General features: G+C 71.4%; 46 protein-coding genes and 2 pseudogenes (1 of these 48 running past the window's edge). 26 read left to right on the top strand and 22 right to left on the bottom strand.

Translation table 11 applies throughout. The features are described from left to right. Together ASG88_RS20590 and ASG88_RS20585 are read right to left on the bottom strand one after the other, a co-directional pair. Positions 1–432: the 5' portion of a DUF2652 domain-containing protein gene (locus ASG88_RS20590; protein ID WP_056889337.1), read on the bottom strand. 288 nt of this gene lie to the left of the window's left edge; 432 of the gene's 720 nt are visible here — the first part of the coding sequence; it begins with the start codon at positions 430–432; its stop codon lies off the left edge, out of view. Positions 433–462: 30 nt separating this feature from the next. Beyond that, positions 463–2,157, bottom strand: a complete 1,695-nt coding sequence (locus tag ASG88_RS20585) for an MFS transporter (RefSeq protein WP_056889336.1) — start codon at positions 2,155–2,157, stop codon at positions 463–465. 319 nt (positions 2,158–2,476) lie between these two features. Here ASG88_RS20585 and ASG88_RS20580 point away from each other — a divergent pair, with 319 nt between their 5' ends. The 6 genes from ASG88_RS20580 to ASG88_RS20555 all read left to right on the top strand — a co-directional run bounded on the left by ASG88_RS20580 (position 2,477) and on the right by ASG88_RS20555 (position 8,185). Continuing rightward, the gene (locus ASG88_RS20580; protein WP_082600842.1) at positions 2,477–3,121 is read left to right on the top strand and encodes a response regulator transcription factor; all 645 of its coding nucleotides are present in this window, start codon (positions 2,477–2,479) and stop codon (positions 3,119–3,121) included. Positions 3,122–3,131: 10 nt separating this feature from the next. Then, positions 3,132–4,289 (top strand): MalY/PatB family protein, encoded by a 1,158-nt coding sequence (locus ASG88_RS20575; RefSeq protein WP_056889335.1) that lies wholly within the window; start codon positions 3,132–3,134, stop codon positions 4,287–4,289. A 52-nt stretch (positions 4,290–4,341) separates the two neighbouring features. Beyond that, entirely contained in the window at positions 4,342–5,520 is a 1,179-nt protein-coding gene (locus tag ASG88_RS20570; protein ID WP_268791806.1) for a nucleotide sugar dehydrogenase, read from the top strand. An 8-nt stretch (positions 5,521–5,528) separates the two neighbouring features. Continuing rightward, positions 5,529–6,221, top strand: a complete 693-nt coding sequence (locus tag ASG88_RS20565; RefSeq protein ID WP_056889334.1) for an alpha/beta hydrolase — start codon at positions 5,529–5,531, stop codon at positions 6,219–6,221. A gap of 239 nt (positions 6,222–6,460) precedes the next feature. Continuing rightward, the gene (locus ASG88_RS20560) at positions 6,461–6,913 is read left to right on the top strand and encodes a universal stress protein (RefSeq protein WP_056889333.1); all 453 of its coding nucleotides are present in this window, start codon (positions 6,461–6,463) and stop codon (positions 6,911–6,913) included. Between the two features lie 285 nt (positions 6,914–7,198). Then, on the top strand, positions 7,199–8,185 hold the full coding sequence (locus ASG88_RS20555; RefSeq protein WP_082600841.1) for a DUF2157 domain-containing protein: 987 nt from the start codon (positions 7,199–7,201) through the stop codon (positions 8,183–8,185). Positions 8,186–8,204: 19 nt separating this feature from the next. Here ASG88_RS20555 and ASG88_RS20550 read toward each other — a convergent pair whose 3' ends face one another. From ASG88_RS20550 to ASG88_RS20530, 5 genes are read right to left on the bottom strand one after another with little or no spacing between them, the layout of a single operon-like run. Beyond that, positions 8,205–9,749: a glycosyltransferase gene (locus ASG88_RS20550; RefSeq protein ID WP_056889331.1), complete on the bottom strand. Its 1,545-nt coding sequence runs from the start codon at positions 9,747–9,749 to the stop codon at positions 8,205–8,207. Further along, a complete protein-coding gene (locus ASG88_RS20545) occupies positions 9,746–11,509 on the bottom strand; it encodes a glycosyltransferase (RefSeq protein ID WP_056889330.1) in 1,764 nt (587 codons plus the stop codon). Before ASG88_RS20545 ends, ASG88_RS20550 begins: the two co-directional genes overlap by 4 nt. Further along, entirely contained in the window at positions 11,506–12,474 is a 969-nt protein-coding gene (locus ASG88_RS20540) for a glycosyltransferase family 2 protein (RefSeq protein WP_200956529.1), read from the bottom strand. The genes ASG88_RS20545 and ASG88_RS20540 overlap by 4 nt, the downstream gene beginning before the upstream one ends. An 8-nt stretch (positions 12,475–12,482) precedes the next feature. After that, the gene (locus tag ASG88_RS20535; RefSeq protein WP_056889329.1) at positions 12,483–13,523 is read right to left on the bottom strand and encodes a sulfotransferase family protein; all 1,041 of its coding nucleotides are present in this window, start codon (positions 13,521–13,523) and stop codon (positions 12,483–12,485) included. Positions 13,524–13,533: 10 nt separating this feature from the next. Next, positions 13,534–14,898 (bottom strand): GH1 family beta-glucosidase, encoded by a 1,365-nt coding sequence (locus tag ASG88_RS20530; RefSeq protein ID WP_056889328.1) that lies wholly within the window; start codon positions 14,896–14,898, stop codon positions 13,534–13,536. A 17-nt stretch (positions 14,899–14,915) separates the two neighbouring features. Here ASG88_RS20530 and ASG88_RS20525 point away from each other — a divergent pair, with 17 nt between their 5' ends. Then, complete coding sequence (locus ASG88_RS20525; RefSeq protein WP_056889327.1) at positions 14,916–15,632, top strand: pirin family protein; 717 nt, start codon at positions 14,916–14,918, stop codon at positions 15,630–15,632. A 14-nt stretch (positions 15,633–15,646) separates the two neighbouring features. On the opposite strand, the gene ASG88_RS20520 is transcribed toward ASG88_RS20525, so the two are convergent. Then, positions 15,647–16,552 (bottom strand): diacylglycerol/lipid kinase family protein, encoded by a 906-nt coding sequence (locus ASG88_RS20520; RefSeq protein WP_056889326.1) that lies wholly within the window; start codon positions 16,550–16,552, stop codon positions 15,647–15,649. Continuing rightward, positions 16,549–18,120 (bottom strand): FAD-binding oxidoreductase, encoded by a 1,572-nt coding sequence (locus ASG88_RS20515; protein WP_235534943.1) that lies wholly within the window; start codon positions 18,118–18,120, stop codon positions 16,549–16,551. The genes ASG88_RS20520 and ASG88_RS20515 overlap by 4 nt, the downstream gene beginning before the upstream one ends. A gap of 17 nt (positions 18,121–18,137) precedes the next feature. On the opposite strand from ASG88_RS20515, the gene ASG88_RS23240 reads away from it, so the two are divergent. Both ASG88_RS23240 and ASG88_RS20505 read left to right on the top strand, forming a co-directional pair. Continuing rightward, entirely contained in the window at positions 18,138–18,701 is a 564-nt protein-coding gene (locus ASG88_RS23240) for a TetR/AcrR family transcriptional regulator (RefSeq protein WP_056889324.1), read from the top strand. Continuing rightward, a complete protein-coding gene (locus ASG88_RS20505; protein WP_056889323.1) occupies positions 18,698–20,221 on the top strand; it encodes a glycerol-3-phosphate dehydrogenase/oxidase in 1,524 nt (507 codons plus the stop codon). The genes ASG88_RS23240 and ASG88_RS20505 overlap by 4 nt, the downstream gene beginning before the upstream one ends. Positions 20,222–20,296: 75 nt before the next feature. On the opposite strand, the gene ASG88_RS20500 is transcribed toward ASG88_RS20505, so the two are convergent. Beyond that, positions 20,297–21,736, bottom strand: coding sequence for an NAD-dependent succinate-semialdehyde dehydrogenase (locus tag ASG88_RS20500; protein WP_056889322.1), 1,440 nt, complete (start codon positions 21,734–21,736; stop codon positions 20,297–20,299). A 395-nt stretch (positions 21,737–22,131) separates the two neighbouring features. Between ASG88_RS20500 and ASG88_RS23235 the strand changes: the two genes are divergently transcribed. Together ASG88_RS23235 and ASG88_RS20495 are read left to right on the top strand one after the other, a co-directional pair. After that, entirely contained in the window at positions 22,132–22,275 is a 144-nt protein-coding gene (locus ASG88_RS23235; RefSeq protein ID WP_157559865.1) for a hypothetical protein, read from the top strand. 170 nt (positions 22,276–22,445) lie between these two features. Continuing rightward, positions 22,446–23,015 carry a YceI family protein gene (locus ASG88_RS20495; RefSeq protein WP_056889321.1) on the top strand — a complete coding sequence of 190 codons (570 nt, stop codon included), beginning with the start codon at positions 22,446–22,448 and terminating at the stop codon, positions 23,013–23,015. 112 nt (positions 23,016–23,127) lie between these two features. Here ASG88_RS20495 and ASG88_RS20490 read toward each other — a convergent pair whose 3' ends face one another. Further along, a complete protein-coding gene (locus ASG88_RS20490; RefSeq protein WP_056889320.1) occupies positions 23,128–24,894 on the bottom strand; it encodes a DEAD/DEAH box helicase in 1,767 nt (588 codons plus the stop codon). Between the two features lie 137 nt (positions 24,895–25,031). On the opposite strand from ASG88_RS20490, the gene ASG88_RS20485 reads away from it, so the two are divergent. From ASG88_RS20485 to ASG88_RS20475, 3 genes are all read left to right on the top strand, one after another. Next, positions 25,032–25,967 (top strand): GNAT family N-acetyltransferase, encoded by a 936-nt coding sequence (locus ASG88_RS20485; protein WP_056889487.1) that lies wholly within the window; start codon positions 25,032–25,034, stop codon positions 25,965–25,967. Positions 25,968–26,171: 204 nt separating this feature from the next. Beyond that, positions 26,172–27,269: a glycosyltransferase gene (locus ASG88_RS20480; RefSeq protein ID WP_056889319.1), complete on the top strand. Its 1,098-nt coding sequence runs from the start codon at positions 26,172–26,174 to the stop codon at positions 27,267–27,269. A 163-nt stretch (positions 27,270–27,432) separates the two neighbouring features. Next, the gene (locus tag ASG88_RS20475; RefSeq protein WP_056889318.1) at positions 27,433–28,125 is read left to right on the top strand and encodes a sortase; all 693 of its coding nucleotides are present in this window, start codon (positions 27,433–27,435) and stop codon (positions 28,123–28,125) included. On the opposite strand, the gene ASG88_RS20470 is transcribed toward ASG88_RS20475, so the two are convergent. Beyond that, the gene (locus tag ASG88_RS20470) at positions 28,097–29,170 is read right to left on the bottom strand and encodes a glycoside hydrolase family 26 protein (protein ID WP_056889317.1); all 1,074 of its coding nucleotides are present in this window, start codon (positions 29,168–29,170) and stop codon (positions 28,097–28,099) included. The genes ASG88_RS20475 and ASG88_RS20470 overlap by 29 nt on opposite strands. Before the next feature lie 203 nt (positions 29,171–29,373). Between ASG88_RS20470 and ASG88_RS20465 the strand changes: the two genes are divergently transcribed. Next, complete coding sequence (locus ASG88_RS20465) at positions 29,374–30,084, top strand: response regulator transcription factor (protein WP_056889316.1); 711 nt, start codon at positions 29,374–29,376, stop codon at positions 30,082–30,084. A 36-nt stretch (positions 30,085–30,120) separates the two neighbouring features. Here the strand turns inward: ASG88_RS20465 and ASG88_RS20460 are convergent, their stop codons facing one another. Genes ASG88_RS20460 through ASG88_RS20445 form a run of 4 tightly spaced genes read right to left on the bottom strand, consistent with a single transcriptional unit; the run spans position 30,121 to position 37,082 of the window. After that, positions 30,121–33,195 carry an FtsX-like permease family protein gene (locus tag ASG88_RS20460; RefSeq protein WP_056889315.1) on the bottom strand — a complete coding sequence of 1,025 codons (3,075 nt, stop codon included), beginning with the start codon at positions 33,193–33,195 and terminating at the stop codon, positions 30,121–30,123. After that, positions 33,192–35,531, bottom strand: a complete 2,340-nt coding sequence (locus ASG88_RS20455) for an ABC transporter permease (RefSeq protein WP_056889314.1) — start codon at positions 35,529–35,531, stop codon at positions 33,192–33,194. The genes ASG88_RS20460 and ASG88_RS20455 overlap by 4 nt, the downstream gene beginning before the upstream one ends. A 19-nt stretch (positions 35,532–35,550) precedes the next feature. Beyond that, positions 35,551–36,186, bottom strand: coding sequence for an ABC transporter ATP-binding protein (locus ASG88_RS20450; RefSeq protein ID WP_056889313.1), 636 nt, complete (start codon positions 36,184–36,186; stop codon positions 35,551–35,553). Beyond that, entirely contained in the window at positions 36,183–37,082 is a 900-nt protein-coding gene (locus ASG88_RS20445; protein WP_235534942.1) for an ABC transporter ATP-binding protein, read from the bottom strand. The genes ASG88_RS20450 and ASG88_RS20445 overlap by 4 nt, the downstream gene beginning before the upstream one ends. Positions 37,083–37,153: 71 nt before the next feature. Here ASG88_RS20445 and ASG88_RS20440 point away from each other — a divergent pair, with 71 nt between their 5' ends. After that, entirely contained in the window at positions 37,154–37,822 is a 669-nt protein-coding gene (locus tag ASG88_RS20440) for a response regulator transcription factor (protein WP_056889312.1), read from the top strand. A 66-nt stretch (positions 37,823–37,888) separates the two neighbouring features. Further along, positions 37,889–39,409, top strand: coding sequence for an SDR family NAD(P)-dependent oxidoreductase (locus tag ASG88_RS20435; RefSeq protein WP_056889311.1), 1,521 nt, complete (start codon positions 37,889–37,891; stop codon positions 39,407–39,409). 30 nt (positions 39,410–39,439) lie between these two features. Here the strand turns inward: ASG88_RS20435 and ASG88_RS20430 are convergent, their stop codons facing one another. Beyond that, positions 39,440–40,705 carry an HNH endonuclease signature motif containing protein gene (locus ASG88_RS20430; RefSeq protein ID WP_056889310.1) on the bottom strand — a complete coding sequence of 422 codons (1,266 nt, stop codon included), beginning with the start codon at positions 40,703–40,705 and terminating at the stop codon, positions 39,440–39,442. Positions 40,706–41,125: 420 nt separating this feature from the next. Between ASG88_RS20430 and ASG88_RS20425 the strand changes: the two genes are divergently transcribed. After that, positions 41,126–41,887 (top strand): hypothetical protein, encoded by a 762-nt coding sequence (locus ASG88_RS20425; protein WP_157559864.1) that lies wholly within the window; start codon positions 41,126–41,128, stop codon positions 41,885–41,887. Positions 41,888–42,087: 200 nt separating this feature from the next. Here ASG88_RS20425 and ASG88_RS20420 read toward each other — a convergent pair whose 3' ends face one another. Further along, positions 42,088–43,446, bottom strand: coding sequence for an endonuclease NucS domain-containing protein (locus ASG88_RS20420; RefSeq protein ID WP_157559863.1), 1,359 nt, complete (start codon positions 43,444–43,446; stop codon positions 42,088–42,090). Between the two features lie 279 nt (positions 43,447–43,725). On the opposite strand from ASG88_RS20420, the gene ASG88_RS20415 reads away from it, so the two are divergent. Continuing rightward, positions 43,726–44,406: a hypothetical protein gene (locus ASG88_RS20415; protein WP_056889307.1), complete on the top strand. Its 681-nt coding sequence runs from the start codon at positions 43,726–43,728 to the stop codon at positions 44,404–44,406. A 711-nt stretch (positions 44,407–45,117) separates the two neighbouring features. Next, positions 45,118–46,047, top strand: a complete 930-nt coding sequence (locus ASG88_RS23230; protein ID WP_157559862.1) for a hypothetical protein — start codon at positions 45,118–45,120, stop codon at positions 46,045–46,047. 102 nt (positions 46,048–46,149) lie between these two features. Here the strand turns inward: ASG88_RS23230 and ASG88_RS20410 are convergent, their stop codons facing one another. From ASG88_RS20410 to ASG88_RS20400, 3 genes are all read right to left on the bottom strand, one after another. Further along, positions 46,150–47,637 (bottom strand): glutamine synthetase beta-grasp domain-containing protein, encoded by a 1,488-nt coding sequence (locus ASG88_RS20410; protein ID WP_056889306.1) that lies wholly within the window; start codon positions 47,635–47,637, stop codon positions 46,150–46,152. Between the two features lie 268 nt (positions 47,638–47,905). After that, entirely contained in the window at positions 47,906–48,088 is a 183-nt protein-coding gene (locus ASG88_RS20405) for a YbdD/YjiX family protein (protein WP_056889305.1), read from the bottom strand. Next, a complete protein-coding gene (locus ASG88_RS20400; RefSeq protein ID WP_056889304.1) occupies positions 48,085–50,229 on the bottom strand; it encodes a carbon starvation CstA family protein in 2,145 nt (714 codons plus the stop codon). Before ASG88_RS20400 ends, ASG88_RS20405 begins: the two co-directional genes overlap by 4 nt. Before the next feature lie 247 nt (positions 50,230–50,476). On the opposite strand from ASG88_RS20400, the gene ASG88_RS20395 reads away from it, so the two are divergent. From ASG88_RS20395 to ASG88_RS20375, 6 genes and pseudogenes are all read left to right on the top strand, one after another. Next, positions 50,477–51,736: a hypothetical protein gene (locus tag ASG88_RS20395; RefSeq protein ID WP_056889303.1), complete on the top strand. Its 1,260-nt coding sequence runs from the start codon at positions 50,477–50,479 to the stop codon at positions 51,734–51,736. A gap of 247 nt (positions 51,737–51,983) precedes the next feature. After that, positions 51,984–52,367: a hypothetical protein gene (locus tag ASG88_RS23225; RefSeq protein WP_157559861.1), complete on the top strand. Its 384-nt coding sequence runs from the start codon at positions 51,984–51,986 to the stop codon at positions 52,365–52,367. 254 nt (positions 52,368–52,621) lie between these two features. Then, positions 52,622–52,924, top strand: a pseudogene (locus tag ASG88_RS24265) (DUF6929 family protein); the annotation flags it as partial. 85 nt (positions 52,925–53,009) lie between these two features. Further along, positions 53,010–53,335: pseudogene (locus tag ASG88_RS24260) on the top strand (DUF6910 family protein); the annotation flags it as partial. A gap of 53 nt (positions 53,336–53,388) precedes the next feature. Further along, the gene (locus ASG88_RS24255) at positions 53,389–54,105 is read left to right on the top strand and encodes a DUF6910 family protein (protein WP_157559859.1); all 717 of its coding nucleotides are present in this window, start codon (positions 53,389–53,391) and stop codon (positions 54,103–54,105) included. A gap of 221 nt (positions 54,106–54,326) precedes the next feature. Continuing rightward, complete coding sequence (locus ASG88_RS20375; RefSeq protein ID WP_056889299.1) at positions 54,327–54,746, top strand: GNAT family N-acetyltransferase; 420 nt, start codon at positions 54,327–54,329, stop codon at positions 54,744–54,746. Between the two features lie 82 nt (positions 54,747–54,828). Here the strand turns inward: ASG88_RS20375 and hrpB are convergent, their stop codons facing one another. Continuing rightward, on the bottom strand, positions 54,829–57,417 hold the full coding sequence (hrpB, locus tag ASG88_RS20370) for an ATP-dependent helicase HrpB (RefSeq protein ID WP_056889298.1): 2,589 nt from the start codon (positions 57,415–57,417) through the stop codon (positions 54,829–54,831). Between the last annotated feature and the right edge of the window lie 254 nt (positions 57,418–57,671).

The following is a 57,671-nucleotide window of genomic DNA, read 5'->3' as shown; positions in this document are numbered from 1 at the left end:
GAGCAACCGGTGCACCAGGATCACGTCGATCCCGACGAGCTTGAGGCGGTCGCGGATCGTCTGGGTGGCCACCTCGCCCACGTGCGCCACGAACTTGAGGGTCAGGTTGGCCGCCTCCTTGCACCCCGAGCACGGGCAGAGGTTGCGCGCGACGTACTCCCGCTCGACGTGGAAGGCCCGGTGCATCGCCGCGGCCAGCTGGGTGACCTCGCGGACGAGGTCGTCGGGCGCCGTCGAGCCGGCCTCGCGGTAGAGGAACGCCGCGTCACCCTCCACCTCGACCAGCTCGAGGCCGGGAGCGGCGTCGATCACCCGCTCGAGCAGCCGGCCGGTGTTGACCTGGGCGTGCGCGAGGCTCATGCGGTGGGTGCTCATGTACTCGGTGTAGCCGCCGATGTCGGCGATGAGCATGAGCCCCCGGACGGAGGCCATGGCTCACGATGGCAGAAGCCCCGGCCCGCCTCAAGGGTGTGACGGCGGCGGATCGGTGGCCGGCCGCTCCGGGTCGAAGCGGTCCAGCATCGCGTCGACACCCAGCGCGGCCTCCCGCGCGCTGGGCGTGTAGCCCAGCACGACCGCCAGGAAACGGTCCGAGAGCAGGGCCTGCAGGCGTACGTCGCCGCGCGCGACGACCGTCGCCGTCCGGCGGGTCCGCCGGAGCAGCGCGATCTCGCCGAAGCCCTCGCCCGGACCGAGGGTGGTCAGGAGGCGACCGTCCCCCACCACGTCGACCTCGCCGGACTCGACGACGTAGTAGCGGTCGCCGACGTCGCCCTGGCTGAAGACCGTCTCCCCGGCGGGGACCTCGACGGGCTCGAGGCCCCGGGCGAGCTGCTCGACCGAGGGCAGCGGGAGGGTGCGCAGCATCGGGACCCGCTGGAGCAGGCCGACCACCTCGTCGTGCACCCCCACCGTGCGGTCGAGCTCGCGCAGCCGCCACCAGGACGCCACGGCCAGCACCGGGCAGACGAGCCCGACGGCCACCAGCGCGGTGCGCGGCCCCCACGCCCCCACCGCCCACGAGGCGGCGACCGCGCCGATCCCGATGGACACGGCGACCAGGCTCTCCAGCACGCCGAAGACCCGGGCCAGCACCTCGTCGGGGGCCATCCGACCCAGCAGGGTGAAGCCCGCCACGTCGATGAGCGCGTTGCCGACGCCGACGAAGGCCAGCAGCACCAGCGCCGCGAAGTCCACCGGCACGAAGCCGACCAGCGCGATCGGCAACCCCCACAGGGCGACCCCGAGCGCGAACCACGCACCGAGGCGTCGGGTGCCGACGAGGAGGGAGGCACCCAGCGACCCGAGGACCGCGCCGACGCCGACGGCGGTCATCAGGGTCCCGGCGCCGGGCTCGCCGCGGCCGAGCAGCTCGATGGACACCACCACCGAGAAGACGGTCAGTGCCCCGCGGGTGAAGGACTGCGCGGCCGCGAGGCCGAGCACCAGCGCAAGGTCGCGGTGGTGGGCGACCACCCGGATTCCCTCGGCGGCCTCCCGCACCAGGTGAGGGCGGGCCGGCGCGGCGGGGCGCGGCGGGGCGTCGTACTGCAGTCGGAGGAGGAGGGCGGCCGACCACAACGAGGCCGCCGCGGCCACCGCGAAGACCACCTCGACGTCCGCGACCCCGAGCAGCACGGCAGCGATGAGCGGCCCCACCAGCGTGGCCGCCGAGTCGAGCATCCCGCGCACCACGTTGGCGCTGGCCAGCTCGTGGCCGGTGTGGCACAGCGAGGGCAGCAGGGCGGAGTGGGCCGGCCGGAAGAGCGTGGCCGCGATCGTGGACAGCACCGCCAGGGCGTAGATCGCCGCCGGCGCCCCTCCCACCGCGGCGACCGCGGCGGCGGCCCCGGTCGCGACCCCGCGCACGGTGGACACGACCACCAGCACCCGCTCGCGGCGGCCGCGGTCGGCGAGGGGCGAGAGCAGGGGCGCCACGATCGCGGACGGGACCATCCGCAGGAGGCCCACCAGGCCGAGCGCGGCGGCACCGCCGTCGCGGTAGGCCACGATGCCGAGCGCCACGGTGAACGCCCACTCGGCCGTCCAGGCGCCGAGGAAGCTGAGCTGGGCCCGCCGCAGGTCGCGGTTGCGGGCGTTGCTGGTGAACGCCGCCCCGGCGTCCGCCAGCCGGTGCGTCGTCCCCCGCTCGCGCATCGACCGACTGTAGGACCGCGCGGTCGCGCGGCAGTGTGATCGCACCCACGACTCATCCGTTTTGGTGGCGAGCCCCGCACGAGGTCGTCTACCATCCGTGTCACCTTCGGAGAGGCTCTACCCCTTTCCTGGGTGAGGCGCCGGCGTCGGCGAGTGTGGGTGGCTCCGGTCCGACCCGCACCCCGGCCGGGTGCGTGGCCCTCGCTGCACCGGTGGAGTCGACCTCGGTCCGCTCCACCGGTGCGGCCCACCGACGCACCCGTTGACGACACCTCGGTTTACAATGTAAACATCCGTGGCCGAGGAGAGGACCCGAACGATGGTGTTGCGAGTTGCGCTCGTCGATGCCGACGAGCTCGTCGTCCGTGGTGTGGCGGCGATGGTGGAGGGGCACGGCGAGTCCGTCCGGCTCGTCGACCTGTCGTCCTCGAGCGCCGACGTCGTCCTGTACGACACCGTCACGACCGAGCAGGGCCAGCGGCGGGTCGCCCGACTGCTCGCCGACGGCCGGGTCGGCAAGGTCGTCGTCTACACGTGGAACTTCCAGCCCTGGCTGGCGGGCGACCTCATCCGGCAGGGCGCGTCCGGCTACCTCTCCAAGGCGCTGGCGGGCCACGAGCTCGTCGCGGCGCTGCGGGCGGTGCACCAGGGACGCGTCGTCGTCGCTCCGGACCGGCGGGCCACCCACGACGGGTCGGCCTGGGTGGGCCAGGACGAGGGCCTCACCGCACGGGAGGCCGAGGTGCTGTCCCTCATCGCCGGCGGCCTCTCCAACAACGACGTGGCCGCCCGGATGGGGTTGTCGATCAACTCGGTCAAGTCCTACGTCCGGTCGTCCTACCGCAAGATCGACGTCGACAGCCGCTCGCAGGCGGTCCTGTGGGCCCTGACGCACGGTCTCGGCCCCGGCCACGAGCGGCGCCCCGACATCGAGGTCGAGCGGCGGGGCACGATGCCCGCCTAGGGTCGGGAGGGTGATCCGCGACCTCACCGACGCCGAAGCCCGCCGCGCCCTCGTCCTCAAGTGGGGCACCGTCGATCCCGACGTGATCCCCGCCTGGGTGGCCGAGATGGACTACGCCACCGCCGACGTCGTCCTCGACGCGCTGCGCGCGGCGATCGACGCGGGCCGGACCGGCTACCCGCAGTTCGAGCACGGCGGCGAGCTCGGCCGGGCGTACGCCGCGTGGGCGGCGCGGCAGTTCGACCACCGGGTCGATCCCGACCACGTCATCCCGGTCGTGGACGTGACCGCCGGGGTCCGCCTGGCCCTCGACGTGCTCTCCGACCCCGGCCCGATGGTGATGCCCGTCCCCGCCTACAGCCCGCAGCTCGAGATCGCCGCGATCACCGACCGAGAGCGCTGGGACCTCGTCGTCGACCCCGACGCCGACCACTGCGCCATCGACCTCGACCGGCTCGACCGGCTGTTCGCCGACGGCGCCCGCACCCTGCTGCTCACCCAGCCCCACAACCCCTGGGGCCGGGTCTTCACCCGCGCCGAGCTCGAGGGCATCCGCGACGTGGTGACCGCCCACGGCGCCCGGGTGATCAGCGACGAGATCCACGCGCCGCTGGTGCTGCCCGGCCGCGAGCACGTCCCCTACCTCTCGCTCCCCGGCACCGCCGACCACGCGGTTGGCGTGGTCGCCTCGTCCAAGGCGTTCAACACCGCCGGCCTCAAGTGCGCCCAGGTGGTGGCCGGCGACGACGCGACCCGCGACCGGTTGTTCTCCGTCCCGGTGGCCCGCAACGACTCGTGGTCGACGCTCGGCGTCGTGGCCGCCGTCGCGGCGTACACGCACGGGGACCCCTGGCTCGCGGCGCTGCGCGAGCGACTCGGCGAGCAGCGGACCCTGCTCGCCGAGCTGCTGGCCGAGCACCTCCCGCAGGCCAGGATGCGACCGCTCGAGGCGACGTACCTCGCCTGGCTCGACCTGCGTGCCTACGGCCCGGCCGGTGCCGACGACTGGGACCCGGCCGCGGTGCTGCTCGCGAAGGGGCGGGTCAAGGTGGCCCCCGGCCACGACTACGCCCCGGGCAACGGCGGGCACGTGCGCCTCAACATCGCGACCTCGCGCGAGCGGCTGACCGAGATCGTCCGCCGCACCGCAGCCGCGCTGGGCGCCTGACTCGGGCACAATTCGCCGGGTGACCACCGAACCCACCACCGCCACCACCAGGATCGCCGTCGCCGGACTCGGGTACGTCGGGTTGTCGATGGCGGTGCTCCTCGCCCGCCACCACCGGGTCGTCGCCTTCGACCTCGACGAGGCCCGCGTGGAGACCCTGCGTGGAGGGCACAGCCCGATCCACGACGACGACATCGCACGCTTCCTCGCCGAGGAGGACCTCGACGTCACGTTCACGACCGACCCGGCCGAGGCCTACGCCGGCGCGGACTACGTGATCATCTCGACGCCGACCAACTACGACGAGGTCACCAACTACTTCAACACCGCCTCGGTGGAGATGGTGATCGCCGACGTCCAGAAGGTGGCGCCGGACGCGACGATGGTCATCAAGTCGACGATCCCGGTGGGCTACGTCGAGGACGTGCGCGCGCGGCTGGGCACCGACAACGTGATCTTCAGCCCGGAGTTCCTCCGCGAGGGGCGGGCCCTGCACGACAACCTGCACCCGGCGCGCATCGTGGTGGGCGAGGACAGCGACCGTGCTCGCCGCTTCGCCGAGCTGCTCGTCGAGGGCTCCGACGAGGACGACGTGCCCACCCTCTTCACCGAGCCGACCGAGGCCGAGGCGATCAAGCTCTTCGCCAACACCTACCTCGCCATGCGGGTCGCGTTCTTCAACGAGCTCGACTCGTTCGCCATGTCGCGCGGCCTCGCCACCCGGCAGATCATCGACGGCGTCGGGCTCGACCCGCGGATCGGCACGCACTACAACAACCCGTCCTTCGGGTACGGCGGCTACTGCCTGCCCAAGGACACCCGGCAGCTGCTGGCCAACTACTCCGAGGTCCCGCAGACCCTCATCACCGCGATCGTCGACGCCAACACCACGCGCAAGGACTTCATCGCCTTCGACATCATCGACCGCAAGCCCAGCACCGTCGGGGTGCACCGGCTGCTGATGAAGGCCGGGTCGGACAACTTCCGCGAGTCCTCGGTGCAGGGGATCATGAAGCGGATCAAGGCCAAGGGCATCCCGGTCGTCGTCTACGAGCCCGAGATCGGCGCGGAGCACCTCGACGCCGACGGCCGCTTCTACGGCTCGGAAGTCGTCTCGGACCTGGACGCCTTCAAGGCCGCGGCCGACGTGATCGTCGCCAACCGGATGGTCCCCGAGCTCGAGGACGTCGCGGACCGGGTCTACACGCGCGACCTCTTCGGCTCGGACTGAGCTCGCTGGTGGCGCCCGCCGTCGTGCCCGTCGTCGTGCCCTTCGTCTTCGTCCACGGCGCCGGGGGCGCTGGCGTGCACGCGTGGCCGCTCCAGGCCGCCGCGCCCGAGGCCGGGTGGCACTTCCTCCCGCGTCATGCCGAGGGTGACGACGCCGCCCGCGACTCGCGCCGCGTGGTGGACCTGCTGGGGTCGTCCGGCGGCGGCCATGTGGTCGCACACTCGTACGGCGCCAACGCCGCCCTCCTCGCGGCCCAGGCGCGACCCGACCTCGTCCGCTCGCTGGCGCTGCTCGAGCCGGCATGCTTCGACCTCGCCCGCGGGATGCCGGCGGTGGAGCAGCACATCGCCGACATGGGCGCAGTGTTCGCCTCCGCGTCCGACCCGGGGCTCGCCGACCCGGACTGGTTCGCCCGCTTCGCCGCGGGCATGGGCTTCCCTCCGCCGACCTCGTGGGACGACGCACTGTCGGCCAACGCCGCTCGCCTCAGGCGGCTGGCTCCGCCGTGGGGTGTCGGCCTGAGGCCGGCCCTGCCCGCGCGCACCCTGGTCCTGACCGCACCGTCCAGCCCCCTGTACGCCGAGACCGCGGAGTCGCTCGTCGGCCTCGGGGCCGCGCACCTCACGGTGGCCGGTGCCGGGCACCGCGTGCAGGACGACCCCCGGGCCATGGATCTGCTGCGGGACTTCTGGCGGTCCTGACCCGACGGGCACCCGGGGAGCCTGAACTTCCACGCAGATGCGTGGAAAGGCAGCCTGGACCGGTGACGAGCGCCTGAAGTTCCACGCAGGTGCGCGCGACTCCATGCTGGCAGAACGTCCCGCCAGCAGGTGACCTACGGACCTGACCACCCGACACCGCGAGCGGCATCGTGGCACAGGGAGGACTGGGCCGCGAGGTCGGCTGCGACGGTCCCGATGCCGATGGGAGTGAGACGCAAATGGGATACGACACGGTGGTCGTCGGGTACGACGGCTCCCCCGACGCCGATCGGGCGCTCGAGGCGGCAGCCGACCAGGTCGGACCGAGCGGCACGGTCCATGTGGTCACCGCCTCGCACCCCGAGTCGGCCGCCCGGATCGCCGACCACCTCCGGCAGCTGCCCCCGGAGTTCCGCGAGGCGTACGAACCGAACGCCCCCGAGAACGCTCGCCAGCAGGTCGCGCTCCTGCGACTGCAGGGACGAGGCGTGGACTGCGAGGGGCACGTGGTGGTGGACGACCCCGCCACCGCGATCATCGACGTCGCGGAGCGCGAGGGTGCCGATCTGGTCATCGTCGGCAGCCGCGGCCTCGGTGACGTGCGGCGGTTCCTGCGGGGCAGCGTCTCAGCGCGGGTTGCGGTGCACGCCCCGACGAGCGTGCTGATCGTGCACGGCACCCCACCGGGCTGAGAGCGCGCACGACGAAGGCAGTTCGCGTCGCCGCACTGCATCGGCCCGCTCAGCGCGGGCGGCTGGGCCGCGAACTGCCTTCGTCGTGCTCGGCCGCGCTCTCCCCGGCTCGCCCTGGATCGTCGGGTCACTCCTGCGGTCGCGAGGTGGCAGTCCCTCTCGCGACGGTCGGGGACAACGTCCCGGGGCGACGGCCCTTTCGGTCCTGGCACGCGCCGGCAGGGGCGACGAGCATGAGAGGTGAGGGACGAGGCTCCGTCCCCGCACGGTCCTTGGGAGACAGCCATGAGGAGCATGCATCAGTCGTCGACATCGCCGCCGCCGGTCGACGTACTCCAGGACTGGGTGGAGGCGGGTCTCATCACGACCGAGCAGTCGCAGGCGATCCGCCAGCACGAGGCAGAGCACCATGGCGCAAGCACCGCCGTTGCGGTGGCGCCACCGCCACCCGAGACGGGTCCGTCCCTGGTCGTCGAGGCACTCGGCTACCTCGGCGGAGTCGTCATGCTGGTCGGCACCGGGATCCTGGCCGGGACCTACTGGGCGGACCTCTCGGTGCCACTCCGGCTCGTCCTGATCGGTGCCACGGCGCTTGCCCTCGTGGGCGCGGGCTTCGCCGTGCCGGACCGCCTCGGTGATGCCGCGGGTCGGTTGCGCTCGGTGCTCTGGGCCATCGGCGTCGCGGCCACCGCTGGGTTCCTCGGCGTGTTCAGCACCGAGGTGCTGGATCGCTACGACGAACACGCGCTGGTGGTCATCGGCCCCTGCACCGCGGTGGTCGCGGGCATCCTGTGGTGGCTCCGGCCCACCTGGCTGCAGCAGCTGGCCCTGTTCGTGCCGTTGCTGCTCTCGGCCGTGGCGGTCGCGATGGAGGTCACCTCGACCGACTCGTCGTGGGGCGGCGCCGCCGTGTGGGCCGTCGCGGTCGGCTGGGCCGTCCTCTCCTGGGCCGGGCGGCTGGAGCCCCGCGTGACCGGCGTGGCCATGGGCATGCTGGGCGCCGTCTTCGGTGCACTGACGATGACGGCCGAGGTGGGCATCGCGCTCGGGGTGGGAACGGCGGTCGCCGCGGCGGTCGTGGCGTTGTGGGAGCGCAGCCTGCCCTGGCTCGGCGTGGCCGCGATCGCCATGCTGTGGTCGATGCCGCGCGCAGCCGACGCGTGGTTCCCCGGCCGCCTCTCGGCCGCCCTCACACTCATCATCACCGGCGGCGCCCTGGTGGGCGCAGCGGTGTGGGTGGCCCGGCACCAGGGCCGCCAGCCGTCCCCCTGACGACGGGCCCCTGCGCGTCTCAGCGTAGCCGGCCCCAGATGCCACGCCGCTCGTGGTGCTCAGGCGGCCGCTGCTCCTCGGGCGGGGTCGCGCGGCCCAGCTCGGACGGGACCGGCTTCTTGAGCTTGCCGTCGTACCGCGGGACCTCACGCTCGCCAGTGGGCACGAAGCCAGCGACGGCCGACGAGAGGCGGCGTACGCCGTAGACGTGGTCCAGCGCCTCGTCGGACGTGCCGAGTCCGAGCCAGGTCGCGCGGCTGACCGCGGCGACGCGCTCGAGGCGGCCCACGCCCTCGATGACGATGGCACCGTCGTGGGTGCGCTCGAGGTCCTCGACCAGGGCGAGCAGCGCGCCCGGAGCGGGTGCCAGGGCGGGCGAGTCGAGGGTCAGGCGCAGGCTGGAGCGGGTGCGCCCCTCGGGCAGGGAGGCGACGAGGGCGACGCGCTGGTCGTCGCGGTAGCTGCGGTGCACGATGCGGGTCTCGAGCAGCGGGTCGGCGAGCGGGTGGATGCGCTCCTCGTGCAGCGCCGCCCAGTCGCCGACCAGCAGCACCCGCAGGTCGTCGAGGGTGGAGTCGAGGACGGCGTCGACGCAGCCCATCACCTCGTCGGCGGCACCCTCACCGGAGGTCATGGAGAGCACGACCTCGAGGTACGGCGTCTCGTAGCGGCGGCCGTGCGCGTTGCGCTTGGGCCTCATCCCGGGGACCAGGTTGGCGAGGTAGGCGTCGTTGTAGCGGTTGACCTGCTCGCGACGCTCCATCACGTGCGAGCGGCCGAGGTGCCAGGACTTGGCGGCGTGCTCGGGGACGAGCAGTCCGCCTGCCTCGCCGAGGCGGTGGCCGAGCTCCATGTCCTCGCCGAGGCGCAGCGTGGTGTCCCAGCCGCCGGCCGCGTCGAGCAGGTCACGGGACAGCGCGAAGGTCGCCCCGACGAAGGAGCGGAAGGCCCGCGGGCCGGCGTGGGTGAGGTCGTCGGTACGCCGCCACATCCCGTCGACCCACTTGTGCGGCTCGGCGGTGTCCCAGTCCCAGAGGGTCGCGACCTCGCCGGAGGCCACCTGGTAGCGGGTGGTCGCCGGGTCCTGGGCCAGCAGCCGCTCGGGGTCGACGAAGCACTTGGTGCCGGCCACCACGGCGTAGTCGACCTCGTGCAGCCAGCGCAGCTGGGCCTCGAGGTGGTCGGGCCACAGCAGCATGTCGGCGTCGACGAAGTAGAGGAGCTCGCCCTCGCTCGCCCGGCCCGCGACCTCGCAGGCGCCGGCGCAGCCCCAGCCCTCCTCGACGCGCACGACTCGCGTGTTGTCGGGCACGACGTCGGGCAGCACGACCGGCGGGGTGCTGCCGTCGTCGGAGACCACGACCTCCATGAGGTGCGCGGGGTAGGTCTGAGCGGCCAGGCCGGCGAGCACGTGCGGCAGGGTGCGGTGCGAGTTGTAGGCCGGGACGACCACCGTGACGGTCCGCGTCGGGGTCCACGCCCCGATCACCGGAGGGGTGAGGACGTCCCACTCGTTGCGGCGTACGACGGGCTGGTCACGGCGGGCGGACACGGGCTGGCTCATGGCAGGTCCCGCTCGTCGACCTCGAGCTCGCGGCTGGCGTGGAAGCCGGTCCACTCCCGGTCCACGATGCCCTCCTTGCGGAACGAGTCGGCCTCGACCTGCCACGTGTGCTGGCCGGAGGCGAGGCGTCGCAGGACGTAGCCCAGGCCGTGGGTGCGGTAGATCCGGCCGCCGGCCGCCTCGATGCCGCTGAGGAGCTGGGCGTCGACGAAGCGGCGTACGGGCCGGAAGCCGCCAACGCTGCGGACCACGTCGCGGTCGGCCATGATCGTGCCGCCGGCCACGAAGCGGTTGAAGATCTCGGTCGGGTGGTTGCGCCGGGTGGTGATGCCGAGCTCGGCGAGGTGGACGAACTCGCTGGGCATGCCCACCACGTCGGCGCCGCTGTAGCGACGGGCGAGGAGCAGGTCGACGACCGCGTGCGGGCCGTACCAGTCGTCGTCGTCGACCTTGAGCAGCACGTCGCCGGAGGCCGCCTCGTACGCCGCGTTGAGCACGTCGCCGAAGAAGGTGTCCTGGCTGCGCGGGACGAGCACGACGTCACGGCCGGGCAGGGCCGCGCGGACCTGCGCCTCGTCGGCCTCCCAGCCGTGGGTGGCGAGCACGAGCTCGAAGTCGGCGTCGCGCTGGCGGGCGAGCTGGCGCAGCGCGAAGTCGAGCTGGTGGGGACGCATCGTGGTGAGCAGGACGCTGACCTGCGGCCTCGCGACGTGCCGCACGCCGGCCCGGGAGGCCAGGCGGGCGCGCCACGCGACCGTGGAGTGCTCGAGGAGCGCGGCGCGCCTGGTCGTGACGCTGTGCTCCTCTCGGGACAGGGCGTCGTCGAGGTCGGGCTGCGCCTCCAGCGCCTGCGTCAGCGTCGGTCCGAGCGCAGGGTGGGCCCCGGTGGCGAGCAGGGGTACGCCGGCCGCGGCGAGGTGCGCGACCACCTGCGGGTCGGCGGTGGTGAGGTCGACGCGGAGGCCCTGGACGTCACGCAGCGCCACGATGGCCGCCTCGGTGGTGGCCTGGCCGGGGGCGAGGTCGCGGACCGGCTCGGTCCACTCCTTGCGCCAGCCGCGGGGATTGACCACCATCTCGTCGACCGGCTCGAGGCCGGGGTCGGTGACGACGGTCGGGGCGCGGTCGATCACGGGGTGGACCGGGACGCCCGTCGTCTCGGTGGTTGAGGTGCGAGCGGAGCGAGCCTCGAAACCCGCCACCACCACGTCGGCCGGCACCACGACCTCCGGGTCACCGGCCGCCGCAGCAGAGGCGTAGCGCGGCGCCCGCACGTCGAGGCCGGCGGCGGGCTCGCGACCGGCGTACGCCACGACGACTCCGCCGTGGCCGGTGTCGACGCCGGGCACGGCCTGGCGGGCGAGCTCGGTCAGCACCACGTGGGCGCCGATCGGCTGGGCGAAGCGGAGGACAGTGAGCACCCCGCGGCCCGCCTCGCGGGCCATGAAGGAGGTGAGCGGCGGCCACTCGGGTCGCGGGACGAGGACGAGCGGCTCGGTGGCGTCGGTGAGCCAGAGGGCGACGACGCGGGTCTGGCCGACCCGGCTGACGGTGGACGCGAGGCGGCGCAGCGAGGCGCGGTCGGCGGTCATCCACAGGACCGACTTCCAGCCGCGGCCGATGTCGGTGGTGCCTGCCATCGTCGTGTACGTGGCACCGACCGGTGCCAGGTCGGCGGCGGACGCGTCGTCACCGATGACCAGGAGGGGCTCGGGGGAGGTGAAGCCATCGAGGGGATGACCGGAGAAGGACACGCTCATCGCTGGGCCTCCTGCTCGCGAGGGGTTCTCTCGCGCAGCGAGGCGGGGAGGCTGTGGGTGACCAGCGGGCGCGGCTGCTGGCGCAGCCAGGTGCGGGTGACGTGGTCGATGATGTGGACGCCCTCGGGTGCGTCGACGCGGACGAGGCCGCCCAGGGCCTCGGCGCGGCCCGAGCGGATCGCCTCGTCCACCTCGAACTCGCGCAGCTTGCGGTAGAGCCGGGTGTGGGTGAAGTCGACGCCCTCGGTGCGCCAGTGGGCGTACTCGTCGGCGTCGAGCCACTTGACCTCCACGCACAGCCCCTGCTGGAGGACGAGCCGCTCGACGCCCGCGGGATACTCGCGCAGCTCCCAGTCGAAGGCCTTCACGAAGGTGTAGTCCGGACCCATGGGATAGACCCACGGCTCGAGGAAGCGCAGGGACAGGTCGAGCCACCCGGTTCGCTCGTCGACCACGGTGAGCGGGTGGCGCGGCATGGCCACGATCGTCTGCGTCGACTCCAGCTGCCAGGCCAGGTCGCGCAGGATGCCCGCGCCCTCGGGGGTGAGCACCATGTCGCCGTCCCACTTCATGGAGTACGACGTCCGCACGTGGCTGAAGCACCAGTTGTAGAAGTGCGTGAGCGAGTGCACCGAGGTGGCCGGCGTGGCCAGGTGCTCTCCCCCCGCGCGGGCGACGGAGTGCGGGTAGGTGAGCCCGGTGAAGCGGTCGCTGGCGCCGCACTCGGCGGCGATCGAGGCGGCGACGTCGAGTGTGCCGTCGGTCGAGCCGTTGTCGACGAGGAGCACGTGCTGCACGGCGGCGAGGATGGGCGGCAGCACCCACGGCAGGTTGCGGGCCTCGTTGCGCACACGGAAGACGCAGGTGAGACCGGGGGTGAGGCGCTCGCCGCGCGTCCAGGGCCACGTGACGTCGTAGTCGGCGAGCCCCTCCAGCGAGGGGATGTCCGGGATGGTGGGCGGCACGGGTGTCCTCAGCGCTCCCGGTGCAGGGCCTTGCGGAGGCTGCGGCGGGCGCCCTCCGGGACCATCGCGCGCACCGAGTGCGGCACCAGCTCGGCCGCGCGCCGGGCACCCGAGGCGTGCTCCTCCTCGGCCTTCCGGCGCGCGTCGGCGGCGGCGGTCCGGCGCTGGGCCAGCGTCGTGGAGTGCGCGAAGGCCTCGGCGTCGGCGTACATCTCGCCGTAGGTGACGCGCAGCAGGTCGCAGGCGGCGTGCGCCTTGACGGTGTCGCCACCCTCCTCGGCCATCCGGTCGAGCACCTCCCACGTCTCCTGGGCGAGGTCGCGCAGGAGAGGAGGCACCGGCACGTCGTCCCAGGTCATGGTCACCCGGCGCAGCGAGGGGTCGATGAACTTGTGGACCTGCGCGATGTCGTTGGCCATCGCCGTCTTGACCGCGGACAGGTCGAAGGCCTCGCCGATCGCGAAGACCGGCTGGGTCCAGTCGGCCAGCAGGTCGGCGTACCGGACGAAGCGGCGCTGCTCGCCCCGGGTGGCGCGCTCGGTGTGCAGCATCATGTTGACCCACGCGGCGGTGCGGGTGACGTCGCCCTGGCGCTGGTCGTAGTAGGTCTTCTTGCTGCCGACGACCTCGGTCACCGGCCGCAGCATGGTGACGTACGACGACGTCGCGTCGCAGCGGTCGGCGCACGCGCGCCACAGCCCGAGGAACCACGACGCCCGCGGGTCCTTGATGACCAGCTCGTCGCTCTCGGCGAACTGGGCCTCCAGCCACGCCGTGACCCGCTCCCGGGTGGCGTGGTCGCCACCGAGCCGGCCGGCGTCGAGCCACGCGCGGGGGCGGGCGTCGGAGACCTGGACGTTGCTGCGGGCGAGGAGCTCGGTGTGCAGGTCGACGACCCACTGCGGCTCCCCGAAGCCCTTGGGGTTGGTGGCGTCCGCGGCGACCTCGGGCTGGGGCACGTGCAGCCCCAGCGTCTGGAGCGTGCCGCTCATGGTGCTGGTCCCGCTGCGGCCCGATCCGACCACGAAGACGACCCGACGACTCGACATGCGTCGCACCCTATCCGGCAGTGGACCCGCTCCCGGGCTGGGCGGCGATCAGGTCGGCGTACCAACGGAAGGAGCGCTTGGGAGTGCGCTCGAGCGTGTCGTAGTCGACGTGCACGAGCCCGAAGCGCTGCGAGAAGCCCTCGGCCCACTCGAAGTTGTCCAGCAGCGACCAGCAGTAGTAGCCGCGGACGTCCACGCCCCGCTCGATCGCCTCGCTGACCGCGGTCAGGTGGGCGTGCAGGTAGTCGATGCGCGGCTGGTCGTCGACCACGCCGTCCTCGTCGGGGCCCATGTTGTAGGCGCACCCCGACTCGGTGATCACGATCGGCGGCAGCGCCGCGCGGTAGCGGGCGCGGAAGATGATCAGCCACTCGCGCAGCGCGTCGGGCACGACCGGCCAGCCGAAGTCGGTCGTCGGGTAGCCGACGACGTCGCGCAGCTCAAACGGCATGTCCGCGTCCTCAGGGGCCGCGGCGACCTTCATCGGGTTGTAGTAGTTGACGCCGTAGAAGTCGAGCGGCTGGCGGATGGTCGCCATGTCCCCCGGCTCGGCCAGGCCGTCGAGCAGCGGCGCCAGGTCGACCGGGTAGCGGCCGAGCAGCATCGGCTCGAGGAACATGCCGTTCCACAGGCCGTCGTAGATCTTGCTGGCGCCCACGTCGGCGTCGTCGTCGGAGGCCGGCCAGACGGGGGCGTGGTTGTTGGCGCAGCCGATGCTCTGCGCGCCCTGCTTGCGCAGCTCGATGACCGCGCGGCCGTGCGCCAGCAGCATGTGGTGCGAGGCCCACAGCGAGTCGAACATCAGGGTCCGGCCCGGCGCGTGCAGGCCGAGGCCGTAGCCGAGGAGCGAGGCGACGTTGGGCTCGTTGATCGGGATCCAGTGCTCGACCCGGTCGACGAAGCGCTCGGCGACGACCGCGGCGTACGCGGCGAAGAGGTCCACGGTCTCCCGGTTGAGCCAGCCGCCCTCGTCCTCGAGGGCCTGCGGCAGGTCCCAGTGGTAGAGCGTCACCATCGGGGCGATGCCGTGGGCGACGAGGGTGTCGAGGAGGCGGTCGTAGAACGCGAGTCCGGCCTCGTTGACGGTGCGCCCGTCGGGCATGATCCGCGACCACGACAGGGACAGCCGGTAGCCACCGGCGCCGAGCTCCGCCATCAGCGCGACGTCCTCCTCGTACCGGTGGTAGTGGTCGCAGGCGACCGCACCTGACGAGCCGTCGGAGATGCGTCCGGGCTCGGCGCAGAAGGTGTCCCAGATGCTGGGTCCGCGGCCGTCCTCGGTGGCTGCACCCTCGATTTGGTACGCCGCCGTGCTGGTCCCGAACCGAAAGCCCGGGGGGAGCTGGGGGAAGGACCCGGGCGGATCAGACGTCACGCTGTGAAGATATCGGCATGGCCGCGACCGTGTACGCCGGATGGCAGAGGTTCTCCACCCACGAGGCGGACCGCGTGACGCGGCACTCCTTCTCCTTCGGCCGGCACTACGACCCCACCAACCTCGGCTTCGGTCCGCTGGTGTGCCACAACGACGACCTCCTCCAGCCCGGCGGCGGCTATCCCGACCACCCGCACCGGGACCTCGAGATCGTCACCTGGGTGTTGTCGGGGGTCCTGCTGCACACCGACTCCACCGGCCACACCTCGCCGATCGGCGCGGGCACGGTGCAGGCGATGAGCGCCGGCTCGGGCATCCGGCACGCCGAGGTCGCCGACCCCGCGTCGGGTCCGACCCGCTTCGTGCAGGCGTGGGTGCGCCCCGACTCGCCCGGCGGCAGCCCCGAGCACCACGAGCTGGCCGTCGACCTCGAGGGGGCCGGACTGGTGCCGGTCGCCGGGTCGGGAGGCCTCCCGATCCGTACGACGGGCGCGTCCCTGCGGGTCGCCCGGCTCGCTCCCGGCGAGACCGTCGCCCTCCCCGACGCGCCGCTGGTCCACGCCTTCGCGGCCACCGGCGCCCTCGACCTGGGTGACGTGACGGTCGGCGGGCCGGACGGCCGGCCGGGCAGCGGCCGGCTGTCGGAGGGCGACGCGCTGCGCCTCTCCGACGAGCCCGGGCGGGTGGTCACCGCGACCGAGCACACCGACCTGCTGGTCTGGACCTTCCGCTGACCGGGCGTGCCCCGTCAGGCGATGACCGTGAGCGCCCCCGGCAGCACCGAGGCCACGGCCGGCGGCGAGGCGAGCGACGGGAGGACCCCGAGCGGCTCGCCGTCACCCCCGACGAGCACCGGAACCCGGGCGTCGGCGGACAGCTCGATGCGCGCCCCGGTGAGGACGGTGACCTCGGGCAGCGCGACGTGCGAGCCGTCGTACACCTTCGGGAGTGACCGGATCAGCTCGCGCTTGGACGCGGCCTCGATCACGACCACGTCGAGCAGCCCGTCGTCGAGGCTGGCGGCGGGCGCGATCGCCATCCCCTTGCCGTAGTAGCGGGAGTTGGCGACGACGACGGTCGCGGCGTCGTACTCGCCGACGACCCCGTCGACGACGACGCGGTAGCGGGCGGGCCGGTAGGTCGCGAGGGCGCGGACGGCGGCGTAGGGGTACTGCACCGGCCCGGGCAGCCAGCGGACCCGGTCGACGATCGCGGCGGCCCGGGCGTCGACGCCGGCGTAGACCGACCCGGCCACCACGCGGGAGACGCCGCCGACCGCCCACGAGACGAGGTCGACCCGGCGGGTGGCAGCGGCGAGCAGCACGTCGGCCTGCGCCAGCGGGTCGTCGGGCAGCCCGAGCATCCGCGCGAAGTCGTTGCCCCGTCCCGCCGGCACGATCCCCAGCGTCCCGCCGAGGCGCGCCACCTCGCCGGCCAACGAGCAGAGCATCCCGTCGCCGCCGACCGAGACCACCACGTCGCCGCGGGCGACCGCGGCGGCCACCAGGTCGTGGGTGGCCTGCGGGCCGGGTGAGTAGGTCACCTCGACCGTCGCCCCGGCGTCGCGCAGGCGGCGGGCGACCGGGACAACGGCACCCGGCGCGGCCCCGCCACCCGACGCGGGGTTGACCAGGAACGCGAAGGAGGTCGTCACGGGATGAGGACCCCCGGGTTGAGCACGCCGGTCGGGTCGAGCGAGTCCTTGACCGCCCGCAGGACCTGCACGCCGACCGGCCCGATCTCCCGGGCGAACCACGGCTTGTGGTCGGTGCCGACCGCGTGGTGGTGGGTGATCGTCGCGCCGGCCGCGATGATCGCGTCGCTCGCCGCGGCCTTGGCGGCGGCCCACTGCGCGAGCGGGTCCTCGGCCTGCCGGGCGGCCACGGTGAAGTAGAGCGAGCAGCCGGTCTCGTAGACGTGCGACACGTGGCACAGCACCAGCGCGCCCTCACCGAGCGAGCCGACCAGCGCGGCCCGGACCGCGTCGTACAGCCCCTGCCGCTGGGACCAGAAGGTCGCCGTCTCGAGCGTCTCGACGAGCACGCCGACGTCGAGCAGCGAGTCGCGGAGGTACGGCGCGTGGAAGCGGCCGTGCTCCCACGCCCGGCCGGGCTCCTCCCCGAGGTCGGTCCCGCCGAGTCCGGTGAGCACCACCGCGACCGCGGCCCGACGAGCGGCCACGGCCGAGGGCTCCCCCTCATGACCCACGACCATCAGGCAGCCCGCGTCGCCACCGGCGCCGATCGAGTCGGGGTCCGCCAGGTTGATCGCCGTCTCGGTCTCGTCGGAGAGCCGGATGACGGTGGGCAGCAGGCCGGCCTGGGCGAGGGTCCGCATCGCGTCGGAGCCGGCGGCGAAGGACGGCCAGCGCCAGCCGTCGTACACCTTCACGGCGGGGAGCCGGCGCACCCGCACCGTGACGGACGTGATCACGCCGAGGGTGCCCTCGGAGCCGAGGACGAGCTGGCGCAGGTCGGGACCGGCGGCGTCGGCGGGCGCCGAGCCGAGGGTCAGCACACCGGACGGGGTCACCACGGTGAGCCCGACGACCAGGGCGTCGAAGCGGCCGTAGCCGGCGCTGGCCTGGCCGCTGGAGCGGGTGGCGGCGAAGCCGCCGATGGAGGCGTGCTCGAACGACTGCGGGTAGTGCCCGAGCGTCAGCCCGTGCTCGGCGAGCAGCGCCTCGGCGGCGGGACCGCGCAGGCCGGGCTCGAGGGTCGCGGTCATCGAGACGGGGTCCACGGCGACCAGGCGGTCGAGCCGCACCAGGTCGAGGCTGACCACCCCGGCGAACCCCTCCCGACGGGCGACCAGCCCGCCCGTGACCGACGTGCCGCCGCCGAACGGCACCAGCGCGAGGTGGTGCTCGACGGCAAAGGCCACCAGCGCCTCCACCTCGGCAGCGTCCGCAGGTCGTACGACGACGTCGGGCGCGTCCGTGAGGTCGCCGGCGCGGGCGCGCAGCAGGTCCGGCGTGGACTTCCCGCGGGTGCGCAGGGCGCGGGTCGCGGTGTCCGTCAGCACATGCTCGGCACCGACGACCGCCCGCAGCCCGTCGAGCAGCGCGTCGTCCAGCGAGGGCAGCTCGTCCGCCGGCGCGGCCACGGCGGAGGCGTCGCGGATCCCGCCGAACGCGAGCTCCACGAGCCCACGGGCGGTGTCCGGCAGCGCGACGGCGGCGGCCGGGTCGCCCCAGCGCTGGGGGTGCATCTCAGACGTCATGCGTTACACTGTGACACATGACGTCACTTCGTCACAACAGTCCCCAGGACGGCTACCTCGACGCGGCCCGCGCCCTCATCCTCGACGTCGGCTGGCGGCGTACGACGCTCACCGAGGTCGCCCGCCGTGCGGGCGTCTCCCGGATGACCATCTACCGCACCTGGCCCGACATGGGCCGACTGCTCGGCGACCTGATGACCCGCGAGTGGGCGGGCATCGTGACGGCCGGGGATCCCGACGCCGACATCGCCGACCGGGTCCTCGACACCGTGCGCGCGCTGCGCGACAACGAGCTGTTCGTCCGGATCGTCGAGCTCGACCCCGAGCTCCTCCTGCCCTACCTGCTGCACCGGCGCGGCCGCTCGCAGGACCTCATCCTCGACCTCATCGAGGGCGCCGTCCGCGCCGGCCAGGCCGACGGCACCATCCGCGCCGGGCACCCGCCGGTGATCGCCAGGTCGCTGGTGCTGGCGGCCCACGGCTTCGTGCTCAGCGGGCACACCATGGTCGACGACGACGTGACGGAGGACGACCTGTACACCGAGGCACGCGAGGTCATCGCGAGGGTGCTGGCCCCGTGACCCACCTCCGCGCCGGCCTCGACGACCTCCCCGACCACGTCGACCTGGTCGTCGTCGGGCTGGGCATCACCGGCGCCGGCGTGGCCCTCGACGCCGCCACCCGCGGACTGACCACGCTCGCCGTCGACGCCCACGACCTCGCCTTCGGCACGTCGCGCTGGTCGTCCAAGCTGGTCCACGGCGGCCTGCGCTACCTCGCCCACGGCCAGGTCGGCGTCGCCCACGAGAGCGCCGTCGAGCGGGGCATCCTGATGGAGGTCACCGCCCCGCACCTCACCCGGCCGCTGCCGATGCTGGTGCCGCTCATGTCCAGCGTCTCCCGCTTCCAGGCCGGTCTGACCCGCCTCGGCCTGCGGGCCGGCGACGCCCTGCGCATCTCGGCCCACACCGGCGCCGAGACCCTCCCCGCGCCCCGCCGCGTGTCGGCCACCGAGGCGCTCCGGATGGCGCCCGCGCTGCGCCGCGACGGCCTGCGGGGCGGCCTCCTCTCGTGGGACGGCCAGCTCGAGGACGACGCCCGGCTGGTCACCACGGTCGCCCGCACCGCGGCGTCGTACGGCGCCCACGTCCGCACCCGCGCCCGGGTCACCGCCGCCACGGGGACGCGCGTCGACCTGCGCGACGAGCTCACCGGCGTGACCCGCACCGTCACCGCGCGGGCGGTCGTCAACGCGACCGGGGTGTGGGCCGGCGACCTCGCCGCCGACATCACGCTGCGACCCAGCCGCGGCACCCACCTGGTCCTGCGTGCCGACACCCTGCCCGGCCTCACGGTGGCGGTCACCGCCCCCGTGCCCGGGGAGACCAACCGCTTCGCTCTGGTGCTGCCGCAGCCCGACGGCACGGTCTACGTGGGCCTCACCGACGAGCCGGTCGACGGTCCGCTGCCCGACGTGCCGGAGCCGAGCGAGGCCGAGATCGGGTTCCTCCTCGACGTGGTGGCGGCGGCGTTCGCCCGGCCGTTGCGCCGCGAGGACGTCATCGGCGCCTTCGCCGGACTCCGCCCCCTCCTCGACGCCGGCCCGGGTCGCACCTCCGACCTGTCCCGCGAGCACGCCGTGCTGACCGGGCCCACGGGCCTGGTGACGGTCGTCGGCGGCAAGCTCACGACGTACCGGCGGATGGCGCAGGACGCCGTCGACACCGCCGTCGCGCACGGCGACCTCTCCGCCGGCCGGTGCGTCACCGCGACCACGCCGCTGCTCGGCGCGGCCCCCCGCGACGAGCTCGCCCGGCTCGAGCTGCCGGCGCGTCTCGTACGCCGCTACGGCACCGACGCCGCGCTCGTCCTGGCGACCGCCCGACGGACCGGCCTGGGCGACGACGAGCTGCTGGCCCCGGTCTCCGACCGGGTGCCGGTGACGCTGGCCGAGCTCGTCTTCGGGGTGACCCACGAGGGCGCGGTGGACGTCGACGACCTGCTCGACCGGCGTACCCGCGTCGGACTGGTCCCCGTCGACCGGGCGGCCGCCGAGCCGCTGGCCCGGCGCGCGCTGGAGCTCGCCTCCCAGCTGGTGTAGTCCGTGACGAACGGACCCCTGGTCCGCACTTCCGGGGGTCCGTTCGTCACGGACTACCCCGGAAATGGGGTGCGATCAGCCGGCCGGCAGCGCGACGTAGACCGTGTCGACGTACTCCTCGATGCCCTCGAAGCCCCCCTCGCGCCCGAAGCCGCTCGCCTTGACCCCGCCGAACGGCGCCGCCGGGTTGGAGACCAGGCCGGTGTTGATGCCGATCATCCCGGCCTGCAGCGACTCCTGGAGGCGCATGGTGCGGGCCAGGTCCTGGGTCCACGCGTAGGCGACGAGGCCGTACTCCGTGGCGTTGGCCGCGGCGACCGCCTCCTCCTCGGTGGTGAAGGTGGTGATCGGCGCGACCGGCCCGAAGACCTCGACCTTGTTGATCTGCGCCTCGGCGGGCACGTCGGTGAGCACGGTCGGCGGGTAGAAGTGGCCGGGGCCTCCGGTCGCCGTGCCTCCGGTGACGACCTTCGCCCCGTCGTGCACGGCGTCGGTGACCAGCTGGGTGACCGAGTCGACGGCGTCGGAGTCGATGAGCGGCCCGACCTGCACGCCGTCGTCCTGCCCACGGCCCACTGTCATCGCGCCCATCCGCTCCGCGAGCGCGGTGGCGAAGCGGTCGGCCACGTCGGCGTGCACGACGAAGCGGTTGGCCGCGGTGCAGGCCTCCCCCATGTTGCGCATCTTGGCGATCATGGCGCCGGCGACGGCCGCGTCGACGTCTGCGTCCTCGAAGACGACGAACGGCGCGTTGCCGCCGAGCTCCATCGACACGCGCTGGAGGTTGTCGGCCGACTGGCGGACCAGGATCTTGCCGACGTCGGTGGAGCCGGTGAAGCTCACCTTGCGCAGCCGGTCGTCAGCCATCAGGGAGGAGACGACGCCCGCGGCGTCGCTGGTCGGCACCACGTTGACCACGCCGGCGGGCACCCCCACCTCGCGCAGCAGGTCGGCCAGCTTGAGCATGGTGAGCGGCGTCTGCTCGGCGGGCTTGACCACCACGGTGCACCCGGCGGCGAGCGCCGGGCCGACCTTGCGGCTGCCCATCGCGAGGGGGAAGTTCCACGGGGTCACGAACAGGCACGGGCCGACCGGGCGCTTGAGCGTCAGCAGCCGGCTCTTGCCGTCGGGCGCGCTCATGAAGCGGCCGTGGATGCGCACGGCCTCCTCGGCGAACCAGCGGAAGAACTCCGCGCCGTACGCCACCTCACCGGCGGCCTCGGCCAGCGGCTTGCCCATCTCGAGGCTGATGGTGCGGGCGAACTCGTCGGTGCGCTCGATGATCAGCTCGTACGCCGCGCGCAACAGCTCGCCGCGCTCGCGCGGGGCGGTCGCGGCCCACCCGGCCTGGGCCGCCACGGCGGCCTCGAGGGCGTCGGCGGCGTCCACCTCACCCGCGTCGGCTACCCGCGCGAGGACGGACCCGTCGGCCGGGTCCTCCACCGCGAACCGCCGGCCGTCGTTGGCCTCTCGCCACTCTCCGTCGATGAACAACAACTCGGGCTGATCACTCATGAATTCATCGTGCCAGACCCGCTGACGGGCGGCGTCCGGTCTGGACCGCGACGCCCCGGAGGGGCACCGGTCCTGACCAGTTTCACGATCTCGGCAAGATCGGGACACCCCGCCCCTGCGGGTGGGACAGTTCTGCCGCGAGCCCCTTGCTGACCCCATGCAGCAAGGGGTTCGTCTGCGTCCGGCCCCTCCTCACGTCGCGCCCTCACGCCGCGATGCGTCGTCGTACGCCGGGCCCGACGCGTTCTCGTCAGGCGGAGGGTGGAGCGCAACCCCCGGACTGGCCCCCGCGACACGCGGCGAGGTGGAGCGACACGACCGATTTCGGCGTTGTCTTGGCGCGCGGATGGGGATCGGCTACTCTTCGTGAACAGAAAGTGAACGGGAGGTGTCACATGAGGGACCACACGATGACCACGGGGACGACCGAGGGGCTCGTCTGCCACTGGGTCGCAGTCACGGACGAGTCCGGACGCACCCACATGGAGGCACGCTGGGCGCCGCCGCGGATCGCCACGCACGCGCCGCACGCCGCCTGACGCAGTCACCTGCACGAGGAGCCACCGCCCGACCGGGCCGGTGGCTCCTCGTCGTTTCCGGCGCTTCTCGAAGATTCCTGCCCGGTGGCGGAACAAAACGGACCGCGGTACGGTTAGGTTAGTTGAATCCTCTACCAACTACCCGGCCCCGGCCGACCAAGGGAGACACCATGACTGACACCTTCGACGCCCCCACCACCGCCATCGACGACATCACCGGCGACTACACGATCGACCCCTCGCACAGCACGCTGGGTTTCGTGGCCCGCCACGCGATGGTCACCAAGGTCCGCGGCCAGTTCAACGGCTTCGAGGGCACCGCCCACGTCGACGCCACCAACCCCTCCGCTTCCCGCGTCGACCTCACCATCGACGTCGCCACCGTCGACACCCGCAGCGCCGACCGTGACGGCCACCTCAAGTCCGGCGACTTCTTCGACGTCGAGACCTACCCGACCATCCGCTTCGTCTCCACCGACGTGAAGCGCGACGGCTCCGACTGGGCCATCACCGGCGACCTCACCATCAAGGACGTCACCAAGTCCGTGACGATCGACTTCGAGGAGACCGGCTCCGCGCAGGACCCGTTCGGCAACGTCCGCGTCGGCTTCGAGGGTGCGACCACCGTCAACCGCAAGGACTTCGGCCTCACCTGGAACGCCGCGCTCGAGACCGGCGGCGTCCTCGTCTCCGACAAGATCAAGCTCGAGTTCGACATCTCGGCGATCAAGTCCGCCTGATCTCGACCCGCCCGTCCGCCTGACCACTCGGCGTACGGCACGAAGCACCCGAGCCGGCCACCCGCACTTCACGTGCGGGTGGCCGGCTCGCTGCATGTCAGGGGCGGAGCCCTCAGCCCTTGTGGCGCGGCTTCCGCGCCCGCTCGTCGCCACCCTCGGAGGAGCGGGGAGCGCGGGAGTCGGCCCGCCGCGAGGGCGGGCCGCCGTCGAGGCGGATCTCGATGAGCTTGCCCGAGATGCGGGTGCCGGAGAGCTTGTCCAGGGTGCCGGCCGGCAGCTCGCGGGGCAGCTCGACGAGGGAGAAGTCCGGGCGGATGTCGATGTGCCCGAAGTCTCCGCGGGAGAGGCCGCCCTCGTTGGCCAGCGCGCCCACGATCTGACGCGGCTCGACCTTGTGGCGCTTGCCGACGGCGATGCGGTACGACGCCATGTCGACGTCGGTGCGCCCGCGCGGGCGCCGCTCGGGCTTCTTGCCGCCGCCGCGCTCGGGGCGCTGCTCGCGGGTGTCGAAGGCCTTCTGCTGCGGCTCGGACGCCGGGTCGAGGACCAGCGGCTGCTCGCCGTGCATGACGGCGGCCAGGGCGGCGGCCACGTCGGCCTCGGGCACGTCGTGCTCGTTGACGTAGTGGGCCACGACGTCGCGGAAGAAGTCGAGCTTGTCGCTGCCGAGCGCCTCGGTGATCGAGTCGTCGAAGCGGGAGAGCCGCGTCGAGTTGATGTCCTCGATGGTCGGGATCTGCATCTGGGTCAGCGGCTGGCGGGTGGCCTTCTCGATGGCCCGGAGCAGGTGCTTCTCGCGCGGCGTGACGAAGGCGATCGAGTCGCCCTTGCGACCGGCGCGGCCGGTGCGGCCGATGCGGTGGACGTAGGACTCGGTGTCGGTCGGGATGTCGTAGTTGACGACGTGGCTGATCCGCTCGACGTCGAGGCCGCGCGCGGCCACGTCGGTGGCGACCAGGATGTCGAGCTTGCCCGACTTGAGCTGGTTGACCGTGCGCTCGCGCTGCACCTGCGGCACGTCACCGTTGATGGCCATCGCGGAGAAGCCGCGGGCCCGCAGCTTCTCGGCGAGCAGCTCGGTCTCGTTCTTGGTGCGGACGAAGACGATCATCCCCTCGAAGTTCTCGACCTCGAGGATGCGGGTGAGGGCGTCGACCTTCTGCGGGTAGGAGCAGATGAGGTAGCGCTGGGTGATGTTGGCCGCGGTGGTGGTCTTGTTCTTGACCGTGATCTCGACCGGGTCCGCGAGGTACTTCTTGGAGATGCGGCGGATCTGGGCCGGCATCGTCGCGGAGAACAGCGCGACGTGCTTCTCGGCGGGGGTGTCGGCGAGGATCGTCTCGACGTCCTCGGCGAAGCCCATCTTGAGCATCTCGTCGGCCTCGTCGAGGACGAGGAAGCGGAGCTCGGAGAGGTCGAGGGTGCCCTTCTCGAGGTGGTCCATGATCCGGCCGGGCGTGCCGACGACGACGTGCACACCGCGGCGCAGGGCCGAGAGCTGGACGCCGTACCCCTGGCCGCCGTAGATCGGCAGCACGTGCACGCCCTTCATGTGCGCGGCGTACTTCTCGAACGCCTCGGAGACCTGGAGCGCGAGCTCACGGGTGGGCGCGAGGACGAGGGCCTGAGGGGTCTTCTGCGACAGGTCGAGACGCGACAGGATCGGGAGCGCGAAGGCCGCCGTCTTGCCGGTGCCGGTCTGCGCGAGGCCCACCACGTGGCGGCCCTCCATCAGCGGCGGGATGGTCTGCGCCTGGATCGCCGAGGGCGTCTCGTAACCCACGTCCGACAGCGCCTTGAGCACTGCGGGGGCGAGTCCGAGGTCGGCGAAGGACTGCTGCTCGACATCGACAGGGGCGGGGGAAGTATCGTCAACCACCCGTTAACGGTAGTGGGTCGTGCAACGGGCACCCGATTCGTCGTCGCGGCGACGTCCGTCACGTCCGCCCGACGACGGCGCGCAGCCCTCTGATAATGGGGCGACGGCGGCTCCTCCACGGTCGCATCATGGACCGCATGACGAGCATCGCCGACCCCCGAACCGATCCCGCCCCGGCCCTGCCCGCCGGCCTCACCACCCGCCCGCTGCAGCGCGAGGACTCGGGCATCGTCTTCGCGCTGATGGCCGCGCAGGAGCAGGAGGACCTCGGCACGGTCGAGATCGAGGAGGCCGACATCGTGGGCGACTGGGCCAAGCCCAGCCACGACCTAGCGGCCCGCTCGGTGGCGGTCCTCGACGGCGACCTGCTGGTCGGGTATGGCGAGCTGATGGGCGTCGACCGCGCCGACACCGCGGTGCTGCCCTCCCACCGTGGCCGCGGCATCGGCACCTGGCTGGCCTGGTGGCTGCGCGACCTCGGCCGCCGGCTCGGCTCCCCCGTGGTCGGCAACCCGGTCCCCGAGGGCGGCCCGGGCGACCGGCTGCTCGCGTCCCTCGGCTACGAGGTGCGCTGGACCAGCTGGGTCCTCCAGCTGCCCCCGGGCACGGAGGTCCCCGAGCGCGAGCTCCCGGAGGGGTACGCCGTCCGCACGGCCACCGACGCCGACATGCGGGCCGCGCACGACGTCCTCGAGGACGCGTTCCTCGAGTGGTCGGTGCGCGACCGCGAGCCCTTCGAGGACTTCCGGGCATCGCTGGTGGAGCGGCCCGGCTTCGAGCCGTGGAACCTGCGCGTGCTCACCGACGGCGGGGGCGCGGTGGTCGGGGTGTCGCTGGTCCACGTCGCGCCCGGCGGCGTCGCGTACGTCGCGCGCCTCGCCGTACGCCGCGACCAGCGCGGCCGGGGGCTGGCCCAGGCCCTGCTGGTGGACAGCTTCCGGCTGGCCCGCGAGCACGGCGCGAGCGTCTCCGAGCTGAGCACCGACTCCCGCACCGGCGCCCTCGGTCTCTACGAGAGGGTCGGGATGCGCTCGGTCGCCACCTGGGTGAACCGCGCCGTGCGGCTTGCGTGAGCCTCCCCCATCCGTGGGAGGGCCCGTGTCAGGGTGTCCCGCGTCACGACGTCCACGCAGGTGTCAAGGGACTGTCAAGAACCCCGCAACTAGATCAAGTTTTCAACCAGAAACTCTGAAAACGCGTTCGATTCGCCCGTTTGGATCGATCAGTTCTATGTGAAGACCGGGGGTACGACCACAACGACCGCGCGCCGCGGTGCCATGAGCAGTGCTGTCAGCAGCACCGTCACCAAGGGCACCGTGCGGCCCGTGGGTCCGCTCGTCGCGCTGCTGCCTGCCCACAACGAGGAGGCGTCGATCGGCGCGGCCCTCGACTCGCTGCGCGACCAGACCCGGCCGCCGGACCACATCATCGTGGTCGCCGACAACTGCACCGACCGCACGATCGAGATCGCCCGCGAGCGCGGCGTCGAGGTCCACGAGACGGTCGACAACAGCCACAAGAAGGCCGGCGCCCTCAACCAGGTGCTCGAGCTGCTGCTGCCGACGATGGGCGACCACGCCCAGGTGCTGGTCATGGACTCCGACTGCACCCTCGACCCGGAGTTCCTCGCCGTGGCTCGCGCCAACCTGCGCGAGAGCAGCCTCGGCGGCGTCGGCGGCACGTTCCGCGGCGGCCCCGGCGGCGGCCTCGTCGGCACGTTCCAGCGCAACGAGTACGCCCGCTACGAGCGCGACGTACGCCGCCTCCGCGGCAAGGCCCTGGTGCTCACCGGCACCGCGTCGGTCTTCCCGGTCAGCGTGCTGCGCGAGGTCATCGCGGCCCGTCGCGACGGACGCCTGCCCGACAACTCCGGCGCCGGGTCGGTCTACGACCTGCGCGTCCTCACCGAGGACAACGAGCTCTCCCTGGCCCTGCTCCACCTGGGCTACAGCATCCTCGCGCCCGCCGCGTGCACCCTCGAGACCGAGGTGATGCCCACGTGGCGCGCCCTCTCCGACCAGCGGCTGCGCTGGAAGCGCGGGGCGATCGAGAACCTCGTCGACTACGGCTGGACCCGGGTCACCCTGCGCTACTGGGGTCGCCAGCTCCTCAGCTTCCTGGGCGTGCTCGCCACGCTCCTCTACGTCGGCAGCCTCGTGGCCGCCGTCGGGGTGGGCTTCACGCTCCACCCCTTCTGGCTCGCGCTGACGGGCGTCTTCGCCCTCGAGCGGGTCGTGACCGTGCGGGCCCGTGGGGTCCGCCAGATGGCTCTGGCGGCTCCGGTCGTCATCGAGTTCGTCTTCGACATCTTCCTGCAGGCCGTCCAGGCCCGCGCATTCGCCCAGGCCTTCCTGGGCACCGAGAGAAAGTGGTGATTCACATGTACAACAACGGTGCAGCTGGCGGGGGAACCCTCGCCGTGACCGGAATGGGCGCGTCCATCTGGTTCGACGCGATGTGGCTGTTCCTCGCCGGCTTCGCGATCATCGCGGCCTTCCTGGCCGTCGGACGGATCCTGCCCAAGCGTCAGGGCTGACCATGCGTCGCCTGCTCGCCCTCGTCGTGATCCTCGGCCTCGTGGCCGGGGCCGTGCTCCTGCGCCTCGGCTACGACGACTGGCGGACCGACCGTTCCCAGGAGGGGCTCCAGCAGGAGCTCTCCCTGGGGACGGCGCCGCGCCCGGTCGTCCGCAAGGACGTGCCGGTGCCCGTGGCGAGCCGGTCGGCGTACAAGAAGCCCTTCGCCGAGCTGCGCATCCCGCGCTTCGGCGACGACTGGGAGTGGGCCGTCGTCGAGGGCACCGACGAGCCCGCGCTCGACCTCGGGCCCGGGCACTACGCCGGTACGCCGATGCCGGGCGAGGAGGGCAACGCGGCCATCGCGGCCCACCGGGCCGGCCACGGCGACCCCTTCATCGACTTCGACGAGCTGCGCGACGGCGACCGGGTCGAGGTGTCGCAGGGCGACACGACCTGGGTCTACAAGATCGTCAAGGAGCCGTGGATCGTCGCGGCCGACGCGCACCACGTGCTCGACCCGCTGCCGGGACGCAAGCTCACCCTGACCACCTGCTGGCCCAAGTACGGCTCGTCCAAGCGGCTCATCGCCGTCGCCGAGCTCGCCGACGTCGTCGTCGACGGGCGCTCCACCCCGGTCGTGGACCGCGGAGACCGTCGGGTCAGTGCGGCCGACGCGGCTGCGGTCAGCGCAGGGCCTGTCGCATCGCCCTGAGCGACGACCGCGACGACTCGATCCGCCAGTCCCGCTCCTTCGCCTCGTTGAACCAGACGACGGTGTCGATCCGGGGGAAGGCGCGCGCCGTCATCATGTCCTTGATCCATCGCGCCTTGCTCTGCCGGCGGTCGCGGGGGGCGCCGTCGTGGCGTCGCGGCTCCTTGGAGCCGACCTCGCAGATCCACACCGGGGCGGACGGGTGCAGCCTGGTCAGCCGCTGGTACTGCGTCCGGAAGACCGACGTGAAGTCGCGCCACTCGCCCCACAGCGAGTCCTGGCCCCAGTTGAAGCCGTCGAGCCCGAGCACGTCGACGTACCCGGCGCCGGGCCAGATGTCGTCGACCCTCGTGGTCTCGGCGTACGTGTCGACGGTGGGGTTGAAGACCCACTTGACGTTGTCGACGCCCGCCGCGCGGAGGTGGTCGACGACGTGCCGCCAGGCCGCCACGAACTCCTGCGGCGTGCCGCCGTGGGCCTTGGCGCCGTCGCGGGTCGGCTGGAAGGACTGCCAGTCGCCGTTCATCTCCGGCCACGGGCGGACGTACACGTCGTACGGGTAGGCGAGCGCGGCCTCGGCGATCTGGTCGAGGTAGGCGTCGTGCTGCCCGCCGCTCCACTCGACGAAGCGGGTCTCGCCCATGTCCCAGGACAGCAGCACGTCGCGCGTGCCGCCGCGGCTGTGCGCGAGCTCGGGGCCGGCGGGGAAGACGTCGCCGTAGCCCCAGTAGTACGACGCCACGGCCACGTCGGTCCGGAGCTTGCGGCCGAGGGCGTCGAGGCGGGCGGGCTCGAGGGTCATCCCCTCGACCCAGGCGCCGAAGCGGACGTGCCGCTGGAGCGGGTCGCGGGCCTTGGCGGCGTCCGCCCCGGTGAACGTGAAGACCGTGGACAGCAGGACCAGTCCGAGGGCGACCACGACGATGACCCGGGTGCTCGCGCGGCGGGGGGCGCGCGGGTCCTCGGCGCGGTCCCGCCGCGCGTCGGCGGCGGTGTCGACGCTCTCGATCGTGCGGGGCGGGGGGGACCCGGCAACTGCCGTCATGGCTGCTCCCGTTCGTAGCAGGGGGGGACGGCGGGAACTATGTCAACCAATCGTCAACATGGTGACAGTTTTGCCAAATCTGTCTCTACGCCGTAACAAGGCGCCCACGGGCTCGTCTTTCCCCAGCGAGGGCCACGAATACGTTCGACCCTTGTCCGATGAGGCAGGATAGGTCCGCTGCAACACCTTCCGGGGGGAAGTCAATGAAATACCGTTCTGCCCTCGTCGTCGACGACGACGCCGGCACGAGGGACACGATCAGCGACGCCGTGCAACGCGCTGGGTTCGAGGTCTCGACCGCGGCTCGTGGTCGCACGGCTTTGGCGCACCTCGACGACGTGCAGCCCGACCTGGTGGTCCTGGAGCTGACGTTGCCCGACATCGACGGCCTCGAGGTCTGTCGCCGCATCCGGTCCTCGAGCGACTGCTACATCGTGTTCGTGAGCGAGCGGCAGGACGAGATCGACCTCCTGCTGGGCCTCGAGGCGGGCGCCGACGACTTCATGGGCAAGCCCGTCTCGCCCCGCGAGCTGCAGGCCCGCATCGCCGCGCTCTTCCGCCGTCCGCGCTCCTCGTCGGCCGCCCCCCGGCCCGCGAGCGTCAACCGCGACGGCCGCATCGAGGGTGGAGGTGGTCTGGTCCTCGACCGCCACGCCCGCGACGTCGAGGTCAACGGCCGACCCGTCGAGCTCACCCGCACCGAGTTCGACCTGCTCACCGCCCTGGCGACCCGGCCCGGCGTCGTGATGCGCCGCAACGAGCTGCTCCGCGAGGTCTGGGAGACCGAGCACGCCACCGACACGCACCTCGTCGACGTGCACGTGGCCAACGTGCGCCGCAAGCTGCGCGAGCACGGCGAGGAGCGCTGGATCCGCACCGTGCGCGGCGTGGGCTTCCGCTTCGACGCCGCTTGAAGGGACCCGGACCACGCGGACGGGGCCGACGGGTGATCAGCGCGCGTTCTCGCGCAGCGTCGACCCCCGGGCCCCGCGCACGGTGAGCCAGGCGCTGATGAAGGCGGCGACGCCGAGCACGACCGCGGCGATGGCGGTCAGCGCGAGCAGCCGTGCCGGCGAGATCTCCGCGACGAGCCGCGGCGTCGACAGGGCCTCGACGTAGCCCAGCGTGATGGTGCGCAGCACGACGTACTGCGCCAGCGAGCCGGCCAGGATGCCCGCGACCGCCGCTCCCCCGAGCACCACGACGAACTCGCGCGCCACCGCCGACATCACGGAGCGGCGGGGTACGCCGACCACGCGCAGCGCCGCGGCGTCCCGTCGCCGCGCGGGCAGCTGCACCGCGGTCGAGACGACGAGGCCGGCCAGCGCCATCAGCAGGACCAGCGCCGCCACCACGGCGTACAGCCGCAGCGCGAGCGCGTAGGCGCTCTGGTCGAGGACGCGCTGCTCGGTCGCCAGCGTGGTCTCGACGGTCAGCCCCGACTCCTCGAGGGCGTCGCGGACCTCCTGCGGGGCCTCGTCGCGCATCAGCACCCGGGTCTCGAAGAGGTTGTCGTAGACGGGCCGGTCGGTGATGAACGACGCGTAGTCGACAAGGAGGCCGGTCGGGCCGACGAAGGGCAGGCCCTCGGCGGTGCCCCGCGGTTCCACCCCGATGACCGAGGACCCGTCCAGGCTCTCGATCGCCTCGTCGGAGACGTCCACGCCGCGGACCGCGGGCCGCTTGAGCGCGATGCCGCCGGAGGTGAGGCGAGCCATCGCCGGCCGGCCGGCGGAGTCGAGGACGAGGTCGATGGAGCCGTCGTCGGCGCTGATGTCGGCGATCGAGCTGGCGGCCTGGGAGTCGGGGGCCGGGACCCATCCCGCCCCGTCGATGGCCTCGTCCACGCGGGCGCCGTCGACGGCGATCTCGAGCACGCTGGCCTCGCCGTCCATCTCCATCGTGGTGCCGGCGCCGCCGCCGAGGGTGAGGCCCTCGAGCGGGCAGGCGGTGGCGCACGTGCGTGGCAGGCGTCCGGAGACGGTGTGCTCGCCGCGCGGGAACGGCCCGAGGTAGACGCGCTCGGGGGTGCCGCCGACCGAGCCCAGGCGCACCTCGACGTTGAGCGGGCTCGACGTCCGGGCCCGGTTGTCGATGGTCATCGACAGGCGCCGGCCCACCAGCGACGGGACGTCCCCGGCGGTCTCGATGCTCTCGGCGACCTCCTCGACGGGCCGGGCGGGCGACCACGTGGGCGGCCACACCGCGATGGTGGCGAGCCGGTCGGCGTCGACGATGGAGAAGTTGGCGCCGGGGTTCTGGACCTCGGCGGCGGTCATCACCCAGTCGCCGTCGGGGTCGATGCGCCGGGTCAGGTCGCGGGTGTCGCGCAGCGACAGGGGCGAGCTCCAGGTGACCTCGCCGGGCGACGCGGTGGCAGCGACGCTGGCGCGCCACGTGGCGGCGGAGTCGTAGACGCCCGCCCCGAAGACGGCGACTGCGATCGCGGCGGTCAGCGGCAGGATCACCAGGGTGCCCTCCTGGCGCCGCGAGATCGCCCGGGCGGAGACGAAGCCGCTCAGCGAGCGGGTGTGCGGGCGGCGGCGGGTCCACCAGGTGGCCAGCCAGGCGGTGAGCCGGGTGGCCGCGAGCCCGGCGACGATGGCCAGCAGCACCGGGAGGACCAGGTCGGTGGCGTCCGGGTCGCTCTGGGTGCCCGAGGCGAGCTTGGAGAAGAGGACGGCGAGCGCGAGTGCGACCAGCGCCAGCTGGGCGACGACGGACCAGCGGCGGGTGGCCTGCGGGCGGCGTACGCCGGAGAGCTGGGAGGCGAGCGTGTCGCGCACCACCAGCCCGACCGCGACGACCGCGACCCCCACCGCGGCGGCGAGCACGAGGGCGGCGGCCGCCCAGCTCACCCACGGCACGGGCAGGGGCAGCCCCTCGACCAGCCAGGCCTGCGTCAGCCCGTAGCCCATGCCGAGCCCGAGGGCCGCCCCGACCGGTGCGGAGACGGCGAGCACCACGAGCGGCTCGGAGAGGCCTAGCACCCAGAGCCGTCGCGACGAGACGCCACGCAGCGAGGCCAGCGCGAGCTCGGGCACCCGGATCTCGCTGGCGGCCATGAGCAGCCGCATGAGGAGGGCGAGGGCGACGAGGACGAGGGACAGCACGGCGGGCGCGATCGAGGCGCGGGCGGTGGCCTGCTGCTCGCGGACCTCGTCGCGGACGGCCCCGAGGTTGTTGACGTCGGGGACGCCCACCAGCGTGCCGCCCGGCACCTCGGTGCTGGAGTCCAGGCCGGCCGCGGTCTCCGCGGCCGCGTCGAGGTCGGCCCGGGTGAGGTCGGCGGGGACGTCGAGCGGGGTGTCGACGCGCACCGTCCACTGATCGGGGCCGAGCGAGGCCATCGTGTCCGACGTCGTGATGAGCGGCGCCGGCTGGTAGGGCTGGTAGCCGCCGGTGAGGCTGGACTGCTCGTTGGTGGTCGTGAGCAGGGTCGGGCGCGACCAGACGTCGTCGGACTGCGGGGTGGTGTAGGTGCCGACCACCACGACCTCGTCGACCGGGGAGCGGGGGTACTGGCCCTCGATCTCGCCGGGCTCGAAGATCGACAGCTCCAGCGGCTCCCCGATGACCGCCCCGTTGCGCTCGGCGTCGGTGTTGAGCATGAGGACCTCGCCGGGCGCGCTCGGGCAGCGGCCGGTCACCTCGAGGCCGCCGCAGACGTCCTCGCGCGACCAGAAGGTCACCACCCCGCGCAGCGCGCTGTAGCGCTCCGAGACGAGCGTGGTGGTCGCCTCGCCCCACGGTCCCTCGTCGAGGGCGGCGGACTCCTCGACGGCGAGGTCGCGGGCGGCCTGCGGAGCGAGCTGGGACTGGAGCTCGAGCACCCGGGTCAGGCCGGTGGACGCCGCAGGCGCCTCGCGCAGCCGCGTCACGACGTACGAGCTGGTGACCGCCTCGGCGAAGATCGGGCCGAGGACCGCCGAGCCGACCGCGAGCGCGGTTAGCAGGATCGAGCCGACGCTGAGGAGGGCGCGCGCCCGCAGGCCGCGCAGCACGGTGCCGAGGAGCTGGATCATCGTCGCTCCTCGTCCCGCAGCAGGGAGGGTCGCGTGGTCGCGTCACGTACGACGCGGGCCCGCCCGCCCACCACGAGCACGGCCGCCGCGGCGAGGACGGCCGGCACCACGAGCGCCAGGGTCCGGGCCGAGGTGTCGAGGGGCTGCGCCGCCGGCGGGGGCGTGACCAGCGGGAGCCCGCCGAGGAGCAGCTCGACGGCCAGCCAGCCGCCGACGGTGACCGTCAGCAGGACCAGCACCGCCAGGGACGCGAGCTCGTCGCGACCCGCGCGCCGGGCGGTGGCCACCCCGATGCCGAGGACGCGCAGCGCGGCCACGTCGTGGCGGTAGCTGCGCAGGTGCCGGGCCACCCCGGCCGCCAGGGCGAGCAGCGCGACCAGCACGCAGGCCCCGGCCATCAACACGTAGGCGCGGGCCTGGTCGGCGCCGGCCGCGGTCCCGATCTCCTCGCGGAGGTCCTCCAGCGAGCGCGGCTCCGTGCCGGTGGCCGCGACCAGCCGGTCGAGGAGCTCGTCGGGGGTGTCCGCGGCGGCCACGATGCCGGACTCGGCGCTCGGCACCGTGGGACCCGACGCCACCGACGAGGCGGTGAGGTCGGTGAGCACGCCGACCGAGCCGACCAGCGGCAGGGCGGCGTACGAGCCCAGGGGGTCGGCCGGACGCTCGCTGCTGCCCAGATCGAGGGGCACGGGGTCCTCCAGGTCGGCCGACAGCAGGCGGACCGGGAGCCCGGACGCGGTGAGCACGAGCTCCGTCGGTCCCTCGGGCAGCGGCGCGACCTCGAGGCCGTCGGTCCGGTTGGCCGTGATCCGGCGCAGCGGGTCGACGAGGTCGTTGAAGAACCGGTTGTTCTCGTTGGCGCTGATGGACCCCTCGTCGGGTCGCCACGCGAGGTCGGTGAGGTCGCGGTCCCCGACCGCCACCCGCTCGAGGAGCACGACGAAGTCCTCGGGGTCGAGGTTGAACACGTTGGTGCCCGCACCGTAGAGCCGGCGCACGGACATCCCGACGAGCTGGCACCCGTCGGCGCAGCCGCGCAGCCGGACCGTGCGGCTGGCCTGCGCGCCTGCACTCCTCAGCGTGAGACCGAGGGATGCGGACTGCCGCGAGTCGTCGTTGCCGACGTAGACGACCTCCAGGCCCAGTCCGATCGTCGAACCGTCGCCCATCTCGAGGACCCGGGCGTCGACGGTGAGCGTGTCGCCCTGCAATGCGACGTCGGGCAGGTCGGCGGCGAGGTCGGGGACGGCCCGGGCGGCGTCGGCGACCGGGGTGCCGTCGTAGAACTCGCCCACCACCGACTCGAAGCGGTCGGCGTCGACGTAGGCGCGCCGCTCCGCCAGGCGGTCGAGGTTGGGCACCACGGCGGTGGCCATGAGGTGGTCCCCCTCGGGGTCGAGCTCGCGGGTGAGGGCCAGCGCACCGCGGGCTCCGCCCTCGACCGGGACGACGGTCGGGCCGGCCGCCGCGATCCGCGACTCGGTGTCGGTCCAGTCGTCGACCGCCGCGGCGCCGGTCGCCGCGAGGGTGGCCACCACCGCGGCCGCCACGACGAGGCGCAGCGGGGTGACCAGGTCGTCGGCGCGGGCGAGGCGGCGGGTGGCGAGGAAGGGCGCGATGCCGCGACCGCCCGTCGTACCGGTCGCGATCCGGGCGCCGAGGCGCAGCAGCCAGATCGCCACCTGCCCCAGGGCGAGGCCGACCAGCGCCGGGCCGAGCAGGACGAGGGCGTCCGGGTCGTCGGTGGTCCCCGCCCGGGAGCGGTACGCCGCGACGCCCGCGCCCACGATCACCAGGACGCTCAGGAAGACCGCCACGGTGGTGGCGCGCCGGGGCCGCTGCCGGGTCGCGACCTGGACCGCCAGCGGCTCACGGAGGGCCGCGACGGAGGACACCACGACGATGGCCAGGCCGCCGAGCGCGGTGCCGAGGGCGGTCAGCAGGGTGGTCCGGTCCAGCGGGTCAGCCGCGTCGCCGAGCCAGAGCGCCGTGGACGCGACCGTCACCCCGGCGCCGAGCGCCACGCCCAGCGCGGTGCCGACGACGATGGCGCCGAGGGGCTCGACGAGCAGGAAGCGCCACAGCCGCGTGCCGTGGATGCCGCGCAGCCGGGCCAGGCCGATCTCCTCGCGGCGGGCGGCCGCGAGCTCGGCGCCGATGCTGGGCACGGCGACCGCACCGAGCAGCAGCAGCGGGGCCGCCAGCAGCCGGGAGGTGCCGGCCGCGGCGGCGAAGCCGAGCACGCCGACGGCGCCGCCGACCACCACGGCGGTCATCAGCACCAGGGTCGTCAGGGCGCCCCGGCGGCTCCAGGCGCCCCGGACGAGGCGGGTCATCCCGCCACCTTCGGTCCGGTCACACCAGGTGGCCCTCGTCGAGCGCGTAGTGGACGTCGCAGGCCTCGACCACGGCCGGGTCGTGCGTGGCGACGACGACGACCGCACCGCGGGCCGCCTCCTCGCGCAGCTCGGTGAGGACGACACCGCGGTTGCCCTCGTCGAGCTCGGAGGTCGGCTCGTCGGCCAGCAGGATGCCGGCACCGACCACGAAGCCGCGGGCGCAGGCGACGCGCTGCATCTGGCCGCCGGAGAGCTCCTCCACCTGGCGCTCGCCGAGGTCGGCGATGCCGAACCTGGCCAGCGCGGCCTCGGCGTGCTCGTCGGCGTCGGCGGGTGCCACGCCGCGGGCGCGCAGCGCGATCGAGACGTTCTCCCGGGCCGAGAGGATGGGGACCAGGCCGTAGACCTGCAGGACGAAGGCGACCTCGGGACGCGGGTCGCCGGTGCCCGTCCACGTCGAGGCGCCGTCGTACGACGCCGTGCCCGACGTCGGCGCCAGCAGCCCGCCGGCGATGGAGAGCAGCGTGGTCTTGCCCGAGCCGCTGGGCCCGGACAGCGCGGTGACCCGGCCGGCGGGGAACGTCAGCGAGACGTCGTCGAGCAGGGTGCGACCGGCCACGTAGGTCACGTGGTCGAGGACGAGGTCGTTCACGCGGGCGTGCCCTCTCCGTCGGAGCGGCTGACGAGCAGGCGACCGTGCTCGTCCTCCTCGAAGCGCACCAGCGTGCCGGGCGGCCACTCCGCCGCCACGTGGGCGGGCAGGTGCAGGACGCCGTCCTCGCCCACCACGGCGTACTCGGAGCCCTCGCGGCCCTCGGAGCCGACGCGCCCACCCTTCATGGTGACGGTGCGCGGGAAGGTCGCGGCGACCTCGGGCTGGTGGGTGACCACCACGATCGTGGTGCCGAAGTCGTCGCCGAGCGAGTGGATCAGGTGGAGGACGTGGTCGCGGTCCTCGTGGCTGAGCTGGCTGGTCGGCTCGTCGGCGAGCAGCAGCCGCGGCGACGTGGCCACCGAGCAGGCGAGGGCGAGCCGCTGGCGCTGGCCGCCGGACATGGTCGAGACCACCTGGTCGGACTGCTGCTCGAGGCCCACGCGGCCCAGCAGCTCGCTGTCGAGCATGGCGTCCCGGCGCTCGGCGCCGGACAGCGACAGGCGGGCGAAGCCGATGTTCTGGCGGGCGGTGGCGTAGGGCAGCAGGTTGCGGGTCGCGCCCTGGAGCATCGTGCTGACGCTGCGGGAGCGGATCCGGGCGAGGTAGCGCTCGCCCATCCGGGAGATCTCCTCGTCGCCGAGGAAGATGCGCCCGGCGCTGGGCTTCTGGATGCCGCCGAGGAGGGTCAGCAGGGTCGACTTGCCGGAGCCGCTGGGGCCGAGGAAGGCAACCCGCTCACCCGGGGCGATCGCCAGGTCGACACCGCGCAGGGCGACGACGTCGTGGCCGCCGAAGGTGCGGTAGAGGTGGACGACCCCTTCGCAGCGGACTCCGAGACCGCCCGCCGGCGGTGCCGCGCCGCCCATCGGCGTCGCGAGCGCGTGGTCCTGCACCTGGCCTCCCCCTCGTCCTGAACTACGACCGATTTCAACATACCGCCCGGTCGCCGTCGTATGGTGCTGCCATGGTGATCCGCGTTGCACTCGTCAACGACGACGAAGTCGTCGTCCGTGGCCTCGATGCGATGCTGCGCAACTACGGCGACCGCATCGAGATCGTCGAGCTCGCCGCCCAGAAGAACATCGTCAACGAGGTCGACATCGCGTTGTACGACACGTTCGGCATGGGGCAGGGCAACGGCCCGGGCGTCTCCCGGCTGCTCGCCAACCCGCGCATCGGCAAGGTCGTCGTCTACACGTGGAACTTCCAGCCCTGGCTGGCCCGCGAGACGATGGAGCAGGGCGTCTCCGGCTACCTCTCCAAGAGCCTCACCGCCGGCCAGCTGGTCGACGCGCTGCAGGCCATCGCCGGCGGGCGCGTGATCGTCTCCCCCGCCCCCAAGGGCAACCGCCTCGTCGGCGGCGACTGGCCCGGTCGCGAGGAGGGCCTCACCGCCCGCGAGGCCGAGGTGCTGTCCCTCATCACGATGGGCCTGAGCAACCTCGAGATCGCCGACCGCACGTCACTGTCGGTCAACTCGATCAAGTCCTACATCCGGTCCTGCTACCGCAAGATCGACGTCGACAGCCGCTCCAAGGCGGTCCTGTGGGGCGTCGCGCACGGGCTGCGCGCCGACCGGGTGCGCGTCATGGGCTCGGTGGCGCAGGACACCAACGGCGAGCGCACCGCCTGATCTCCCTGCCTCTCCCGCGCGGTCCGCGAATCGCCCGGGCTGTTCGGGCGCGCCTACGATCTTCCGGTGACTGAGCAGCCCGGCACCGCCTCCGCCCTCGACCCCGGCATCGACCCGGGCGACCTGGCGACCACCATCCGGGTGCTGGAGCAGCTGCACCACCTGCCCGGCGACCACCCCGACCACGTGCGGGTCAAGCGGGCTGCGTCGCACATGTACAAGTCGATCAAGGCCGAGCGCAAGCTCCGCAAGCGCGCCGAGGAGCTGGCCCACGACCGCGCGATCACCGAGCTGACCGCGACCGGGTCGCCGGTGCGCATCGACGACGAGACGTCCGGCATTCCGCTCGTCTCCACCGCGCCCGGCGCGTTCGCCGGCGAGCTGATCAACCCGCGCGGCTGCTACATCTGCAAGCAGGACTTCACCCTGGTCGACGCGTTCTACCACTGGCTCTGCCCCTCCTGCGCCGCGCTGAGCCACACCAAGCGCGATCAGCGCACCGACCTCACCGGTCGCCGGGCGCTGCTGACGGGCGGGCGCGCCAAGATCGGGATGTACATCGCCCTGCGGCTGCTCCGCGACGGCGCCCACACCACGATCACGACCCGCTTCCCCAAGGACGCCGTGCGCCGCTTCTCGTCGCTGCCCGACAGCGGGGACTGGATCCACCGGCTCAAGGTGGTCGGCATCGACCTGCGCGACCCGACCCAGGTGGTCTCGCTGGCCGACGACGTCGCCGGCGCGGGTCCCCTCGACATCCTCATCAACAACGCCTGCCAGACGGTGCGTCGTACGCCGGGGGCCTACGCGCCGCTGGTCGAGGCCGAGCACGCGCCGCTCCCCGAGGATCGGGTGCTGCCCGAGATGGTGACCTTCGACCGGATCAGCGAGGCTCACCCGGCGGCCATCGCCGGCGCGCTGTCCGACACCGCCGTCGCGCACCACGAGGGTGAGTCGCAGGCCTCCGCCCTGGCCGCCCACAACGCGGCGAGCATGACGGCGCTCGCGCTGTCGGCCGGGCACGCCTCGCTCGACGCCCACCTCGCCGGGACCGCCGTCGACGCCGGCGGCCTGCTGCCGGACACGCAGACCAACAACTCGTGGACCCAGACCGTCGGCGAGGTCGACCCGCTGGAGCTCCTTGAGGTGCAGCTGTGCAACTCGATCGCACCGTTCCTGCTCGTCTCGCGGTTGCGGCCGGCCCTCGCGGCCGCCGCGCAGGCGGCGACCTCGCAACGGGCGTACGTCGTCAACGTGTCGGCGATGGAGGGCCAGTTCTCCCGCCGCTACAAGGGCGCCGGCCACCCGCACACCAACATGGCCAAGGCCGCGCTCAACATGCTGACCCGCACCTCGGCCGGCGAGATGTACGAGACCGACCGGATCCTGATGACGGCCGTCGACACCGGCTGGATCACCGACGAGCGGCCGCACCAGGACAAGCTGCGGATCGCCGCCGAGGGCTGGCACGCCCCGCTCGACCTCGTCGACGGCGCGGCGCGGGTCTACGACCCGGTCGTGCTCGGCGAGGCTGGCGAGGACCTGTACGGCTGCTTCGTGAAGGACTACCAGCCGTCGCCCTGGTGACCTCCATCTTGTGGACGGGTGCTACCCGGCCTATCTGCGTCGGTTGAACCTGATGTCGCCGTTGGGGAGGCGGTCCGTGCGGAATCCAGCCGTGTCGTGTGCCCGGTGGTGATGGTGGTTGCAGAGGAGCACGCCGTTGTCGAGGTCGGTCCTGCCTCCGCCGGACCAGGGGCCGAGATGATGGGCGTCGCACCAGGTCCCCGGGACGTCACATCCCTCTGCCCGGCAGGTCTTGTCGCGGATCAGGAGTGCCTTGCGCTGGCCGGGTGAGAACAGCCGGCGTGCGCGTCCGAGGTCGAGCGGGATGCTGTCGCCGCCGAGGACGGCGGGCAGGATCTTCGCCGTGCAGGCGAGGCGCCGGGCCTGGGCTGCCGTGATGAGGTCGCCGGTGAGCTCGTCACCCGGAACCAAGCCGGAGCCGAGGAGGTCGGCCGCACCGAGCTCGGCCTTGAGTGAGGCGAACGGGACGGTGACGACGACCGTGGTGGCGTCGCCGCCGTGGATCGGCAGGCGTCGAGGATCGGCCGCCTCGAGGAACTGGATGAACGCCTGCCCCATCCCCCTGGGGTAGGGGAGGCGCGTGAACGGGTCGCCCTCGCCCTGCTGGCCGTCAGCACCGGCACGCGGGTTGCTGAAGGCTTCGAGGTAGGTCGCCAGCCTGGTGGCGGCGGCATCCGGCACCCGGCCGGAGATCCGGGTCGTGCCGTCACCGAGGCGGCGCATGGTCAGCCGGGTCTTGTCGGCGGCAGCGGCCTCGAGCTCGGCCAGCCGTCGCGCTTCGGCCTCCTCGGCGATCTCGGGTGCCACGACCTCGAGGATGTGCCGTCCGAGACGGCCGAGCTCCTTGGGACCGAAGTGTGCGGCCTGCGCGACGAGGTGCGCCTCGGCATGGGCGACGGTGTCGGCGCCGATACGCGAGGGGAGCGCCGACAGGACGCGGTGGATCACCTGCGCCTGTGCCAGGGTCGCGTCGCCCTCCCGCATCGCGGTCGCCAGCAACGGGCGCTCACCGTCCAGCGCCTTCGCCAGGGCCAGGTCGGCGCGCGCGTCGGAGAATCTCGTGTGGGTCACCTTCGCCAGCCACCCGGCCGCGTCCTTTGTCGCGGTCGCCACCGCGAGGTCACCGGCATCGGCCAGGATCCGCAGCCGCAGCTCGGCCAGCTGGCCCTCGGCCCGGACCAGCTCGGTCAGGGCGGCCGCCTTGTCATCGGTGGTCATGAACGTCGGGTTGGCGTCGCTGACGCTCTTCAGCGTCGAGCGGACGGCGCCCACGGCAGCCACGATCGGGTGCTCCACGGACGGCCTCCTCTCGACGACGGTGAGTCACGTGCGTACGTGACTCACAACGGTCGTCGCTCCTGGAGGCCCGGATCCCGGACTATTACTCACCCTCGCAACTCGTCCCACCAGCTCGGCACTTCGACTACCCGGTGACTACGTGGAACGTGCTTCAAACGCTACCGACGACAGTGCTCCTTCGCAAGCCTGTTCGAACGATCTGTGGATTGAGAATTCTCTGTCACCCGCGCCCCATCGCGGCGATATGGCGCATGGTCAACGGGTGCCACCCCGACTGACCTGCTGCGCCGGAATTCTTGCCACCGACAGGGCGCGGGGGCCGACGCCACAAAGTAGCCATGTCTGCGATCGCAGTACAGCGCCGCAACCGACGTCATACGTTAAGGACTAATCCGAAGCAGCCTCGAGGAGCATCTTGTGTCCCAGTCGATCCGCCGACTCGTCGGTCTTGCAGCGGTGTTGGCCGTACTTACCGGCACAGCCGCGGGGTGCGGAGGCGAACGGCAAGAACGAGCCGTCACCGTTGAGCCCAAGGAAGCGGGCGGTGAGTCCAGTAAGTCCGAGAGTTCGGAGGACGCTGAAGGCGCTGAGGCTCCGGAGGACGCGGCCGGTGACCAACTGAGTGGAGCACAGGCAAGGAAGGCGCTCCTCAGCGTGTCTGATCTTCCGGCGGGTTGGACACTGACCCCGAACGAGGAAGACGACGAGAGCGAAGACTCGGTGTCGCCCGCAAAGTGCAAGGACGTGCTTGACGCGTTGGACGACAACTCGATTGACGCTGCCGCCGAGGCCGAAGCGAACTTCAACAAGGGCGGCGCCTTCGGCACGATCCTTTCCCAAACGATCTCCAGCTACGCCGACGACGTTGATCCCAACGTCGTCCAAGATATCGCGGACGCATTCTCCGAGTGCCCGAGCTTCACGAGCACCGATTCAGAAGGAGAGGTCAGCAAGGTGACAGTGGCGCCGATGTCGTTCGCAAACCTGGGCGACCAGACCCTCGCGGTTTCCATGACCTTGGAGTCGTCGATGTTTACGGTCTCGCTCAATCTGGCATATGTGGTCATCGGCCACAACGTCGTCGCGCTGATTCAAGGCGGGCTCGCTGGCGCCGACGGCGCCGAACTGGAGAAGCTCACTAAGCAAGCGATCAAGAAGCTCGAGAAGACTGTCGCCTGAGTCCACGCAGAAGTGTCATTGGCGCGACGAAAGGGGTGCACGTGCCCCTATGGCACTGGCGAAGTCTGGCGAACCAGTCTGCACTTGTCGTGCTGAACAGGCGCTCATGGGCATCCCCAGATGTTGCGGCGCCTACACGCGGCGATGTGACGCGGGTGTGGCGAGATGTCGTCGTGAAGGCTTATAGCTCGCAATTCCGGTCAATCGAGCGTGTCCTCGTGTTCTGCGTCTGACCGCATCTGGACCCGCCTCGCGGCCCGGTGGGCGTCTCGTCGTGCCTGCTCGAACCGTGCAGGTAGGCCACGGGTTACGCGTTGTCGTGGGGGGTTCTCGCCTCGTTCCAGGACGCTCGCGTGCGGGTTAGCGAGGGCGTGCTTCTTCGCTTCGGTATGCAGCTCGACACCGCGACTCTCCAGGACGTGCCATCCGCAGCGGACGCAGACCGCAGCCCTGACCGTCCACGCAGCCCGGAGCACGTCGACCACTGTCGTCGGGTGCTGCGCGGGCCAATCCGCCAGGCCCCCCCAGCGCGCTTCGTAACCATTCCTACGTTGCTCTCGCATCGACCAAAGTGCCTTCGCGACAGTGACTCGTTCAGCCTCGTCTTCGAATGCCGGGTCCAACGAAGGCAGGTAAGCCGTCCAGTCATCAGCCGACTCTTCGGCGGCCTCGGCCACACTTGGCGACAAGGTGCGAGGCGGCTCTGACGGCACCATCGGTGAAGCACTCCGGTGCTCGATCAAATGCTGCCGATAGCCAATCTGGGCGAGGGAGAGAAAGGCTATGCCCAAATCGCTGCGAAGGTCCTGGTCAGCATGGTTGATGCCGTCGGCGATGAGGAGCCCGTGCACCGTTTCCACACCGGTTGCGATGTGCTCTCTGACCTCGGTGACGTAATCGTCGAGCTGGCGCAAGGCGTCCGGGTAGGCCCGTGTCGCCTTCAACTCGAGGACGAGCCAGTCGCCGATGCGGTGCTCATCGTCGTCGGAGAGAATCCGCGCGATCAGGTCGGGCCGTCGCCGTGAGGGCAGGACGTGCTGGCGGTGGCTGACGATGAGATGGAAGCCATGGTCTCGTAGAGCAGCGATGTGCTCTACGAGCCATTCCTCCAACTTCGCTTCTCGGCCAGCCGCGCTAACTTGGTAGACCCTCCGCGGGTCTTCGTATGTCGTTTCCCACGCTTCAAGGACAGCCCACAGCCGGTCGATCTCCTCATCGGCAGAGTCGAGGCGATCGGCAATGGCCGCGACCAGGCTTATGCGGTTCGCGACCGGGTTGAGGACGTAGTCATCGAAGTCCAAGCCAAGCCACTTCGCGATAGCGAGGTGGTCGCCGTGCAGGGCATCGTGGGGAGGGTCGGACTCGGCTGCGACCAACGCGCGACGCGTAGGGCTGTCGCCATACGCGAGCGTGAACGGCGCCAATACGACCACGTAGTCGTCGGCAAGCCAGTAGTCGATTGCATCATGGATGGCTGCGACCACACGCTCGACAACCTCGTGCGACTGGCCGGTCTCGGTCGCGATCTGCTTGATGACGTGCTCTTCTTCGGCTCCCATGTTCCCCCTCTGTTCCCGGCATTCGATCACGTCGCTCCGACAATCGGGGTGCCCACACTGGTACTCAAACGTCGAGCGAGACGGCAACCCGCGCAGGATGTGCTGGCGTTCTCGGATCCCCTAGTGAGCATGCGCGGCGGTAAGACGCACCCAGTGCGGCAAATGAGGGATCGATTATCGCGTTCGGACCAGAAAGGCTCATCGGCCACCGCAGAATAGGCACGGTCGGTCAGGTCGCCGCCCTCCATCCCGTAGCAAAGTCAGGAACATCGCACAAGCATGAAGAACATGGTTGTACGCGCCCTCGCAATCACCACCACCGTGGTGGGGCCGGTCGCCCTTCTCGCTGCTCCCTCCAACGCGGCCGATGATGGCCACGGCAACTCATTCAACATCCGAGAGTCGTCGGTCGAGGTGGTCGGCAATCGTTGCGCGACCATCCACTACAACGTAGATGGATGGTCGGCAGGCTACGACGCCGAGGACACCATGGGCTCGGCCTACGTCGAGACCTTTGGCGTGGTCGGCTCAAACATCGAAGGCTACGACTGGTGGGACTGGAACGATACTGAGTGGGACGAATTCTCCTGGTCCGGTGAGCGGAGCATTTGCGACAAGGAGGACATCACGCGGACCGGGAACGCAGAGTTCGACGTGTTCCCCGACACCGACCTGTACGACTACGTCGACGGCTACAGCACGGTCGTTACGGACTCGGTGCTCGTGGACTATCACCCAGTGAACGTCAAGGCGTCCAACTCGTCGCACGCCGTCAAGGTGAAGGTTCTGAAAGATGGTGAGCCTTACGCGTCGGTCAAAGTTTCCGGCCCGGGCGTTACGAGCAAGACGGATGCACGCGGGGTCGCGATGCTGCCGAAGTCGCGGCTCCCGATCGGGAAGCGCGTGACCGTGACCGTCGGCGGCGACATCGCCAAGAAGACGATCCGCGTCACCCGCTGACACAGACCGGTTTCCCGGAGCCCTGAGCGCTGTGCCGCGGCGTCGCTCCGGTTGATCGCATTGCAGTAGGTCGTCGCTCGCGACCATGAAACGGCCGTCCGTTTCAAGCACAGAGGCGACGTTTCTTACCAGGCTGGGATCGGCACTCAGAACGATGACAGAGCGAGGCACCCTCGCCCGCTAGCCATTGGCGTTTCCGGACACCGGCATGACCCGACGTCCCCGACACGCGGCGGAAAGACGCACCGCGCCTCATGCGACAGGCCGGCAGAGGAAGAGTTTGGCTCCGGCGGATGCGGTGGGTGCCCTCGTTGTGCACACTGGCTGTGGAGGTGCGCGGTGGCCGTACAGCTATTCCGTGACGACGACCGACGGTACGCCGACTGGGTTGCGGCGAATCCGGATGGCTACGTGCTGAATATCCGGCGCTCACTCAATCCCCGAGATGCTCGGATGCACGCCGCGTCCTGCAAGAGCCTCGCGAGGTCGATCCGCGAGTGGAAATCGGGACGGGGACGCTTGGCCGTGCAGTGGGTGAAGCTCTGCGGTCATTCGCTCGACGAGCTAGACGTCTGGGTAGCCGAACGAGGCCGAAATGCCGAGTCGCCCGCGACGGTGGACAACAGCCCAGTCGCCCGATGCCAGGTATGCCTGCCAGCGAGACCAATCGTCGCCCCAACGTCCGCAGTCCCTGCGCGCGGGGGCGGGGGCGTGTCGACGTCGGGCTACCAGCTATCCGCCGCATTGGGCGAAGTCACGATGAAGGCACCAAGGCGGTTCCTCTTTGAGCGCCTGGAACCAGAGCAGTTGCGGGCCCGCGAGGGACTGCGCAGTGCCTTGGCCAGTCTCACCGCCAGCGACGGCCAACTGCTGGCCGCGCTGTACTCGGGGCCGAGGCCGCCGAACTCCGACGTGGAAAACCTCCTCTACTACAACATCGATCCAGCTGGCGCGAGTTTTGTTTCTGCAAGCACTAGCGGCGTCCGCTTTGAGCTAGACAGCCAGCCAACTGACCAGGTGACGTGCCTTTACCAGTACCGATTTGTCGGCGCTGAGCAGCCACTAGCTACCTGGGAGCTGGGACGCCGCCTCACACGATTTGCCGGGGCAGATCTCGGACGCTTCATGCGACAGCATCGTCTGGCCCAAGTCTGGATGGCGGTGCACAGGACTTTTGACAGGACGCACAACCCACCGGCCTTGACGGAAGGGCCGTTTGCCGTCTTTCTCGAACTGCAGATACCCCCCGTTGTGAGCGTCGGCGTTCGGCCTGAGCTCTTGAAGGCCGTGGTCGACGGTGTGGTTTGCGCTTGCCACAACCACCTAGACGAGGCGACGGTGACCGGCGTAGCCAGCAGGATCGCGAACCAGATCGCCGTGGAACAGGAGGTCGTGGCGGAGACTCTGCTGGCGCCCGATCGTGCGGTGTTGGGCGCACGACCTCGTCTGGCGCATACCCATGGCCAAGGGGTGCAGTGGAACCCTGCTGATGAGCGTTGCGTTGCAGGTCAATTGACCCGGCGACCGGGCGTGCGATGGGAGCTCAGCGGAGAGGTCTACGAGGTTTCACCGGCGCGTCGCTCAGGCAGCAAGGTGAGCTCCCGACTCGAATCCCTCCTACGGTCCGTCCTACGGAGATAGGCGGCGCAAAGACGCAGGTCTGAGGTCACCCCGACGCCTATCCAAGAACGCGCCGCCAGTCGTGCAGATCGCGGCGGCCCAGTCGTGGGCTGAGCGTCTGGCTCAGCCCACGTGCCAGTGCTTTCGGACGAGCTCGTCGCGCGCGTCGTCGTCCTTGGCGAGCGTCTTGAGGAGCTTCGCGTCGTGGTGCTTGCGCAGCCGCGAGAGAACCGCGTCGATCAGCAGGCTGGGGAAGACGCCGTCGGCCTCGAACATTTCACGCTCGGCCTCGAGCAGGTCGGCCGACTCAGCGCACGACTTCGGAAGCTGCTCGAAGTCGTCGTGGTCGGCCGTGTTCAGCCGCTCGGCCACGTCGAGAGCGTCCGGGTCGGTAAGCCCCCGGCGAGCCGCGATCGCCATCCCGGCCAGGAGCAGGTGTACGTCGGCGGAGCCGTCAGCGAGTCGGAACTCGATCGTCTGCGGATCTATCGCCGGTTCGATGATCGGCCCTCCACCGTGGGGACTGCCGGGGTTGGCGTGGGCGACCATGGCGGGCAGCACGTCCCCACTCCAGGCGAGAGGCACGCGGACGAGTCCGCTGCGGTCGCGCTCGCCCCAGCAGATCCCTTCGGGTGACTCGTCGCCGTCGGTGAACCGCAAGTACGACGTCGGGACGGTGTTCCCGAACGCCGTCAGCGCCTTGGCCGCCGAAAGGTATCCGGCAATCAGGCGACGTCCGGTGTCGTTGAGGCCGTCCTTGCGGACGATGACACTGACGCCGTTGCGCACCAGCCGGCTGTGGATGTGCAGGCCGTTGCCCGCGCCTTCGCCACTCACCGAGGGGGCGAAGGTGGCCTCCAGACCGTGTGCGTAGGCGACCTCGCGCACCACCCACTTGGCCAGGACGAGGTTGTCGGCGGCTTGCTCGATGGGCACGGGCTGGAACTCGATCTCGTGCTGCACGAGCTGTCGGTCGACCTCGAGGATGTTGCCGACCTCGCCATGGACGTACTTCAACGCAACGCCCATCGCAGTGAGATGCCCGAGCACCTGCTCGCGGACCTGTTGGCCCTTCGAGAAGGGCGCCGACTCCTGGTAGCCGCTCTCCTCCTCGACGGGATAGATCCGCTCGGGCTCGTCGACGAGGTAGTACTCCAACTCGCCGAGGGCCTCGAGGGTCAGCCCTGTCTCTTCGGTCAACGCGACGGCTGCACGTCGGACGATCTGCTCGCGCGCGTAGGACAGCGGTTCGCCGTCCTCGTCGTAGAAGGAGCACAGGACGTCGAGCGAGGGCCGCTCTCCGAAGGGGTTGAGAAAGGCCGTCCGGTGGCGCGGCACGATGTAGACGTCGCTGGCATCGGTGTCGGTCGACGCGAAGACGCTGGAGCCGTCGACCCGCTCGCCACGCGTCAGCACCTCGAGCAGGTGGTCGCGCGAGTTGATCGGAAATGTGAGCGTCTTGAGCCTGCCGTCGCCTCCGACGTAGCGCAGGTTCACCTGCCGGAGCTCCAGCTGCTCGACGGCCCGGACGAGGTCGCTGCCGGTGAAGTCGGCCGCCGGCTTGCCGAGTAGGCGGACGAGCGGGTGCGGTTCGAGAGCATCGATGGCCATGCCCTCGTTCTACCAGCACCCGCGCCACCCGCTGGGGCCACGGCTTTCACGATGACGACCATCCCGCGCCGCCCTCGCTGACCCACAGCTCACGATGACCAGCAAGGAGTTTCGACTCGATCACCACGAGCGGTTGGTCACCGGACGGGCGACAACTGATTCCTCTGATCGTCTCGCCCCGGGTTGAGGCTCTCCACGCGTGCCCGGATCAGCACCTTTCGGCTCGGCCTCAGCCGGTGCTCCGGCCCCATGACGTCGGACACCCGCCTCAGCAGCAGCGTCCGCCCGGCTGGTGCTCTTTCTCGTGGTCACGTAGCCGCTCGAACTCGCGCCGGGACATCGGCTGCTCACCGAAGGTGGCGCACTCCTCGACGTAGTCGTCCCACTTGGCCTCCCCGGTGAGCTGACGGACGTACCAGCGCAGCGTGCGCCCCACCTCGAGCACTGTCATCGGTGACTCCCCACTTCGGTGCCGTGCACTTCAGCCTCCCACTGCCGGACGGCCTCCTTCTCCCCAGCCGTGGCGAAGAAGTCGGAGGGCTGGACCAGGTGGGACTCGGTCCACGGCACCTCCGTGGTCGGCAGACCGCCGGCCCGCAGGGCGCGGACCCAGATGACGAAAGCGTTGGCGACCACCACGAGCACGAGGAGTGCGAACAGCGACTGCAGGGTCCCGTTGACCGTGGAGTTGAAGACCACCTGCTCCATCTGCTCGACGCTGGTCGCCGGGGCGAGCAGCTCACCAGCATCCAGGGCATCCGCGTAGCGCTCACGCTGGGTGAAGTAGCCGATGGCCGGATTGTCGGAGAACACCTTCTGGTAGCTGGCCGTCATGGTTGTGATGAGGTCCCAGGCCAGACCGATCCCCGGCACCCAGGCCCACTTCGCCTTGCCGTGCTTGATCAGCAACGTCACGCAGAGCGTCAACGCGATCGCCGCGAGCAGCTGGTTGGCAATGCCGAAGAGCGGGAAGAGCTGGTTGATGCCGCCCAGCGGGTCCGTCACCCCGACGTACAGCATGTAGCCCCACAGTGCGACCACCACGGCGCTCGCCGACCACGAGGCCGGCTTCCAGGAGAGGTCGGCGTACTTGGGCCACACGTTGCCGATCGTGTCCTGGAGCATGAAACGACCCACCCGCGTGCCGGCGTCGACGGCGGTCAGGATGAAGAGCGCCTCGAACATGATCGCGAAGTGGTACCAGAACGCGGCGAGCCCGCCACCGAACGCTTCGGTGAAGATCTGGGACATGCCGAGCGCGAGTGTCGGTGCCCCACCTGTCCGGGAGATGAGTGTCTGCTCCTCCACGGCTGCCGCCGCTCCGGTCAGCTGGTCGGGGGTGATGCTGAAGCCCAGGCTCGCAATGAACTCCGCCGCAGCCGCAGGGTCGCCTCCGGTGGCGCCGGCCGGGCTGTTCATCGCGAAGTAGAGGCCCGGGTCGATCACTGAGGCGGCGATGAGGGCGCTGATCGCTACGAACGACTCCATCAGCATGCCGCCGTAGCCGATCATCCGGACCTGGCTCTCCTTGGCCACCATCTTGGGCGTGGTGCCGGAAGCGATGAGGGCGTGGAACCCTGACAGTGCGCCGCACGCGATCGTGATGAAGACGAACGGGAAGAGCTTGCCGGCAAACACAGGGCCGGTGCCCTCGCGGGCGAAGTCGGTCACCGCCTCCTGCTGCAGTACGGGGGCGGCGAGCACCAGGCCGACAGCCAGGAGGACGATCACGCCGATCTTCATGAACGTGGAGAGGTAGTCGCGAGGAGTGAGCAACATCCACACCGGCAGGATCGAAGCGACGAAGCCGTAGAGGACCAGTCCGAGGGTCAGCTGCTCCTTCGACAGGGTCAGCGCCCCCTCCAGACCCATCTGCTCGACATACCCCCCGCCGATGATCGCGAGCAACAACAGGCCGACGCCGATGGCAGTGACCTCCGAGACCCGGCCAGGGCGTAGCACTCGCAGGTAGTAGCCCATGAACAGGGCGATGGGGATGGTCAGGCCGATCGAGAAGACGCCCCAGGGCGACTCCGCAAGGGCGTTGACGACCACCAGCGCGAGCACGGCCAGGATGATGATCATGATCGCGAAGACCGCGATCAGTGCGGCGATCCCGCCCACCACACCGATCTCCTCGCGCACCATCTGACCCAGGCTCTTGCCGTCGCGCCGCATCGAGAAGAAGAGCACCACCATGTCCTGCACGGCGCCGGCCAGGATGACGCCGACGATGATCCAGATCGTGCCGGGGAGGTAGCCCATCTGGGCGGCGAGCACCGGACCCACCAACGGGCCCGCCCCGGCGATCGCGGCGAAGTGGTGTCCGAACAGCACGTGACGATGGGTGACGTCGAAGTCGCGGCCGTTGTCGTGCCTCTCCGCCGGTGTGGCGCGGGTGTCGTCGACCCCCAACACCCGGTAGGCGATGAAGCGGGCGTAGAAGCGATAAGCGATGGCATAGGAGGACAGGGCAGCGAAGAGAATCCAGAGGGCCGAGACCTCCTCTCCGCGGGAGAGGGCGAGCACTGCCCAGCAGACGGCACCGACCACGGCGACCGTGCCCCAGATGACCATCGACCTCACAGTCATACGGGGAGGACCACCGGTCGGGGCCGGGGAATCAGCGGTGTGTGTCGAGTGCGTGGACATGGAGCGACTCCTCCGTGCTCAGGCGCGCCCCGGCGGGCCGCGAGCCCTCCCCTGATCTGTACCGCGCCCCAGAGCTCTCCGCAAGAGGCTGCTCGAGGCTGAGCCTCGGTAGACCGTGACCCGTGGTCGTGGGATCTTGTGCCGCACCTGTGCCAGTGCCCGTCAGGATCGGACTAGGGTCGCGAGGGTGTCCACCACGTCGTCGGCCGCTTTCGCAGCTGTGATCGGAGGGATCGCGGGAGCGTCGCTGGCGGCGCACCGCGGTGTCCGGACCGCCGCGGGCGCCGCGTTGGTCGGGGCCACCGGGCTGGGTGCATCGGAGGCGGTGGCCCGTGCCCGACAGCACGAGGGCGAGATCCCGCCGCTGTGGCAGCGCATCGCGGTGAGTGCGGCACTCGCCGCACCGCTGGGCTGGATCTCGGAGAAGGTGACTGCCGCAAGTCCCCGAATGGTCGGCGCGGCGACGGGCGCCGCGGTCGGGGTGATGGGGCTGCGACCGCAGAAGGTCGCGATGGGCCCGGTCGTCGGCTTCGGTGTCGGGGAGGTGCTCGCGCGCCGTCACGCGTCGGCTGCGGTGGTCGCCAGCAGCTCGGTGCTCGTCTACCGCAGCCTGTCCGCACTGGTCTTCCGCGAGGCCCAGGTCAGCCTGCTCGCCGAACGCGTCCGTGCCGCCGACCTACCGTTCGTGGTACCTCGACCCGCGCGGACGAGATACGTGGGCACCACCTACGTCCGGGACCTCGCCAAGGAGCTGGGCGGGGACTACGTCGCCGACGCCCCGGATGCCGGGATCGTCGCGTCCCTCGATGCCCTGACCGGACCGGAGCTCGACCCCGATCAGGTCGACCCACTGGTGCGGGAGTTCTACGAGCACACCACCCGGTTCGCCCTCGACATCGTGCCGCAGTGGCGGCTGTGGGTCCGGCCCGGATATCTGCTCTACCGCACCCTCGTGGCACGCCCGTTCGGACAGGCCAGCATCCCGATGAACCAACGAGAGGCCCAACGCGGGATCCACAGTCGGATCGACACCGTCACCGGCATCGATGGCGTGGTGTCCGTGCGCGGCTGGGTGCGGTCGTTCGCCGACGACGACGAGCCGATCATGCTCGGGATCTACACCACCTACACCCACGGCGACACCGGCTACGTCAGCGTCGGCTTCCCCGTCCCCGAGGGCAGCTTCACCGCCACTCTGCTTCCGCGGCCACGAGCCGACCGAGGCCTGTCGCTGACCAGCCGGGCGCACGACGGCCAGGCTGGGCACTACCTGACCTACATCGACACGGCGGCAGATGAGCTGACCGCGCTCGCCATGCACGGCTTCGAGGAGCAGCTCGACGTGCACGTCGACAACGGTGCGCTGCGCGCCGAACACGCGTTCTGGATCTTCGGCTTCCCGTTCCTGACCCTGCACTACCGGATCGCACGCAAGCCCGCCGCCTGATCCGCTCGCCGCTCTGGACGAGGAATGAATCCGTCAGCGTGCTGGCAACACCGTCTGGTCGTCTCCCGTCCGTGACGATGGAGATCCTGGCCCGGATCGACCCTGATGAGCTGTCGGAGAGCACGGAACGCCGCACTCATCGCGGCATGAACGGCCATGGACACAAGGAAACCCCAAGGCCGCTTGGTTCACCCTGAGTGCCAGAAGGGTCGGCAACGGTTGACCTCGGGTCAGGAAAGGCACGGACATGATGCGCGCATTGACAGCAACAGTGTTGGCGGCAGCAGCCCTCGTCGTGGTTGCCCCACCGCCTGCGACTGCCGTAGTCCATGAGATCTACGGGGCGTGGTGCGCGGGGAAGGGTGAGATCGAACCACCCGGCTTGTCGGACGACACGAAGAAGAACTTTGGCCGACCCGTGCTCGCTGGGGGGGTCGTTGCGTTCACCCCGTACCTCGACGGCGTCCTGATCGACTTCGATTTCGAGAAGGCGCAGACAAAGGTCGTGGCGGCACCGACCGGTCCGGCAATCGTCCAGATCGGGCCCGGCCTGTACCTGGAGCGCTTCATCCTGGATCCGGAATTCGCCGGCTTCCTGCACTGCGCGAACCTGGAGGGGCTGGCCGGATAGACGACCGGTCATCGGCGGATCCAAAAACGCCGAACATGAGAACGCGACGGTCGATGTCGTAGAGACGCTGCCGGTGTTCTTCAAGACGTCCTGAAGGTTCCTGCTCGGCTCGCCTGTCGTTCCTGGCCATGAGTGTTCCTTCGTCGTCTCGGACTGGACCGGTACCCACTCAGTCGGCAGGGACGCGCGCGACGTCAACGACGATGTGAGGCAGCTGCGCCGGCACCCCCCGCCGGCGGAGATCTGGCGAGTGGATGGGACGCGTCTGGGAGCATCTCGTCATGGACGTCGAGATGCTGGATGCTGAACGGCTTCGATTCCGCGACGGCGCCCCGGTGCGAGCGGCCTCCGCGGTCGTTCCCTTCGGCGACGGCCACTTGGTGGTTTCGGACGACGCCACCCGAGCAGCCTGGTTCCGTGACGGAACGGCCACTCGCGTACGGCTCCTCCCGCCGGTCGGCGGGCATGACGTGTTCGACGAGGCGTCCGGGACCAAGCACCTCAAACCGGACCTCGAGACCGCCTGTCAGGTCGAGGTCGGTGGGGCGCCAGCGGTGNTCGGACGACGCCACCCGAGCAGCCTGGTTCCGTGACGGAACGGCCACTCGCGTACGGCTCCTCCCGCCGGTCGGCGGGCATGACGTGTTCGACGAGGCGTCCGGGACCAAGTACCTCAAACCGGACCTCGAGACCGCCTGTCAGGTCGAGGTCGGTGGGGCGCCAGCGGTGCTGGTGATGGGCTCAGGCTCCTCCCCGGCCCGGATGCAGTGGTGCCTGCTTCGGCTGGAGGACGGCCGGCCGAGGGCCGTGGTCGCCGACATGGCACAGGTGTACGCCGCCGCGGCGGCTGCCCTGCCATCGACCTCGAGCTGCTCAACCTCGAGGGGGCCTGCATCATCGGGAACACATTGCGGTGGTTCCACCGCGGGCTCCCCTCGGCCGGGATGCCCTCGGGAAGCGTCCACATCNCCTCGAGACCGCCTGTCAGGTCGAGGTCGGTGGGGCGCCAGCGGTGCTGGTGATGGGCTCAGGCTCCTCCCCGGCCCGGATGCAGTGGTGCCTGCTTCGGCTGGAGGACGGCCGGCCGAGGGCCGTGGTCGCCGACATGGCACAGGTGTACGCCGCCGCGGCGGCTGCCCTTGCCATCGACCTCGAGCTGCTCAACCTCGAGGGGGCCTGCATCATCGGGAACACATTGCGGTGGTTCCACCGCGGGCTCCCCTCGGCCGGGATGCCCTCGGGAAGCGTCCACATCGACGTACGCACCGCAGTGGCTGCCACCCTGGGAGACCTCGACGCAGCAGAGGTGACGGCCACCCGTCCCGTGCACTACGACCTCGGCGCCGTGGGTGGCGTCGGCCTGGCCATCACCGACGTCGTCGCGCTGCCCGGGGGCGACCTGATCGCCAGTGCCGCCGCCGAGGACGTGGGTGGCGTCGGCCTGGCCATCACCGACGTCGTCGCGCTGCCCGGGGGCGACCTGATCGCCAGTGCCGCCGCCGAGGACAGCCCTGACCCCCGCGACGACGGGCCGGTGGTCGCCTCGGCCCTGGCACGCATCCGAGGAGACCATGTCCAAGAAGTCGTACCCCTGCCCAGACTCGACGGCAGCGTGATCAAGGTCGAGGGACTGATGGTGCTGGACGCCGACGAGGGACAGACGTCCCTGTACGCCGTGACCGACGTGGACGACCCGGACGCAGCGTCCTGGGCGACCAAGCTCCGCGTCCGGCACTGACCGAGGGCGGTCTCAGAACCAGTGCCCAGGGCGACTCGTTCCTTCAAGCGCACTGGGCAAGAAGACAGGCTCACCAGCGAGCGGATGTTTCGAGCTACGCCGACAGGCGGCGGAATGCCCCCCGTGCGCCGCGGCATCTCGCCGGTGTGCCCGGAACCTCGACAGGCATGTGTCCTGGATATCCGATTTCGGCGACGCTCCGCACGGACGATGATGCCCAGATGACTGTCGACATCTCAGCAGCCGCCACTCCCACCAGGGACGAACTCGTGAGCCTGTACGACGCCGTCGGGTGGGCGACGTACGCGAAGGATCCAGAGACCCTGCACCGCGCGCTGCGGGGCTCCAGCCGCGTCGCTGCGGCTCGTCGGGACGGGCAGCTCCTTGGTCTCGCCCGCGTCATCAGTGACGGCGCCACGATCGCCTATCTCCAGGACGTCGTGGTCCGTCCCGCCGAGCAACGTCGCGGTCTGGGGAAGCGGCTCGTCAAGGAGGCTTTCGCCCCGTTCGAGTCGGTCCGGCAGAAGGTGCTGCTCACCGATGACGAGCCGGGCCAGCGGGCGTTCTACGAGTCCCTCGGCTTCGCGGAGACGCGTGACTTCGACGACGGCTCCCTGCGCGCGTTCGTGAAGTTCGACTGACACTCAGGCGGCGGTTTGCCGCGCTGTCGCGACGCGCCCCCGTAGGCAAGGAGATCCACCCCAGGCGGGGTCAGCACTCCACTCAACCTCGGCGAGCTCTGTTCGTCCGCGCGGTGGCCGGTGCGCTGCGTGGATCCTCGGGCCAGGCGTGCTTGGGATAGCGCCCGCGCAGGTCAGCACGCACACCCGGGTAGCCGTTGTCCCAGAAGGACTCCAGGTCTGCGGTGACGGCGGCCGGGCGTCGCGCGGGAGACAGCAGGTGCAGCAGGAGCGGGACCCTGCCGTCGGCCAGGACCGGTGCCGCGGTCCAGCCGAAGACCTCTTGCAGTCGTACGGCGAGCACCGGCTGATCCTGGGAGTAGTCGATCCGCACGCTCGACCCGCTGGGCACCTCCACGCGCTCAGGGGCCAAGTCGTTGAGCCTCCCCGCCTCCGGCCACGGCATCATCGCTCGCAGGGCGGCGGTCACGTCGATACGACGAAGATCCTGGGCCGAGCGGACCCGTGCCACCTGCGGCCCGAGCCAGGAGTCGAGGTTCTGCGTCAGTGCTGCGTCGCTCATGTCAGGCCACGGTTCACCGAGCGCGCGGTGCAGGAAGTCGAGGCGGGCGCGCAGCGCCATGGCCGCGTCCGTCCAGGCAAGGAGAGCGATTCCATCGCTCGCGATCGCCTCGCGGATCGCGTCGCTCACGGCCTCCTCGGGTGGATCGCTGAGCGGGGTCGAGCTGAGCTCGATCGCGCCCAGCAACGTCCGTCGGCGAGCCAGCACCCGCCCGCTGGTCCAAGTGACCTCATCCACCTCGGTCCACAGCGGTCCCGCTGCCTCCAGCGCGAGGTCCTCGGTGAGGGGGGCCGCCGCGCGGATCCGGGCCTCACGTTGCCCGGGCCGTCGCTGCGCGTCACCGACCGCGAGCCACTCCAGTCCGGCCAGCGGCCCCGGGTCGCGCGAGTCGAGTGCCGCGCCCGTGCCGGACGCCATCAGGTAGCTCGACGTACCGGAGCGCTTGCGGGCAATCCGGTCCGGATGCGCCAGTGCCACCACCAGACCCACCGCCACGTCATCGGTGAGTGCCCGGGCGTGGCCAGACGCCCCTCTCCGGTCGCCGGCGGTGCCCTGCTTCGCCACGACCTCCTCCAGCCGGTTGACCTGGTGGCGCCACGATCCTGCGCGCTTGTCAGCGCGCAGTGACCGGATCGCAGCAACCAGGTCACCGCCGGGAGCGCGTACGTCCTCGCTCAGCATCGCGACCACCTCCGAGGCCCGCTTGGCCCCGACGAGACCAGCCCCGTCGATGAGGGCTCGCGCCAGCCTGGGATCGACCGGCACGCCGGCGATCACCCGGCCCCGCGGGGTGGCTCTCCCGTCCTCGGTCATCGCCCCCAGACCCACCAGCACCTCTTTGGCCGCTGACAGTGCGTGCGCCGGTGGCTGGTCAAGCAGCGCCAGGTCGTCGATGTCGTGGCTGCCCCAGCACGCCACCTCCAGGGCGAAGGCCGTCAGGTCGGCGGTGGCGATCTCGGGCTCCGGGTGAGGGGCCAGGTGCGCGTGCTCCGCCTCGGACCAACAACGCAGCACGGTCCCCGGACCCAGACGTCCGGCCCGTCCCGCCCGCTGCTCGGCCGCCGCCCGGCTCACCGCGACGGTGACCAGTGACGCCAGTCCGCGACGGTGATCCGTACGCGGCTCACGCGAGAACCCGGCATCCACCACGACGCGTACCCCGGGCACCGTCAGCGACGACTCGGCGACCGCAGTCGAGACGATCACTCGGCGTCGCGGGCCCTCGCTGAGCGCTCGATCCTGCTCGGCGCCGGACAGACGTCCGTGCAGGGCGTGCACGGCCGCATCCACGCCGGCCAGGCGACGTACGGTCGCCTCGACCTCCCCGACACCCGGCACGAAGACCAGGACGTCCCCCTCGTGCCCGACCAGCGCACGACGCACGGTCGCTGCGACATGGTCGTGGAACGCCGGGGTGATCCCCCGGTCGTCGGTACGACGCACGCCCGCAGGCGGCGGGCACCAGACCGCCTGGACCGGGTGCAGGGCACCCGGGACGCGGATGACCGGGGCGCCCCCTCGATCGTCGGGGCCGTCGGGGTCTTCACCTCGGCCGAGCAGGGCGGCCGTCCGTTCGGCCTCGATGGTGGCCGACATCGCCACCAGGCACAGGTCCTCACGCAGATTGGCCCGGACGTCGATGAGCAGCGCCAAGATCAGGTCGGCATCGAGGTGGCGCTCGTGTACCTCGTCGAGCACGACGGCGCCGACACCGACCAGCTCAGGATCGTGCTGGATCCGCCGGAGCAGCAGACCGGTCGTGACGATCTCGACACGTGTTCGACGACTGGTGCGCCGGTCTCCGCGGACGGAGTATCCGACCGTCTCGCCCACCGGTTCGCCCAGCAGGTGCGCCAGCCGACGGGCAGCCGCGCGGGCTGCGATGCGGCTGGGCTGCGTGACGACGACCCGTCCGGCGACGACCCCGGCGACCGCGGGTGGGACCAAGGTCGTCTTGCCGGTGCCCGGCGGTGCCTGGACCACCGCGACCCCGCGAGTGCGAACCGCCTCGACGAGAGCGGCCAGACCCGCTGTGACCGGCAGGTCGGGCGGCGCGGCAAGCAGGTTGCGCAGCGGGTCGGACACTCCTGCAGTGTGCCTGACTCGCATCTGCGGACGCGGCTACGGGACACCCGACTACGGACCTGACATCGGAGAAGGCTGAATCCGTTCCGCTGGAACAGCATCGGCACTGGTTGCCCGCTCGCTTGGCTGATGCGAAGGCAGCGGAATGACCTAGGTCCCGGTTGTCGGCGGCGCTCGAAAACTGAACAGTTTCGGTGGTGAAAAGTGAGCACTCAACGATTGGAGTGTGATCACTTTGGAGGACTGGGCGCTGATCAGGAGGCTGGCTGCGGACGGGG

The organism is Nocardioides sp. Soil777 (assembly GCF_001428425.1).
Classification (GTDB): domain Bacteria; phylum Actinomycetota; class Actinomycetes; order Propionibacteriales; family Nocardioidaceae; genus Nocardioides; species Nocardioides terrigena.
This window is presented reverse-complemented; position numbering and strand designations above follow the sequence as displayed.

Bases quoted from the DNA above. Each gene is read 5' to 3' on its own strand.
- ASG88_RS20440 (WP_056889312.1), top strand. From the start codon at position 37,154: ATGGTGATCCGCGTTGCACTCGTCAACGACGACGAAGTCGTCGTCCGT.
- ASG88_RS20475 (WP_056889318.1), top strand. From the start codon at position 27,433: ATGCGTCGCCTGCTCGCCCTCGTCGTGATCCTCGGCCTCGTGGCCGGG.
- ASG88_RS20585 (WP_056889336.1), bottom strand. From the start codon at position 2,157: ATGCGCGAGCGGGGGACGACGCACCGGCTGGCGGACGCCGGGGCGGCG.
- ASG88_RS20465 (WP_056889316.1), top strand. From the start codon at position 29,374: ATGAAATACCGTTCTGCCCTCGTCGTCGACGACGACGCCGGCACGAGG.
- ASG88_RS20415 (WP_056889307.1), top strand. From the start codon at position 43,726: ATGAAGAACATGGTTGTACGCGCCCTCGCAATCACCACCACCGTGGTG.
- ASG88_RS24255 (WP_157559859.1), top strand. From the start codon at position 53,389: ATGGGCTCAGGCTCCTCCCCGGCCCGGATGCAGTGGTGCCTGCTTCGG.
- ASG88_RS20550 (WP_056889331.1), bottom strand. From the start codon at position 9,749: ATGAGCCAGCCCGTGTCCGCCCGCCGTGACCAGCCCGTCGTACGCCGC.
- ASG88_RS23225 (WP_157559861.1), top strand. From the start codon at position 51,984: ATGATGCGCGCATTGACAGCAACAGTGTTGGCGGCAGCAGCCCTCGTC.
- ASG88_RS20515 (WP_235534943.1), bottom strand. From the start codon at position 18,120: ATGACGTCTGAGATGCACCCCCAGCGCTGGGGCGACCCGGCCGCCGCC.
- hrpB (WP_056889298.1), bottom strand. From the start codon at position 57,417: ATGCGAGTCAGGCACACTGCAGGAGTGTCCGACCCGCTGCGCAACCTG.
- ASG88_RS20470 (WP_056889317.1), bottom strand. From the start codon at position 29,170: ATGACGGCAGTTGCCGGGTCCCCCCCGCCCCGCACGATCGAGAGCGTC.
- ASG88_RS23240 (WP_056889324.1), top strand. From the start codon at position 18,138: ATGACGTCACTTCGTCACAACAGTCCCCAGGACGGCTACCTCGACGCG.
- ASG88_RS20495 (WP_056889321.1), top strand. From the start codon at position 22,446: ATGACTGACACCTTCGACGCCCCCACCACCGCCATCGACGACATCACC.
- ASG88_RS20500 (WP_056889322.1), bottom strand. From the start codon at position 21,736: ATGAGTGATCAGCCCGAGTTGTTGTTCATCGACGGAGAGTGGCGAGAG.
- ASG88_RS20455 (WP_056889314.1), bottom strand. From the start codon at position 35,531: ATGACCCGCCTCGTCCGGGGCGCCTGGAGCCGCCGGGGCGCCCTGACG.
- ASG88_RS20545 (WP_056889330.1), bottom strand. From the start codon at position 11,509: ATGAGCGTGTCCTTCTCCGGTCATCCCCTCGATGGCTTCACCTCCCCC.
- ASG88_RS20420 (WP_157559863.1), bottom strand. From the start codon at position 43,446: ATGGGAGCCGAAGAAGAGCACGTCATCAAGCAGATCGCGACCGAGACC.
- ASG88_RS20375 (WP_056889299.1), top strand. From the start codon at position 54,327: ATGACTGTCGACATCTCAGCAGCCGCCACTCCCACCAGGGACGAACTC.
- ASG88_RS23235 (WP_157559865.1), top strand. From the start codon at position 22,132: ATGAGGGACCACACGATGACCACGGGGACGACCGAGGGGCTCGTCTGC.
- ASG88_RS20555 (WP_082600841.1), top strand. From the start codon at position 7,199: ATGAGGAGCATGCATCAGTCGTCGACATCGCCGCCGCCGGTCGACGTA.
- ASG88_RS20460 (WP_056889315.1), bottom strand. From the start codon at position 33,195: ATGATCCAGCTCCTCGGCACCGTGCTGCGCGGCCTGCGGGCGCGCGCC.
- ASG88_RS20485 (WP_056889487.1), top strand. From the start codon at position 25,032: ATGACGAGCATCGCCGACCCCCGAACCGATCCCGCCCCGGCCCTGCCC.
- ASG88_RS20525 (WP_056889327.1), top strand. From the start codon at position 14,916: ATGGCCGCGACCGTGTACGCCGGATGGCAGAGGTTCTCCACCCACGAG.
- ASG88_RS20580 (WP_082600842.1), top strand. From the start codon at position 2,477: ATGGTGTTGCGAGTTGCGCTCGTCGATGCCGACGAGCTCGTCGTCCGT.
- ASG88_RS20535 (WP_056889329.1), bottom strand. From the start codon at position 13,523: ATGTCGAGTCGTCGGGTCGTCTTCGTGGTCGGATCGGGCCGCAGCGGG.
- ASG88_RS20480 (WP_056889319.1), top strand. From the start codon at position 26,172: ATGAGCAGTGCTGTCAGCAGCACCGTCACCAAGGGCACCGTGCGGCCC.
- ASG88_RS20405 (WP_056889305.1), bottom strand. From the start codon at position 48,088: ATGACAGTGCTCGAGGTGGGGCGCACGCTGCGCTGGTACGTCCGTCAG.
- ASG88_RS20400 (WP_056889304.1), bottom strand. From the start codon at position 50,229: ATGACTGTGAGGTCGATGGTCATCTGGGGCACGGTCGCCGTGGTCGGT.
- ASG88_RS20410 (WP_056889306.1), bottom strand. From the start codon at position 47,637: ATGGCCATCGATGCTCTCGAACCGCACCCGCTCGTCCGCCTACTCGGC.
- ASG88_RS20560 (WP_056889333.1), top strand. From the start codon at position 6,461: ATGGGATACGACACGGTGGTCGTCGGGTACGACGGCTCCCCCGACGCC.